The following is a 56658-nucleotide window of genomic DNA, read 5'->3' on the forward strand; positions in this document are numbered from 1 at the left end:
GTGAACCTCCGTGTGCGGACGAGAAGTCGGACACGCCTTCCCGACAGAGGGAGGTCCGCGACCTGGCGGCAATAACGGCTTCGAACCGTTCGCGACATTCGTCCGCATGCCGGACATGACGCGGTAGCGCCGGCTCGCGACAGCAAGATGCAGGTCTCATCGTCAATGTGGGTGATGCCTTCGGCGATGAAACCAGCCGGTACCAAATCGGAGGGACGAAACTTGGTGCTCATCAGGCTGATTCCATTGTGGAAACCAGCAAAGCATCGTCATTACAACTGCATCAAAACTGAGTCAGAGCCAATTTTGGATGCCGATTGACAGAGATTGTTATTGTCTCGGGAAAATTCGCTTGACTTCCAACCAGCTTCCGGAGCGAAGCGTTTTCATGGCCAAACCGTACGACGTTCATCGCCTGTCAGAAACCCTCGTCCAGATGGCCGCCTGATCGCTACCACGATTTCTCATACACACGTCGCTGCAGTCCACCCTCAAATTTTGCGCAGTGAAGTTTTATTCACCACCCTGAACGAGACTCGTTAGGGTGCCACATGGGGGGGTATTGCCGAGGTAGTGAGGGCGTTTAAGCAGAGCGGCTCGTCGCCAGGTTCTCCTGATGCGGACCCTCCCCCCGTGTCGGCACAAGTTTGTGAGCAAGATCCCTGGTCGCTGACGGTCTCCCCAACAGATAGCCTTGTCCTTCGTCGCAGCCTTCCATCCGCAATACCGACATCTGCTCTTCAGTCTCTATGCCCTCTGCCAGAACAGGAATATCCAGGCTCTTGCCGAGGGCTAGTACGGCTCTCACGATAGCCTTCGACTGCCGGTCCTGCTCAATCCCATCGACAAAGGCTTTGTCCAGCTTGATTTTGTCGAAGGGGAACGACCGCAGTGTTTCGAGCGAGGAGTAACCGCTTCCGAAATCATCGAGCGCCAATCCGACTCCGAGAGCTTTAATCTGGCGGATGATGTGCAGTGAACGAACTTTATCCTTGATCAGTGCAGTTTCGGTAAGCTCCAGCTCCAATCGATGCGGCGGCAACCCTGTCTCAACCAGTATCTCGTGTACCAGCCTCGGCAGGTTGGCATCCATGAACTGGACAGCCGAAACATTGACGGCCACACGGCATGGTGGTTCCCACGCGGCCGCGTCCGTACATGCCCGGCGAAGCACCCAGGCACCAAGTGACCCTACCAATCCATTCTCCTCCGCAACCGGAATGAACTCGGATGGCGAAATTGGACCTAGCTTCGGATGTGTCCAGCGCAGTAGCGCTTCGTATCCATGGATTTCGCTGGTCGAGAGCGACTTCTGCACCTGATAGTGGACATCCAGTTCGCCGTGCTCTATCGCGTGTCGCAATGTTTCCGCAAGCTGCCGCCGCTTGCGTTCCAATGCACCAATTCCGGCGTCGTAGAACAGAAGCCCGTCAAGGGCGGCGTGCTTGGCATGATACATTGCCACATCGGCATTGTTGACCAACTCGTCCAGTTCTTTGGCATCGTCCGGCCAGATGGCGGCCCCCATGCTCGCCCCGACTCTCATCTCCATGCTACCAATACGCATCGGCCGGCTTACGATTTCGGCAAGGCGCTCGGCGAAGGCGGAGACATCGCTTTTAGCGCCACATTTTTTCACTGCTGCGAACTCATCGCCGCCCAGGCGGGCGACAAACTCGTCCTCCTCAAGGCATTGCGCCAGGCGACGTGAGATGATGCGAAGGGCCTCATCGCCGGCGCCGTGTCCGAGCGTGTCATTGATTTCCTTAAAGCGGTTGAGGTCGACGCCAATGACGGCGAATTTGCGGCCTCGTCCTTGGGCTTCATCGAACACTTTACTGATGTGAGTGGAAAAACTGGCGCGATTGGGCAGACCCGTCAAGGCATCGTGGGCTGCCATGTGGCGGAGCTGTTCCTGTGAGTCTGCGCGAACATCTGTGTCAATCAGATAGCTCGCGAGCCCGGAACTGACGACGATCAGGGCAACGATTGTGATGGCGAGGGCGAAGGTGAAAATGGCTGCCGTATCCACCTCGGCAAAACTCTGTGTCAGCGGCGTCACGCGGTAGGCCGCCATTGCCGTGAAATGTAGACCGACAATCCCCGTGACCAAAAGCGCAACGGCCAACCAGAATCGTTGCATCTGCAGCCCCGATCGCCAGACCACGGCTACCGCCGCCGCCGAACATAAGGTTGCGATTAATACTGAGACCAAAATGTAATCAATTCGCCATTCGACGAGTCCAACTACATGGTAGGCGCGCATCCCGGTATAGTGCATAGCGGAATATGTTAAGCCGACTAGTGTGCCACCAAGCAGCGGGAACTTACGCGTCGCTCCCATCCCACTGATAGAGAAACCGGCAAGGAGGCCCAACATCGCGATCATCAGCGACATCAAGGTCATCACCGGGTCGAATGATGCTGGCGCCGGTGGTTCATATGCTAGCATGGCGACGAAGTGCGTTGTCCATACGCCGCCGCCACCAGCGACTGCAGCCAGGAACTGCCAACCGAGCCTCTGCCACCGCGACGCGATCGCTGCCCGGTGCAGTAATCTCAAGGTGATCGCCGCACCGAAAAGGCAAGTTAGAGCCGCGATAAAAACCAGGAGCAAATTGTGTTCATTTGCGATGCAACTTACCACGGTCATCATTGGCGGACGCTTCACCCCGACTTATACGAAGGCCCATATGATGACTTCAGAACTTAAACACTCTCTTACACCTTTGAGACAACAACCGGACGCCTGACTGCATGCATCTTCTCCCTGAAAAGCTCCGGGTGTAACGACGTTGGTGCCGTCTCCCAAACGGGTCGTTGACACCGACTGCGGTGCGTCTGAAGCAGTATTACCGATAACCGATCGGTTATGCGTCAGGCATCATCCATCGCGGCGATCCGATTCAACCCGCCAGTCGGGATTTCCTTCAAATGGCAGGCCGCTCGAGCCCCGTATGGCCCTCAACGTTGCAAAGAATTGGGAGAGCGTCCTGTCCGAGTTCATAAGCTATCTGTTCGCCATCCTCGTTGTCAGCCCGCTCCAGGCCGAGGTATGGGAGCGCTGGCAGGGCGTGTCATCCGCGGAGATCGTGCAAGTGGGACGGGCCCGCATCGCCACGGAGGCTCCCAAGCTTCTCCAACGAGCACGGGAGGATTCGCCTTGGGCTGCTACCAACTCCATCGGTGTCGGGTTTGTTAATCCCGTGATCGCCCCGTCTTAGGCTGGAGTCTGGTTATGCTGCGCCGGGGGCAGTCGGCCAGACGAGTACGTCCGGTGCCTCTCCAGCTCGTGCCTCGGCAGGAAAATAGCCGATGTTTTCGTTGGTCGGGCAGCAACCGCGGAAGTCTAGACCGAATGACAGGAATTTTGATGACGGCCCGAATCGCTGGCCGAACGCTCTTCTGAGATCGTTGCCTTTATAACGGCGGCGAGCTTGTTCTTTCGAAGAAGTGCCATGGTAGCTCGTCTAATGTTTGCGATTTTGTTGCTGGCGATGGTTCCGGCATTTTGTCCTGGATCCAGTTTGCAGCAGAAGTCCCCGGTTTTGCCCTCGACCGGCGCTCATCGTCTTTTGCTTACGCGAAAGTGATCTCGACCACGTCATCATCCACTAACTCGGCTTGCCCGTTGACTATACTTCGACATTTTCATCACAGCCGGTGTATCGTAGACGAGACGAACCGGACCGGAGGTGCTAGCCGGGACGAAGGCGCTTGCATCTCATCGAATGCGATTTCGTAATGCGCTCATAGTTCGCGGCGTTTAAGTAACTTAGACACCTCAGATGCAGGCACTGGGCGTGAGAACAGATATCCCTGCGCTTCGTCAAAACCCTCCGCACTGACCGCATCGAGCTGCGCTTTGGTTTCGACGCCCTCCACGGTCGTTGTTATCCCTAAGCTGCGGCCGATGCCCGCGACAGCCCGGATGATTGCTAGAGATTCCCGCCCTTCAGGAAGATCATTGATGAACCCTCGGTCGACCTTGATTTTGTCGAAGGGAAAGCTGCGAAGGTAGCCGAGTGATGAATAACCGGTCCCAAAGTCATCCATCGCAATTGTGACGCCGAGCCGCCTGATCTGCTGCAGGGTCCGCAAGTTGTTTTCCTCGTCATCGAGCATCACCGATTCGGTAATCTCGAGCTGAAGGCGGGTGGGGGCGAGGCCGGACGCCTCTAAAGATCGCGAAACTGTTGCGGGAAGGTCGCCGCTCTTGAACTGGAGCGGCGATAGATTGACAGATACGCCTACGTCCGTGGGCCAGGCGGTGGCCTGCCGGCACGCTTCATTGAGAACCCATGCTCCTAGCTGCACGATGAGGCCGCTTTCCTCAGCGACCGGAATAAAGTCAGCCGGCGAAATCATGCCTTTCTCGGGATGCCGCCACCTGACAAGTGCCTCACATGAGGTGATTTTTTTCGAGGCAAGCTCTACGAGTGGCTGATAGTGAATCTCGAGTTCTCCACGGATGAGCGCATTCCTGAGCTGCAATTTCAGTTGCTGTCGCGCCTGAAGGTGTTTGTCCTTTCCGGGTTCGAAGAACCTGTATTTTCCTCGGCCGTCGGCCTTTGCACGATAAAGCGCGACGTCTGATGCCCTTACCAGCTCATCCACCGTGCTCGCGTGTTCTGGTCCTAGCGCGATACCGACGCTGGCGCCTATGGTCGCCGAGACACCGTCGAGGTCAAAGGGTTTCTCTAGCGTACCGATGATGCGCTCGGCGAGGATCCTCAGACGGTCTCGACTAGGAAGAGATGGCTGCACAACCACAAACTCATCCCCACCGACGCGTGCCACTACGGCAGTGTCTTCAGCACACGATCTTAGACGTTCGGAAACTTGACGCAGCAGAGCATCTCCCACTGGGTGGCCATAGGCATCGTTCACCGTCTTGAACCCGTCTAGATCAAGCGCCAGAAGAGCTACACCTTTTCCCTCCTGCAAACTTTCCAGTTCCCGGTTGAGCCGCTCGCGGAAACACAGCCGGTTCGGCAGGCCCGTAAGCGCATCGTGCCTCGACATGTGCAGGATCTGGCTCTGCGCCTGAACCCGTTCCTGCTCGGCCTTGCGCCGATCGGAGATGTCACGAAAGAAAACTGAGAGCCCATCGGCCGAGGGCGAGGCATGTACTTCAAGCCAAAGGTTGAGCGAGGGAGAATACTCCTCAAAAGTGACCGCTTCGTTTTCTGCTAGCGCTCGCCGATAGTGGAAGGCGAACATGCTGTCTGCTTCCGCTGGATAGAGAGTCCAGATATCCTTGCCGATGACCTCTTCACCGAGATCAAGCAGGCGCATTGCCCTTGAATTCATGTATGTCAGACGCCATTCACGATCGAGAACGATCACGCAGTCCATGGTACTTTCAAGCACTGACGATAGCCGCCGAGCTGCCGTCTCGGCCGCATGCCGGGCGTCCTCAGCTTCATTGCGTGCGGTCTTTGCCTCCGTCACGTCACGCCAGATCGTCAAGATACGAACCGGCTTGCCCTCCGAGCCAAACACTGGCGCGACTATAACGTCCATGCAATGCTTTTTACCGTCGTGAGCGGCAATTACAGTTTCAAAGCGCGCCGTCTCTGCCGCTCTGACCCGGTCAAAGGCGGAAACAACCTTCGATATGTCGGAGGCGGCAACGATTTTGTCCCAGCGCATCTCGTCCAGGGGAGCGTCGGGAGCCAGGCCGAAAAGCTGGCGTCCTGCCCGGTTCATGAGAACCAGATTGCCCTCGAGATCCATCAACCGGATGCAATCCGGGCTGCTGTCGAATATGCTACGAATGAAGGTTTCGCTTTCCTCCAGTGCCAACTCGGCAGCATGGCGTTCTGAGATGTCGAGCACCGAGCCGGCGAAGCCAATGAGGTCACCATTGGGCGTCAGTCGTGGCTCGCCAAGATCGATTACCCACGCCCAAGTTCCATCCCTACGGCGCAGGCGGTATTCCACACGTGTAGGTGCCCGGTTTTGTACCGCTTCGACAAACGCAGCCCTCACGCTGTCACGATCCTCGGGATGAATCGCATCCAACCATCCTGACCCCAGCGCCTCGTCGCTCGACTGCCCTGTAGTTTCGGACCAACGGCGGTTCAGATATGTCGTCTCGCCCTTGGCGTCGGTCATCCAGATCATCACCGGCGTGCTGTCCGCAATGAGGCGAAAACGAGCTTCGCTTTCACGAACCGCTTCCTCGGCGTTCTTACGCTCATCAATGTCTTCAAGCAGGCCGTACCATCGGCTAATTGCCCCGTCCTCATCTCGGCGCGGCGCTGCACGATTGCGGACCCACCTATAAGCCCCGGTAGCGCTGCGTATACGACACTCCACGTCAAAACGGGTGCCGTTTCGGATTGACGCTAGCCATCTCCGTTGCACTTCGGGTAAATCCTCTGGGTGGATGCTTGTTGCCCATCCCGAGCCGAACGCGTCCTCCGGTGCGTGGCCAGATATCTCGCGCCAAGTGGGCCTACCTCTTCGACCTCCCCGTCTGGAGTGGCAACCCACGGCACCTGAGGATGAAGTTCGATCAGCGAGCGATAATGTTCCTCGCGAGCGCGAAGGGCTCGCTCGACATTACGCAATTCGGTCACGTCGTTAATGACGGCAACGACCAGCCTCCACGGAGCAGCCGAAGCCGGCAGTGTTACGCAGTGTTTATGGGTAACAAGTGCCCTCCGTTCTCCCCGAGGCGTCGCGATTGTTTCCTCGAATATCCGCTCTCGTCCAGTCCTCAAAATCTCGCGGTCGACGGCGATGATTTCGTCAGCCTCCTCTTTGGGCAAAAAATCATGGTCTGATCGTCCGGCGATGTCATCTGGCTTACAGCCCAGGAGGGCGCAGGCGGCTGTATTGAGATATACAAAACGGGAATGCTCATCTTTGACGATGACCGGGTTGCGAAAGCCGGCAAAGATCGCTGAGACAATATCGAGCGTTTGCCCGCTTCCCGTATGATGTGTGGACGAGGATAAAAAAGGCATCATACACCTGCAGTCGCGAAGCTCAGTATTACGCCCAACGCGGTAGCTCGCGTTTGGGTTCAATTACAGACCCCGACCCGCCTTGCGGTTGCTTTCGAGCCGCGCAATGCAGCCGCTGATTTTCGCCATCAAAAGATCAAGATCCACGGGCTTCGTTAGATAGTCGTCGGCGCCAGCTTTCAAGCCATTCAGCGTGTTTTCCTTATCCGTCATGGCCGTCAACATGATGAACGGGGTATTGGAGAATTCCGGATGATTGACTTGGATCTCAGCCAAAAGCTCGTGCCCAGTCATCACTGGCATGGAGACGTCGCAAACGACGATGTCTGGCCACGCGGTCAATATCTTCTCCAATCCCTCCCGTCCGTTCGCGGCCTCCAGGGTCTTTAGCCCAGCATCCTGAAACTCCTCGATCAGGAGTTTTCGAATTTCGGTCTCATCATCGATGCAAAGAATAGTCGTCATCTTGCCTCCACCTCTTAGGCTGCCTCCTGTTCCAATCTCGGATGGTGATCCACTGGAAGCGAGATCGTAAAGGTCGTCCCTTTGCCAATCTCACTGGTGACCGAGATTGTTCCACCGTGCAGCTCGATGATTTCGCGCACGATATTCAGTCCGATACCCGTGCCTGCGATTCCCGTTGCACTACGGGCTCTGAAATATGGCTCGAAAAGACGTGGAAGGTCGTCAACATCCATGCCGATGCCCGTGTCACGAACGCTCACCTTTGCCCAGCCATCCTCCTGCCAGCCGCGAATATAGATATCCGACGAGTGAGAAGAGTACTTCACGGCGTTCGAAAGGAGGTTCGATACGACGCGATCGACGGCGTCTCGATCAAAATGCATCGATTGAGGAAGGGACGTGACGTCAACATGGATGTCGTGGGTCGCGCTGATGTCCCGTCTGCGCTTAACTGCTTCGTCTATTACCGTGGCCAATGAACACGGTTGCCTGTCAATCGCAATCGTACCCGTTCGCAACCGTCCGGCAGCCAAGATGCTTTCCATCAGCTCGACCATCCGAGCGACAGCCCCTTTTATCTGCGCGGATTTTTCGAAGAGATAGTCGCTGGTGACCGCTGTCTTCGTCCGCGTCAATCGCTGGGCCGCGCTGTCAATGATCGCAAGTGGCGTGCGGAATTCGTGGGAAATCATGGCCACGAAGCGGCGCTGCAACGCGTTGACCTCGCGTTCCTGCTGGAGCAACCGGTCGAGTTCGGCATTTTTCCTGCTGACTTCTGCAGTCCTTGCCTCGACCAACTTCTCTAGTTCGTCCCGATGTTCAATCAGACTCTGTTCGCTTTTCCTTAGCGCGTCCAACGCGAGCCGCCGCTCATGGACGTCTTCGAGCAAGCCGTACCATCTGGTGATCTTGCCGGTTGGTGATCTTTTCGGCGCCGCACGACTGCGAAACCAACGAACTTCCCCACCTACATTAGCGACGCGGAACTCGATGTCGAGCGGAGCGCCTGTCTCCACCGAGCGTGCCCAGTTTTCTTTCACTGAGAGAAGGTCTTCTTGATGAACGGAGCTTTCCCACCCCGAGCCGGCGGCTTCGTCACGGGACCTCCCTGAAAGGTGCTCCCATTCGGCCCCAACTTCGATGATCTCCCCGGCGGCATTGGCTAACCAGGGAGTTTGAGGATGGAGTTCGATCAGCGATCTGTGATGCTCTTCGCTTGCCCGAAGAACGCGCTCTGCCTTCCGCAACTCGGTGACGTCCTGAAAGTCCACGATCAGGAATTCCTGTACTGTGTCGTCAAAAGCCAGACAAACGCGCCGTTTGTGGGTTTTGAGGGTGTGGGGTGAGCCGTCCCGCCCAGTAATCACCTCTTCGAAGAATTTTTCCTCTCCGGTTTCGAAGATCTGAATGTCCATGGCTCGGATCGCATCGGCCTCAGCCTTGGGCAGAAAGTCATAATCTGTTCTCCCGACAACGTCTTCCGATCGCGCGCCTATCAAATCGCAAGCTGCGTCGTTGAGGAAGAGGAACTGAGATGCGCTGTTCTTGACGATGATCGGATGCGGCGCCTTCTTGAAAATCTCCGCTAGCACATCCTGTCTGGGCAAAGCGTTAGGCAGTTCAGTACGTGCTGCAGTCATAACTATTTCCTTGCACTCGCCGCGTGTTGGATCAAAGATGCGGGTCGTCGTCTTTCTGACTACCAAAGGAATATTATGTTCCGCTCAACTAAGCCGCTAAAACTTTAGCGTCGGCTATTCGACCGGGTACCCCTGCTGCGTCGCTTTTTCGCCGCGAGCGAACTTTTCCTCAGACACCTCCTTGGCCAACGAGTGTAAGTGGAGGCGGAACGGGCGACCAGTTTTCATTTCTATATCATACTAACGGCCGACTTGATCGTTCACGCTCGACGGAGCTTAATAAGTTTCTGAGAACCTGGGGTTTTGCCCCAATCAGCAATCTCAGCCGCCGGCGCGCCAGAAGCGCCGGCCGTCTTGATTGCAGTGGACATTTGCTCTAATCTTTTGAAGCCTGTTCACCCCTTCTGCGACCCAGCGCAAAGTCCCTGATCCCTAAGCAGCACAGGGCAATCTTGGGTTTAGGGTAACGGCCCCGCACGGGACAGCGCGCCGGCCCTGTCGTTTGAGCCGAAGCGGTCCATCTATTCTGAACAAAAATCATGAACGCACCTGCGGACAGAAACATCGACGCTAACGTCTTCATGGTGGAGATCGAGGATGCAATCCGCGCCATACCCGAAATCAACGAACCCTGGGCCGCCCTGGAGCATTTTGAATGGCTGGGTCGCGTAGAAGCAATCCTTGAGCATCCAGCCGTCAACATGCAGGCAGAAGCGCGAGCCTTGATTCGAGAAGCCCTTGGCAACAAATCAGAGAGCACAGCTCGAAGCCAACTTCTAATCCTGCTAAAAAGCGCAAAAACCGCCTCCGGTGATAGTTGGCAGCCAATCCTGATGTGGCGGACGGCCTCTGCTACCGGCACCGCAATGCGCCAAAGCGGCCATCCACTACATCCGGTCAGGGCTTTAGATTGAAGGCGCTGAAGGACCGCTCCGCCTATAACGGCGATCAATATTTGGGGAGATTCGGTTGGAGGGGCCTTCAAGAAAGGCATTGGCGCTGAGGTGACCTATTCGATGGGATGAAAAGGAATGGACCACTGAACGCGGGATACACGCAGACGGCGCCTCGAGGCGGCACGCACCGTCGAGGAGTTTTGGGACGGAATGAAAAACGAGAACGACATAATAGGAGCAGACGCCATCATCATGCCGAAATTGACCTGACGCTGCTGCTTCTTTTCCGCGAATGATGATTACAGTATCTCGGTGTGTATGGACAAGATTGAGCGCGACAACCTGATCGTGAAGATGGCTGCTCTCGGGGTGAAGCCTAAGGTGATAGCTGACGAGATAGGCATTCCGCTGTCGAGGGTAAAGAGTGCCCTCTCTAGCCACCAGTTCTGCATAACACCATTTGATCCACCACAAGGCATGAGTGTGAAAACTGCATGGCGGATATACGTCACTTTGGGCGATTGGCCATCCGATAAAACGATGGAGAAGCTCGCTGGGCGAATGGAGCAATTCATGCAAGCGCCCGGTACACGCCTGAAAGATTGGGACGAGTATCGCATGTGGCTGGCCGGCAGCGGATATCTCTGAGGGAGCAGCTGAGAATTGAAAAACGATTGCATGAATGTGGATGGCGGGAAACTTCAAAGCGGGAATCGAAGATATCATCCGAGCAATGCTCGACATTCATTATCGAGGGGTTGGCCGGTGAGCACCTCGAAGGGCTAGATGGGGTAAGAGAAGTACTTCGAACATCCGGACCGCTATCGTTACAGTCGCTACTGTGACCCTTACCGCGGCTGAGCGATGAAGCTGCCCGTGACGATGCGGCAGGATCATACGGCCGGCGACAAGCTGTTCGTCGACTATGCCGGCGACACGGTCACAGTGATCGTGGATCGGCTGTCGGGCAAGACACGGCAGGCGCACCTGTTCGTGGCGGTTCTGGGAGCATCGAGCCTTTCGTATGCGCAGGCACGCTGGAGTGAGGCACTTCCCGACTGGATCGAATGCCATATCCTGGCGCTGGAGTTTTTTGGCGGTGCGCCACCTTGCTGGTTCCCTACAATGCCAAGGTGGCGATCATCAAGGCCTGCCACTTCGACCCCCGAGTCAACCGGACGTATTCCGGGATGGCGGTTCACTATGGCAGTGCCATTTTACCGACGCGGCCGCGACGCCCGCGCGACAAGGCGAAAGTGGAAGCCACGGTTCGGATCGTCGAACGTTGGCTATTGGGCCGCCTGCGCCATCGCACCTTCTACAGCTGGCTGAGGTCAATGCGGCGATCGGCGAATTGCTTCACGACCTGAACGATAAGAGGGTCCTGCGCCGGGCCGGTGCCAAGCGCCGCCAACTGTTCGAAGACCTTGATCGTCCGGCTTTGCGACCACTGCCTCTCGAACGCTATGTGTTTGCCGAATGGCGTATCCGACGGGCCGGTCTGGATCACGTCGAGATCGAGCGGCACTACTATTCCGTTCCCTATCGCTTCGCTCGAGAGCAGGTCGAGGCGCGGATAACCGCCAATACGATCGAGATCTTCCACAAGGGCGAGCGGCTTGCTGCTCATCGACGCTCCAGCGGCAACGGCAAGCATGCGACGATCCCTGATCATAAGCCCTCAGCGCATCGCCGCTTTGCTGACTGGACGATCGAACGCATTCGACGCGAAGCCTCTGCCATTGGGTGGGATGTTGCGCTGCTGTGCGAGCGCATCCTCGCCGACAGGCCGCATCCTGAACAAGGCTTTCGAGCTTGCCTCGGGATTATCCGCCTCAACAAGAGCTTTGGCCGCGACAGGGTCAATGCCGCTTGCGGCCGTGCGCTGGAGATTGGAGCCCGGACATATGGCTCGGTGCGCTCCATCCTCGACAATCACCTTGACCGAACGGCTGCCTCGAATAGAGCGGCGTCGCATGGACCGGTCCATCACGAAAACATCCGCAGACCCCGCTATTACCACTAAGGAGAACGAAGATGCTTGCTCATCCAACACTCGACAAACTGAACGCCATGGGCGCGGCCCGGCATGGCAAAAGCCTTGGCGAACCCAGCGGCAACGGCGAAGCCGCAACATCTCTCGCATGCTGAATGGCTCGGATTGCTGCTCGAACGGGAGTGGAGTTCCCACTACGATCACAAGCTTGCTGCACGCCTCAGCTTCGCCAAACTGCGCCACCAGGCGACGCCGGAAGATGTCGATTATCGCAGCGAACGCGGCCTTGACCGCGCGCTCTTCATGAAATTGCTCGGCAGCGACTGGATCAGTGCTCATGACAATCTGGCATCTGCGGCCGCTCGGGTGTCGGAAAGAGATGGCTGGCCTTTGCGCTTGGCCCCAAGGCTTGCCGAGACGATCGTACCGTTCTCTATCAGCGTGTTCCGAGACTATTCGCCCAGCCCGCACTTGCGCGTGGTGACGGCAGACCTTCGGTCCTTCGAAAGAGCAGTTCAGCCTTCTGGAAAGACTGCCAGGCAGAGGAAGGCAAGGGCTGCTGAAAGGCAGCTTGCCAGAGCGAGAGGCCACCAACCAAGGCCAAGGAACGGCGCAGCGATAGCGGTACCTGCCGCCGTGAATCCCAAGATGCCTGCCACAACCAGTGCAGCGCCACGAGAATGATCGCCCTTAGAAGCTACTATGGCCTGATGAAAGCCTATCGGACCCCGCAGACCGAATGCCCCATTGGTGATGGCCCAGATGGGCACGATGACAGCAAGGCTGCTTCCACCGAACTGAACATAGGCAAGGATCAGCAGGAAGGCAGTGAGCAAGACTCCCGTTCCGAGACAGATCATGCGCTCGATCCCGAACTTGTTGGCGAGTGTGCTGGAAAGATTGGATGCCAGAATAAAGATGGCTATTCCGCAAATCTGCAGAAGGATGAAATCCTCAATGCCGCCACCCATGATCTCTGTCATCACGACCGGTGCGCCAAAGACGAAGATGAGGATTGCGGCGAGGGAGAAAGCCTGGCTCAGCGCGTGCCGAAGGAACACCCCGTCCCGCAGGATCGATAGGTAGCTGCGGTGCGTTTCGAGAGCGACGGTCCGATCCGGAAGCGAGTGGCTGTAGACCACGCAGGCAATGGCGCAGAAGATCGCAAAACCTCCAAGAACCAGGAAGGATGTTTCCCAGCCGCCCACGCCGAGCAGGAACGCCCCTGCCACCGGGGCAAGCGCCGGGGTAAGAGATTCGATCGAGCCAAGTCGTCCGAACATTCCGGCCGCTTTGTCACCCGTGAAGAGACCCTGGATGAAACCTGGCGCAAATACTGCAGGACCAGAGCCGAAAGCTCCTTGAGCGAACCTGAACGCCACCAGCCACTCCAGCGTAGGCGCGAATGCTGCCAGGATGGAGGTGAAAGCAAATAGGGTCAGCGACCAGATCAGGAGTCTGCGAGGCGAATATCTCGCGCCGAGTTCACCGAATGTCAGCAGACCCACGAGCGTTCCTGCGGCATAGGCTGCCAGCACCATCTGGGCTAAAGCGGGCGTGCCGTCCAATTCGCGTGGCATCGTGGGAACCGCGGGAAGGACGAGGTCAGTTCCGGCGATACCAAGAATTGTGCCAAACGCAATAAGCGAGAACATGAAGGCGGGCGATGCAGATCGGATCATGGCCCCAAATACCATAGGGGAAAAGTCGGACCTATCACCTGGCACTTATGGGATCGAACAAATTGGTTGATGAATGTCTGGGTGTGTGCCTCTCTGGTAGCCTCGGTGAGGGGGCCGTATTCTAGCTTTGTTTCGCTTACCATTGTCTTCCCGTCCTCGGTCCGCGAGAAGATAGTATTCGACCGCTATGAAGCAACCAAAAGATTGATTTTGGCCAAATATGGCGCACTCTGCGATCCTCATCCCATCCTTTTGAAAGTGCCAACCGCTTTCCTGGCAATTTATTTTCCCTACACACCCGACCCCTCTGTTCATCCACCCGGGAACATTTTTATGCTGCCACCGCGCCCGGCGCGTTCCCGGGACAAGGGAGCTTGCTAATGCTAAGTGATTGTTTGCAGCCGCTCCTCGAAGCGTTCTCCTTCCAGATGAGGTTGCAACGCTACAGCCGATTTTCGACCAAACTTGCTGTACCCTGGGCATCCAGAAGACGAGTGCTCAAGCCGACCGATTGGCGGCCACATTGGTCAATCTCTACGAGCGCGGAGTTCGGACGGAGGACCAGTTAGCCGCCATGGTCGATATGATCGACTTCCTCTAATTACACCCTTCGGCGTAGTTGATCCTTCGGGCTCCATAAGCGTAAATTTCGGGCATAGGTCGGGCAGAGAAGAGCCCCGGCTGCGAAAGCCCGCGCTTCTGGGGATTGACGCGGGCTTTCCACTTTCCAACCACTTGTGGCGATTATGATGGGAGTTCTATCCACCGTCCGGCCTCGCGCCTCTTCAGGGTCAGGGCAAGAAGTCCCGGGGTAACTGGCTCAAAATGTAGTCGGCCCTTCGGGCGACCGAAGTTTTGGGGAGCAACCGAACTCTGTAGCCGAGTGACGGGTATAGGTTCATGAGACGATCATACTCGGCAACCGCTTCCTCCAAACCGTGCCGTCGCTCTGAATCAGCCTGGTACAATTCCGGCCAAGGCGGGGTCATGAAAACATCTACATGAAACCGGTTTGCAGCAATGAGGTCCACCCGCATTGGCTCCCCGGTCGCATGATGTAAACCTGCAACGGCATCAATAAGCCCCCGGTCAAAGAACGTCACGGAGGGTCGCCTTGCCGCAACCGCTAGGTCTTGAAGTGCCGTTTCGATTGCTCGTTGTGCGAAAGCGGCCATGTTAACCCATGGCAAAGCTTCTCCGCCGGCTTCGATCTGCTGCTTGACGATACGACGCCCGGGTTCCTCAGCAATGGCGAAGCCTCGCTCTTGAAGTTCTCCAAGCAGAGTTGATTTTCCACCGCCTGAACAGCCAGAGACAATAACATATCGCGTCATGACTTTTCCTCGACCTCCACGAACCACCGAATATGTTGTCATTTTTCAGAAAATCGCCTCATCCTCAATTTCTGATTAAGCGGCAGCATTCTCGCCCTCCGGTTCTGGGCCGGCGCGACCATACATTGCTCGCTTCAGCATCTGAGGCGGTTGATCTACGATTCGGATTGACTGTTGTTCTAAGGGAGTTCGATTGCATTTCTTAGGGCATCAATATCCCCGCGCAAAACGCGCTGGCGAAACGCCTGATCGTCGTGAATTCCGTGTCAAGGGCATCGTCGATCCATTCATCCAGCGCCTCCGAGCGCCCGCTGCGCAAGATGCCGTTGAAGCGCATAGCCAAGCCCACGCATTATTGGGAACATTGGAGAGCCCTGCTTCAATGCATTGACCTTTCTGACCTGACGATCTGTCAGCAGGCCGCGCGGTTTTTCGCACCAAGCTGCAGCCACCAAAGACGAGATCATGGTTTGCTGGGAACCCCTGCCAGCGCCGGGCAGGCCAAGCGCCGCCGCCAGTTGCGCACGGCCACAGGACAGCACCTACATTCCATCTACGTTCCGGTCGCTCGGGCCGCGCGAGACGAACGGGACGGACTCGATCTCTACCAGAAGACTGTTTTTTTTGAGAAAGCGCCTGAAATTGTCGCGCACCGCCCCGAGTGGAAACCGACCAACCGCGGCGTCGCGGCAAGCCTGCAGCATGGTCTCATACGCCACATCCCGCTTGTCCGCAGGCCACTCCTCTAGGAAGTCAAAAATGTCGTCGAGGCAACCTACCTCCTGAACGAAGTGCTGTCTTTGCACAAAAAGAGGTCGGCTGAACAGACTGCCAGTCATTGGGTCCTCCATCGGCCGAAGTGATACGAAGAATTTAGTAGTTCCTAATTGCCCGTTCAAGAATGCCGCTCGGCACCTTGAGGCAGACTCTCCGCTTCACAGACCTTTTGCCTGGTACGGTTCACTAGGTGATAGAACGGCGAAGCGAACCTACCACATTGCCCAAAACGGAGTTCGCCCCGCACCGCGTTCACCACATCGTTGCTTGCGTGTTGCGTTTTGCGACCTTTAAGATCGTACAGGATGCATCGCTGTTCACGCAGAGAGCAGTCCTATCACTTAGGATGCGCCGGCATCAGCCCCAAGTCCGCGACTTAGGCGCTGATGGAAGGAAAGGCGTTCTCGATCGGGTTCCCCAGCATCCGCTCAAGCTTCAACTCGCTTTTTTCCGCACAATATTCACTGATTTCACCATGGTGAAGTACCACGTCTGGCCGGCACGGACGCAGTATTTGCGGTCCTCCAATCAGCCGGATCAATGACGGACGGAAGAACGAGACAGCAGCTTGTGGGCCACCCCGACGAAAGTGGCGATGACGTCCGCCTCCGGCAGCTCATCGCGCAAATGAGGTCAGTAACAACGCCAAGTTTTTCGCAGTCGACGTACTCTCGGGATCGAGGTAGCTCCGACTGACCTCCGTCAGATCGTTTGAAAGAGCGTGCAGTAAGTCCCTCACAGTCTCCGTCATGAATTAGCTCCTCGGAGAGCGTCATTAACATTGGAGGTTGCCGAGAGTTCCCCCCCGGTGCGCGGATGTTCTGGAACAATAGGCCAAAGGTCCTGGTTCTTTAGCATTGCCAACAAGGAGACGGCCATGTCACGATCCAGGCGTGATCACCTCGGAGATGAACTTGTGGCGTTGCTTCCAGCACTTCGTGCGTTTACGCGGCGTTTCGAACCTGATCCGGTAGACGCGGAGGATCTTGTTCAAGACACTCTGACAAAAGCGCTCTCCCACCTCGACAAATTTCAGGATGGTACGAGGTTGAAGTCGTGGGTATTCACGATCGCCAGGAACGCCTTCTGCACCCGCTACGCCGCCCGCAAACGCATGGTCGTCGGGCTGGACGCGTGCGTATCCGAACTGCCGGCTGTCGCCCCACCGCAGGAATGGGCTGTTTCCATGAGCGAATTCAATCGAGCCTACGGGGCTCTTCCTCCAATAAACAGGATCGCCATTGACCACGTCCTGTTCCAGGGTTCGAGCTATGAGGATGCAGCCCGGGTCTGCGGATGTGCGACCGGAACGATCAAAAGTCGCGTGAACCGCGGACGCCAGATGCTGGTAGTTGCCATGGACCCAGATCCCGGTCGATCTAGAGTGTCCGGAAGATGAGGCCCATCGTGCCATCTAGACGGAGCTTCGGCTGGCGCACCACGCACGGCGGCATTACGCAATCGACCAGGGGCGATTGCTATCACGTCAACACGAGGCGGATCAATCGCCGGTTGCATTGCCAGCAGATGATGTCAGTACCCGAACCTCCCCCTTGCGATCGACGACATCGACCACGACCTGGCCACCCGAGCGGCGGATCGCAACGTCGGCCGACCCGCTACCGATTATAAGATTCCGCAAGGTGACCCCGTCGAGGAATGCCGGAAGCTGAGGCTCATTGAAGCTGATCTGTGACGCATGCGGGTCGAAATCGAGGCCGAGGCATGATTGCAGCAGCGAAAGCGGAGCGGCCGCAGCCCAGGCCTGCGGTGAACAAGCCACGGGGTAGAATGTCGGCCCGTGGGCGCGCTGGCGGGGCAGCCCGCAGAACAGTTCGGGAAGCCGCCGCAGGTCGATATAGGTCGATGCCGCAAACAGCCCGTCGAATATTCGCGCCGCCTCCGTGTGAAAGCCATACCGCGCCAAGCCAGTGGCGATCATCGCATTGTCATGCGGCCAGACCGAGCCATTGTGGTAGCTCATCGGATTGTATCGCGCCTCCGTGGACGCGATGGTGCGAATGCCCCAGCCGCAGAAGGAGGATGCACTCATGAGAGTACGCGCGACCCGTCCTGCTCTTTCCGGATAGGCAATGCCTGTGAAGAGCGCGTGGCCGGCATTCGACGAGCGAACCCGGCATGGGCGCTTGTCGCCATCCAGCGCCAGCACATAAGTGCCGAGCTCCTCGTCGAAAAACGCCGCATCGAAGGCGCGGCGCAGCCCTTCCGCCCTCGCCTGGAGGTGGGCGACCCGTTCGGGCCGATCGAGCCGACGGAAAATCTCCGCAGCACTCAGCCACGCGCCATAGACATAGGCCTGCACCTCGGCAATGGCGATCGGACCTCGGGCCAGCGTTCCGTCGGCATGGAAGACAGAATCCTGGCTGTCTTTCCATGCCTGGTTGATCAGCCCCTCTTCCGTCTGCCGCCCGTATTCGACGAAACCGTCGCCGTCGCGATCGCCGTGCTCGTCGATCCATGTCAGCGCCGCCTCGATATGCGGCAGAAGACGGAAGATCGTCGAAAGGTCGCCCGTCCGCTTCAGGTAGTCGCCGGCCAGCATCAGGAACAGCGGCGTCGAGTCGATGCTCCCGTAATAGCGTCGGAAGGGAACCTCTCCGAGTTCGGCCATTTCGCCGTAGCGGACCTCGTGCAGAATTTTGCCTGGCTCAGCATCCGAGGCAGGGTCCACCTCCGTTGCCTGGTTGGCCGCCAGATGGCCAAGCACGCCGCGCGCTATCTCCGGGTCGAGCCAAAGCGTCTGCAGCGCCGTGATGAGGGCGTCACGTCCGAACACGGTGCTGAACCATGGAATGCCGGCGTAGGGATAAGGGCCTTCCGGCTTGTCGGTCATCAGCATGTACAGATCGGAAACGCTGCGGCGAGCGGCCTCATTGAAGATATCGTTCGACGTTACGATCGACGCCGCGCGCGAAGACGAGCCGCGCAAGGCCCGACGGGCATCCCGCAAGGCAAAAAAGAACGAGCGGTGGCCGGTCTTGTCGGTTTGCGCCGCCTGATCACAACCGATCTCAATGAACAGCGACCGGCTTTCGTGCGGCGCCAGGTCAAGGTCATAGACGGCAAGGTCGCTGGCAAGCCTGTCGGGCCGCGGGTCGAAGGAAAGCCGTGTCAGTCGTTTCTGACTGTCGAGACCGATATAGGAAAGGAGGATGGAGTTCGGCTCGATGACAGCCGGAAGCAGTCGCCCTTTTTTTGCCCTAACCGTGCCGCGGACCTCGAAAAGATCGGCAAAGTCTGCCGCGAACGCGATCTCGATGCGGATACGCTGCGGCCGCTCGTGATAGTTTTTGACGGTCAGCCGCTCGTGGCAGCTGGCCTTCCACAGGAAGCGCGACCTGCGCAAATGGATGAGGTCATGCTCTAAAATGAGCTTGCCCTTGTCGTTGAAAAGATCAGGATTGGTCAGGTCGCACGTCAGTGTTGCGTTGTCGTCGCGCAATGTCGACGACAGCAGCATCGGGCGCTTCCCGTTGATCGACAGGTAGAGATGGGAAAGATAGCGCGTATCCCGGTGAAAGAGCCCTTCCGGGCTGCCTGGGCCGGAAAGTGCGTCGCCGTTGTGGTCGAAGAGGGCGAAGGTATCGCCGTGTTTCAGGGTGCGTGGCCGCCGCTCCTGCAGCGATGCGGCAGCCGGAATGAAGAATTGCGCGACCGGTGCGCTGGCGCTGGCCAGCACGCCGGTCAGGTTGTCCGCAGAGGCAATCGACATGGCTTCTCCTTAGAACTTCAGGCGACCACTTGCAGGTCGAGCGCATGGCCGTTCGACCGGCGGATACGGGCGGCCTTGGTGCGAACACCTGGTAGACTGCGATAGAGTTCGAGGTAGTCCCGCGCCATTCGTTCGGCCGTGAAGCGTTTTTCAAACGTGGCGCGCACTTTTCTCCGGTCCATTCGCAATGCCCATTCGACATTTTCGGCCGCCTCGGTCACGCTGTCGACCAGAATGCCGGAAACGCCGCCATCGACCACCTCCGGAACGGAGCCGCATCGGAAGGCGATCACCGGCGTGCCGCACGCCATGGCCTCGATCATCACCAACCCGAAAGGCTCTGGCCAATCGATTGGGAAGAGCAGAGCGCCGGCATTGCCGAGGAAGGCTGCCTTTTGGTGTTCGTTTATCTCGCCCACGAATTCGACATTCGGATGACGTTTGACCATTGGCTCGATCACCGTCTCCCAATAGGCTTTGTCGGCATTGTCGATTTTGGCCGCGATCTTCAACGGCATGCCGACCTTTGCGGCGATCTCGATTGCCCGATCCGGTCGCTTCTCCGGTGAAATACGGCCGAGGAAGGCGAGGTAGTTGCCGTTGGGCGTGGCCGTGAAGGGAAGGAGGTCGGCGGGCAGCCCGTGATAGACGGTTCCGGACCAGTTGACTGGAGGCATCGGGCGGCGCTGGTCGTTGGAGATCGAAACCAGCGGGATATCGGGAAAGGCCTGATAGAAGGGACGCAGGTCCGGCAGGTCGAGGCGGCCATGCAGCGTGGTCACGGTTCGGTCGGCAAAATCGCGGATCAACGGGAAATGCAACAGATCGATATGGAAGTGGAGAACATCAAAGTCGGACGCCCGGCGGCGGATCTCCTCCAGCATGACGATTTGATGCGGCAGGTGGTCTTGGACGGCGGGGTTAAGCCGCAGCGCGACCTCCGAGCACCCCACAAGCTTCGCGTCCGTGACGGAGTCGGCGCTGGCAAAGAGGGTGACGTCGTGGCCCTGGGCGACAAGTTCTTCGGTGAGATAAGAAACGATCCGTTCGGTTCCTCCATAAAGCTTCGGCGGAACGCTTTCGGCGAGCGGTGCGATCTGAGCGATCTTCATCGGCAAAACCTCCTCTAATGAGCAAAGAGTCGTCGGCAAAAATCATGTCCGCGCCCATCATGTGGCACGCGGCGGGTTCAAATCTTCAGATTTCAAACAGCGGTCGGTGGCGTCCTCCCTTCCAGTAGCTGCACAGTCCGAAACGGTCACGAAGCCGTCGGTTCCCTGGCTTCCTGCGGCTGCTCCTGCCCTGTTGGATCAAGACCGGCGGAGCCTGCTCGGGGAGGGGCGCGCAGTCGCGGTCGAGTGCTTTCAGGGCCTGGAGGATTTCGTCATAAGTGACAACGGCTTCCATGCCCGGATAACGGCGCAACGCCGGCATGGATTCGATGGCGGACATGTCCGAAGCCCATGAGGCAAGGATCGCCCGCTTCTCGTCCCTGCCAATATGATCGGCCGCCAACACGTCGCGGGGGTGATCGAAATGTTTTTCTGGATGAAGAAGATGGGCAGCGCTGATCGCAGCCGTCGCATCTTCTGTGACGTGACTGTCGATGTTTTCCTTTCTCATAGCCTGGCTCCATTGAGCTTGACCGATGGAACATTGAGGGTGCTTCACTCGTCGTGACTGTCGAGGTACCCCGGGACCGCCCGGCGGGTGCAAACCCTCGCGCGAGTGCTTTTGCGCCAAATGATCTGGTTTTGCGCTTTTTGGATTTCAAGAGGAAAAACACAAAATGCGCAGCCGTTAGAGAACCCCGCTAAGTGGCTGCCTCGGATGAGGAAAACGGATCGCGTCTCCGATGGCAGCATGCGCCGAACGAACCTCTTCATTGCATTCTGGGAATTCTCAAAGCGCGACAAGGATCTTGCGCTGGAGCAGGCTGGGTGGCCCCTCAAAGCCTCTCCAAGGCCGCCAGCAGGCGCCGCTGTACCATCGCATCCTCCTGAGCGATAGCAGCGATGAGATCCTTGAGCGCGCCACGAACGCCGTGAAGCTGATCAACCAGCTCCATTACAATATCGATCCCCTCTTGGTTGACGCCCATGTTTCGGGAAAGGTCGAGGATCAACCTGGCCCTGGCAAGATCCGCAGCCAGAAAGCGTTTGTGGTCAACGGATCCTTGAGGCTCCAGCCAGCCGTGATCTAACCAAAGATCGAGTTCACCCGCCTCGATCTTAAGTTGAAGGCAGAATTCGAGCTCATCCACGGTCAACCCTCCATATTCCTTCTTGGGTTGTGATCCATTCCTCCAGCCCAACTTTCGACAAATGCCTTCAGTGCTGGGTCGGGCGCGTCCGGGAGGACGATCTTCACAGCGACGTAAGCATCCCCGGCCTGACCGCCGCGCTTTCGAACGCCTCTGCCCGTAAGACGGAATACTTTCCCGCTACTGGAATTCGGCGGCAATTTGAGATTCACCGGCCCGGAAGGCGTGGGTACGCGGACCGTGCCTCCAAGTACTGCCTCTCGGATCGTAATGGGCACATCAAGGCGGATGTCATTGCCTTCGCGCGTATAGATCGGATGCGATCGGACCACGATATCGATCAATGCATCGCCGGCCGGCCCGCCCCCGATACCGGGCTCGCCCAGGCCGCGCAACCTCAACGTCTGGCCATCGCGAGTTCCAGGCGGGATCTGAACGTCGAGCGTCGAGCCCTGGGGAAGAGTCAACTGGGTCTTTGTTCCGTTAACAGCATCCAGAAAATCGATTTCCATCGAGAAATGGCGATCGTTTCCAGGCGCTTGGAATTGGTCGGAACGAGGACCGCCGGAACGACGCGAGAAGAAGCTTGCGAAGATGTCGTCGCCGTCGCCAAAGTCGGCAAAACCGGCGCCATTGTGATAAGCGTCACCCGGGCGGCTCGCCGAGGCATATTCTCGATAGAAGTTTCGCGGAGCCTGTTCGGCGCCCGTCATGTCAATCTCGCCGCGATCGAAGCGGCCACGCTTTTCTTCGTCGCTCAGGAGCTCATAGGCCGCGGAAATCTCCTTGAACCTCGCCTCGGCCTTCTTGTCGCCGGGGTTCAGATCCGGGTGCAGTTTTTTGGCAGCCTGGCGGAATGCGCTTTGGATTTCCTTTTGCGTCGCAGTTCGCTTCAGGCCTAAAAGCTCATAAGGATCCGGGCTCATAAATGCCTCCGTTCGAGGGCGGAAATATCGCGAATTTCAATGGCGGTCTGAAGGCGGGTCCGTTGGCTCGGACGTGCCCTGGATATCAATCGCAATATCGGAGAAGAGAGAGCTGTAATGCTGATTCTCCATCCTCCTATCAAACTGGATCCGTGAACGGGGAAGACGGCCCGCGTTCACGACTGGTCAGGCTCTGACTTCCTGGCGCTGGAACAGCACGTATGCGATCGTAAACAGCACGAGCATTGCCGCCACGAGACCGGAAATCTGAGGCCAGATGATCAGCAGGCTGTCGATCGTCGGCAACGGCGCCCCAATGACCGCACCCTGCAGCTGATCCAGGAACAATGGCCCAACAGACCGCGCGGCCGGATCCAGAAGCAAGGCAGATATCTCTCCATAGAGAGTTTGCGGCGATAGTCGGCTAACCGCCTGCTGGGTCTCGAAGTTGGAGAGAAGCGACACAGGATTGTAAGGGTCGACCGGCGAAAGAACTCCTGCGACCAGCGGCAAGAGCATGCCCCAGAAAAGGCTGAGGATCAGCCAGATCGCCAGCGCCACGAGAGCGGACGTGGCCGTCGAGCGGATGAACGTGGAGAAAGCCATGGCAAGAGCTAGCCAGACGCCGGCATAAAAGAGGGTCGCAACCAGGTAAACGATGCTTCGGACAAGTTCCGGTGCCGAGGGCGGAAGACCAAGCCTAAGGATCCCCATGCCGAGCATCAGCAGCCACAGCACCAGGAGCGCTATACCGATCACCAGGAGACCACCCATGAATTTTCCAAACAGCAGGGCGTCCCGATAGATTGGCTGCGCAAGCAGTCTGCTCATGGTGCGCCGGCCATATTCCCCATTGATCGAATCGAAACCGAGGGCGATTGCGACCAGCGGCAACAGGAAGCCAAGGAACGAAGCAAACGACGGCACGGGTTCCTTGGCGACCGTAAGGAGCTTCAGGAACAGGAATGGGTCTTCAGCGGTTGTCTCGCGAATACGATCGATAGCGCCATAGACGGCGCCGACCGCGGTCAAAATCACGAGCAGCATGATGATATGCATCCGCGCGCTCGTCATATGATCGGCCGCCTCCTTGAGAGCGACCGTCATCACACCTTGAAACGGCGATCCTTCACGCTTCATGGCCGTACTCCCTGAAATAGCGGTTATAGGCTTCGTCCAAGCGGGCTCGGCGCAGATCAAGATTGATCAAACTGCCCCCGGCCTGGACAATGAGACGGGCCAGCTCAGGCCGCACGTCACGGTCTGCTTCCACCTGCCAGACGGTCTCGTTCAACATGGAAACGCGGCGGACACCCGCCGCCCCAACCACCGCCTTTTGCAGATCGACACCGGACGCCTCTACGTCGACAACGAATGCCCCGCCACCGATCTTGGCCGCAAGTTCCTCAACGGTCCCGATGAAGCCGATCCGTCCTTTGTTGAACAGGGCAACCCGGTGGCAGACCGACTGTACAGCATCTAGCGCATGCGATGAGATCAGGATCGTCATGCCGTCCCGGCTCAATTGCTGGATGAGCTCAAGCAGTTCCTGAGTCGACTGCGGATCAAGACCTGAGGTGGGCTCATCGAGAATGGCGATCCGGCAGTCCCGCATGAGAAGTTCCGCGATACCGAGCCTCTGTCGCATACCGCGAGAATAGGTTGAGACCGGCCGGTCGGCGACGTTCGCCAATCGAACCTTTTCGAGTGCCGCTGCGATTTTCTCCCGGGCATGGTCCCGGGAGAGGCCGGAAAGACGCGCCGTATAGCTTAGATTTTCGCGGCCGGTCATCGTGTCGTAGAAGCCGACGGAGTCAGGCAGATAACCGACTTCACGTTTCACGGCGAGCGGTTGGCGCAATGGATCCTTGCCAAGGATGCTGACATTGCCGCCGCTTGCTTCCGTCAGCCCCAAAAGCATCAGGATCGTCGTCGTCTTTCCGGCGCCATTGGGACCGAGCAGACCGAGAACCTCGCCTCGCTGGACCGAGAGATCGATGCCGGCAACCGCAGTGGTTGCGCCATAACGTTTCGCAAGGTTAAATGCTTCGATAACTGTGGTACTCATCGCCGGCCATACCTTGTAACTGCGGTTCCCAGTACGCCGATGGCGACGGCAATCACGCCGAGGCCGGCCATTCCCCATAACGTGGAGGCACGCACTGTCGTGCGGAACTGAACGGATTCCGAAATCCCGCCACCGTTGGCCCGCAAGCTGACCATATAATCGCCCGTCACCGCCCGCTCAGACGGCGTAATGGACACGTTGATCTCACGTGTGGAATTGGGAGCAAGGACATCGACCTGCTCTGGCTCGAACGCGACCTTCCAGCCGGAAGGTGGTGTGGAGGAGAGTTCCAGTCCTTCAGCGGGAGCGGACCCGTTATTGGCGACGGTGAACGTGAAGTTCGACGTTTTTCCGGCTACCGCCTCACCGCTCAGACGCTCCTGCGGTCCAACGATGCTGATCTGGGGCTCGCCGGTGATCTCCAAACTGAGATCGGTGCTGGCGCTCATCGCGCCGCTCGCGGCCTGGAACGCAATTGGATAACGTCCGGCGGACGCCGAACGAGTAGGGAGGACTTCCATCGTCACATCTGCTGTGGATCCGGCCTGGACGGGGACGCCGGTAATCTCCTCGGATCCGTAGCCCTGCTTGAAACGCGTCCGGAAGCCATCAGGGACAGTCGCAGAAAGGTTCAACAACGCGTCCTCGGCACCTTCATTCTTGACCCGGATCTTGTAGCTGAAGGTCGAACGTGGCGTACCCTTTAGCGCAGGAAGTTCAGGATCAAGCGTCACACCGCTTGCCTTCGCCTCCGCCAGACGAACCGTCAGGGGAAGTGTGGTCAGTTCGTCATCATGCCGGGCACGGATTTCAATCGGAACGGCCGTGCCGGTCGCATCGGCAGGTGGAGTGATTTCGAGCGTCAGTTTCTCACTCTCGTTGGGAGCGACGATGGCGGCCGATACCTCCCGCGCGCCCCCCTTCAAGGCCCACTTCCAGCCAGCTGGAATGCCGGAAACCTCGATCTGCGCACGCTGCGGGGGCAGATTCGAATTACGTAGCGTCAGTGGAATGTTTTCGGTCTTGCCGGCCCCTAAGGACAGTTCTGGGTAGGGTGTGGTGAGCCAGAAACCAGCGGGTTCAGCGGGCCGCGTCTCCTGGGCCAGCGCCGGCGTTGCCGCAATCAGCAGGGTGAGCGCGGATGCGGTCAGGAACATTGCAGAGCGTGTCATGTTACTTCTCCATCTTCACATGCAAGTTCGACAAGTCTTGAGCAATCACGACAAAGCCCGCCGGAGGGTGCCCGGCGGAAAGATCCAAGGAGAGTAATATTGCCGAAGGGCTTCATGGCCAGTTCAGCCGTGTCCTCCGGTCAGGCGGGGGAGACTGCCGATTGGGGCCGGGATTGCACAGCCGGCCATTTCGCCGACAATGATGAAGGCGATCGCGACGGACGGCCTCCATCTGCCTTGATCCTGCGACGCTTTTTGATTTCTACCACAAAGGGCTTGGCCTGCGGACGCATGATCAAGCAACCTTCTTGTCAAATTCGATCTGCTGCCGCTTTGCGTCAGCAGACACCTTACCGATGGTAATGCGGCGCGGCTTCATGGCGTCCGGGATCTCGCGCTTAAGCGCAATCATCAGCAATCCGTTCTTCAGGGTTGCGTTCTCCACCGTGACGTGAGCGGCAAGCTCGAACCGGCGTTCAAATGCCTGAGTTGCGATTCCGCGATGCAGATACTCGCCATCCTGGGGCTGGTTGGCCGACCCCTTCACGACAAGGACGTTACGCTCCTGCTGGATGTCAAGGTTGTTCTCCGCAAAACCCGCGACGGCGATGCTAATCCGGTAGTTGTCCTCGCCGGTCTTGACGATGTCGTAGGGTGGCCAAGTGTCGACCCCATCCAGACGCTGTGCGTTGTTGAGAAGATTGAAGATCTGGTCGAAACCAATGCTCGACCGATAGAGCGGTGTGAAGTCAAATTCGCTTCTCATTGCCATATCCTCCGTAAAGCAACATGGAATGGAGACGCACAGGAAACTTCGCGTCTCCCATTATCGGCCCCCATCTGGGCTGCCGATGCATTTCGATTTGGTTTTAAGGTTTTTCACTTTCAAGATCGGGAGCAAGAGAAATTTGCAGACACTTCCCTGACGCGCCAAGGGGTTAAACCACGTCTCGGAGATCAGTCGACAGTTTGAGCATGGGCGGGAATCGCGGCAGATCCATCTGAATTAGCTGCACGGAAATCCCTTACGGCTTCTGCTTTTCCTGACGTTTTTAACCGGGGCGCCTTCGACCATCCGCTTCAATCGCGCCCTCCATAAGTGAGGCGAGATCGTTTTCGTCGCGTGTCTCGCTCTGCAGAAGGGCTTCGGCGGAGCGGATCAGTAGTTCCGTTTGCTCCTGAAGAAGAGCCAAAGTTCGTTCGAATGTGTCATTGACGATCCGGCGGCACCTCCTCGTCAACCGTGGCGGCGAAGAGAGCCACGGGATCAGCCATGACAGCAGATCGCGGAGGAAAGTGCTCTCGACCTGTCATCACGACGCGGTGTTGCAGGAACTGCTGAGCCAGATCAGCATCGACCCGCGTGGTGAAGAAGAACGGGCGCTTGTTTTGCGGCTCTTTGTATCGCCTCGGACGAAATTGTCGGAGACCGCAACCTCTGTGGTCTTGCCATCTCTCAGGTCGGTCTCGAACTGGCTGTAGGGTATCCGAGCCAAGTGATAAGCGGTCGTAAAAAATGCTGGAAAGCCAACAGAATGAAGAACGCGACGATCCAGTGCAAGTTTTTGAACTGAGTCTTCTTATCCATATCCATTCATAGATCCATCTCTACCGCACCACCAGAAGGAGGCCCGCGCCTTCACGAACCAATTCAAGGGCCAATGTGGCTGGCCTTGCGGCGGTCGCGCGTTGCAAATCTGCGACGGACGCAACGGGTGTTCTGTTGACCGCGAGAATCAGGTCGCCGTCTCGAAGGCCGGCGCGCGCTGCGGCGCTTCCGGGCTCCACCTTCTCGATCACCACCCCGGGACCTCCCGCTTGCTGGGCCTCCTCGCTTGAGGCGGCCCGCATTGTGGCGCCGTCAAACGGGGTGCCGGAAAGATCAGCCATTGATCGGTCTTCAGCGACAATGGTGACCGCAATTACCATCTCATCATCACCACGCTTCACGGTCAGTTTGATCGTCCTGCCAGCCGGTGTGAGGCCGATGCGGTTTCTGAGATCAGTCGCTCCGTGAACGGCGCGCCCATCCGTTGCGACGACGACGTCCCCGGACTTCAATCCGGCCTCGTCAGCCGCGGAGCCGCGCTCAACATTGGCAATCAGCGCGCCGCGCAGGTCCCCCAGCTTAAGAGCCTCTGCCAGGTCCGGCGTAAGATCCTGGATGCCGATGCCGAGCCTGCCCCGCTCCACCTTGCCGTGGGTGATCAGTTGATCCATCACAGACGCCGCCATGCTGCTCGGAACTGCAAACCCGATACCGACATTGGCCCCGGCGGGGCTGAGGATAGCAGTGTTCACTCCGATCAGTTTTCCATCGAGGCTCACCAGGGCACCGCCCGAATTGCCCGGATTGATCGAGGCATCCGTCTGGATGAAGTCTTCATAGCCTTCGATATTGAGACCGCTCCGCCCGAGCGCGCTGACAATGCCTGAGGTCACGGTCTGCCCCAGGCCAAATGGGTTGCCAATGGCGACGACATAGTCGCCGACTTTAAGAGCATTGGAATCGCCGATCTGAATGGCGGCAAGATTTTTAGCCTCAATCTGGAGCAATGCAATGTCGGTTTCCTCGTCGCTGCCGACGAGCTTTGCCGCCAGCTGCCGACCATCCTTGAGCGTCACCGAAATCTCGGTGCCGCCATCGACAACGTGATGGTTGGTCAGCACATATCCTTTGGCGGCGTCGACGATGACGCCGGAGCCGGCACTCATCCTAGCCTGCTGTTGCTGCTCGGGCAGTTTAAAGAAGCGGCGGAAATTGGGGTCGCCATACAGCGGATTGTCTTGTGTCGGCGCGCGGGAGACGACTGCGATATTGACGACAGCCGGCGTAACCCGCTCGAGCATCGGTGCCAGTGTCGGCAAGCTGGCGGACGCCGCTGACGATCCCGACGTTTGCGCAGGACCCGGCGATATGGTGAACAGGATGGCTGCAGCGGCGACAGTGAATGAGGCGACAACCTGACGGACCCGCGCGGTATCGGACATGGTTTGCTCCTTAAAAAAAGGGTTACCGACCAAGCGCATTGCTCAACAAAGAAGCGGGCCCGGAATTCCGGACCCGCTTCCGGTGCGTTTAGGCGGCCGAGAATGGACGGTTATGGGTGAACCAGATGTTGCCTGCGGCAAGAACGGCGACGACGATGCCGGCAATAACATGGACCCAAAGCGCGGTCGTAACCGCCGAGAAGCCAAGGACCCACGGGGCGACCAAGGTCCAAAGGCCGAGGACAAGGTTGCCCCATTCCTCCACCTCATAGAAGGCATAGAGCGCCGCGGCGGCAAACACGGTGATAGCTGCGCCAACGATCCAGGCGTTCCACGCGGCATAGGTCTCGGTGGCGAAGCCGAACAGCCACGGCGAAACTAAAAGTCCGAGCCCGGCGACGATATTGACGACATCGAAAGCCGTCCGGTTGCTAGATGACAGAGACTTCATCATCGTTCATTCTCCTCATCGGTTGGTTTCATCATCAATGAACCGCCTCCCTTGGCAGGGAGCCGGGTGCGGCGAGAGCTCTTTCCGCGCTGTTACTGCGAAGCCATTTTCTGTGGGCGGAATGGCAAGCCGAAGTAAACGTTTGCTGCTCGGGTAGGAACGGCACCAGCTCGTCCTTGCTGAAAGCCTCGCTGGCGATTTCCTGCAGCGCACGTTCAGTCGCATTTGCGGCTGAAACATTAACCCGGGGCGCCGCACCGCGATTGAGCGCTCGAGCACGAGCCGCGGCGGCAAGAGCCAGCGCGTACGGATTCGGCACGATCTTTTCGCAATCGAAGACGACATTTGGATCCATGGACACACCTCATGCGGCTTGCTGAGCGATCGTGACGCCACGATCCCCAAGACCTGCATGCCGTTCGAGCGCGAGCAGCGCCTGCTCGACCTCGTCGAGCCGCGAGGGCCGTTGATTCTCGGGCATGCCCTCATTGGTCGCCTGATCCGCCAGGTACTCGGTCCAGGCCCAGTTCATCAGGATCGAGCGCTTGGTATCCAGCCACAGCGTCGGGTCACCGACAACATCCATCGGTGAGTGCCAGCTTTGCGGACCGGCTGGTTCGTTGCGGTCTGCTGCACGGTCGAGCGCCTCACCATAGCTCTCCTCAAGTGCTGCAAGGCCGAGCCGCTTCAGCGTGATGTCGGAGAAGCTGTGGGACGACCGCTTCGGTCGTTGGCCCAACCGTCGCTTGACCCGGCGGGCCGGCTTGGCCGCCCTCCTCTGCACGACGTAGCTCAAGCCTTGTCGCTCGGCGTACCGAATGGCGGATTGGAGGGTCGGGAATTCCAGTTCGACCTGTGTGAGCGTGTCACCGCCGCCGGTGTAACCCATCAAGGGCTCGATGAACGGTTCCTCGCGACGCTCGAAGACGAGTCTCCAGCCGTTCGCTCTCGCGTTGCCAGACGTCGTCACCGAGCGTGCCGGCTTATAGATCCGGGCGACGGCGTCCTCAGGAAATAGCGAGCGGCCGAAGGAAGGATGCCGGCGCCGGTTGTCGTTCGAAGGCCGGAACCCCGAAACTGGTTTGCTGATTGCGTAGTCTGTTTCTCTGACATTCTCCATCGTTCATCCCTCCCGATTGGCGAAGGATCCCGACGGCCGCCACAAGGCCGGCCGTCGGGCAGATCTGATTGTTAGCTCTTGATGGCGATCCGCTTGACCTGCGACTGCGCCTTTTCCGTCTTCGGAAGGGTCACCGTCAGCACGCCGTTCTTGAAGCGCGCATCGACCTGGTCATCCTTGACTTCGACACCAAGCGGGATGCGGCGCTCGAACCAGCCGTAGTAGCGCTCCGAGAACTGGCGATCCTTGTTTTCCGTCTCCGAGCGCTTTTCGCCTTTTAGCGTCAGCACACCATCGTTGAGCAGGACTTCGATATCCTTCTCCTCCAGACCCGGCACCTCGGCCGTCACCTTGATCTCCTTCTCGTTGTCAGAGATCTCGACGCTCGGCCATCCGCCGCTAAAGCTGTTGGTTCCGATCAATGACGGCAGGCCGGAACCAAAGCCCCGGAAAACGTCGTCGAATAACCGGTTTACCTCACGATGCAAGGAAAGGAATGGATCTCGATCGTTATCGCGCAACAGACTCGGGACCGGATTACCATTGTTGCGGCCCCAGGGAATGAGATCACGGACACTCATGGTTTCCTCCTTTCTGTTGATGGACACGCTTCATCCGTGGGCGCCGGGGTGCCCCGGCGCCTGCGTCTCACGCGCTGACGGCGATCAAGCCGCCTGCTTCTCAGCTTCGATTTGTTTGCTATCGACCTTGGGCAAAGCTTCGTCGGTGCTGATCTCGATCCGACGCGGCTTCATCGCTTCAGGGATTTCCCGCTTGAGGTCGATGGTCAGGAGGCCGTTGACGAGGTCGGCTCCTACGACCTTGACATGGTCAGCCAATTCGAACCGGCGCTGGAAGCTCCGACCAGCGATGCCGCGATGCAGATACTGGACATCTTCGGCATTCGCCTTCTGACCCGAGATAATGAGCAGGTTCTGCTCTTGGGTCATAGTCAATTCGTCCTGCGAGAAACCCGCGACGGCCATCGCGATGCGATAGTCGTCTTCGCCGGTTTTTAAAATATCGTAGGGCGGCCAGTTATCGATGGTCTCGATGCCATTCGCTGCCTGGAGTGCGTCCAACATCCGATCAAAGCCGATACTGGATCGGAACAGGGGAGAGAAATCGAGGTTTGTCCTCATAGCCATATCCTCCTTTGAAGCAACATGGATACAAGAGACGCCAAAAAGCGGTGAGCGCCTCCTGGACTTTGTAGCCGACCCCATCCGGCGGCCGGCATAAATGATGTAATTCAGGTGGTTACGGTTTCAAGAGGAGTCGAATGTCGACACAAAAATTAGACCCTCCTCACCGTCGCTGCCATATAAGATTGATGGATTTTCCACGGGAAGGAGACAAGCGACATGACTATGACTTCTCAGGACGTCGTCTCGGTCCTCGGCCCAGTTAATGAAACGCTCGTGACCGAAATTATCGCGACTGGCGCCACGCCGGCTGAACTCGCCGAGGCCTGGGCCTGGATCAACAATGACGAGGCATTGATGGGCGAAGGGCGGAGCCTGCCCACCGGCCGGCTAGCCGCGCTTGTCGATCTGCTGTCAGCGGACGAAGACGAGCAAGTCGAATAGCGCCGTCGGAGCAGCGCAATCGCCTCGACCGATCCCGTGTCAGCGGTCCCCCACTGCCAGCAGCTGTGCGGCTGCGGTCGGCTCCAAACCTGACGACGTCGGCTCCTATCAATTTGGGTAAAGCCGCCGTCCGAGGTGATTGACGAGATTCTGAAGTTCGCCCGACAGTACCGCAACGCTCATTTTCTCACGGGCCACCTGTAGTCGAACCATGTCGACCGCAAGACGATGGATGGTGGGGATCTCGCCGTTGCCGGATTCCAGCTTCTGGACTTCCACCAACGGGAGACCAAGTCGATCCGCCAGATCAGATTGCGTAAAACCAAGCACCTCCCGTGCGTGGATAAGCTCCTGGGCTGTCATTGCCGCTCTCCTCATCAATACCTTGCCGACGGAAATGTTCTCGCTCAGCTCGAGGCCTGATCAACCTCGGAAGGTGAGGAGCGAGAGAGACCATTTTAAGGCGGAGTGGGGCCCCGCCCCGAGGCATCCGCAAGAAGGTCATCAGGATTTCACGTAGTCCTGACAGAAGCCGTCGCGGAGTTAGTCCCCAGGGGTGACCATGCGCGAAAGGAAAATGCGCGAGATCGAGAAGATCGCCAGCACGATACGAGAGCTAGCCCAACCTGGTATGAAGCCAAAGGTGCTCATCGAAGCGGTTAAGGATCGTCACCCTGAAGCGACCAGGAAGGAGATCGCCAGAGCCGCTTTCCTTAGTGTGATTCTTTCGGCGCAGCACAGCCTCGAAGACCTGCAGGCGCTCCACGACATTGCTCATGACACCCGTGAGGACAATGACGTTTAGCCACTATCCTGCATTGGCGAGGCAGCGTTCGCCTGACGACGAAAAATTTCATCTCCGCGTCATGAAACTTGAGGGCAGCTGGAGGCTTTAGTTAGCGTGTATTACAACGAAGGACCTGCAAGATGTCTGGTGAATTCGAGAACAACGACGCTCAAGCTTCCATCCTGCCGGCGACTGAGCCCTCATTGGTAGAGCGTGCCGCGACGGCCGCCGTGCTGGAGAACCTGCGTCGCGATGGCGAGGTTGCCGTAGAGACAACGGTCGAAATGACACGAAAAACGTCACAGTTCTCATGGGATATCAATCCGCAGGAAGCGGCGAAAGCGATCTCTGGTGCGGTTTCCCTTCCCTGGGTGATTTGGTCGGCGGGCCTGGCGATCGTATGCTTTATGTGGCGCTTCCCGAGCGACTCGATCAGCAAGATAGACAGGGACGCCCCTTCGGCGCGCGGATGACCGCCGCCGTGCTGCGGTGACTGAACCGCGAATGGGTATAACGGCGCCTAGGAAGGCCAAACCCGCTGAACGAGCGAAAACCACGTCGGTGTAACTCCGCGGCCTGTGCTTAGCGTGCTTGTGGGAGAGCGAAGGTCGGAAAGCCCCGTAGTCGTGATGAAACGCGGCGCTCCAATCCAGCTTCGCGAAGGCAAGCCACACTGCTGCCGACGGACGGGCGGCAGTTGACAATGACGGAACGTCGGCCGCGGCGGCAACCTGACAGTTGGGAGAGGCCAGGCGCCCGATGTGTCGGCTTGGCCGTGTCGGGATTGTGTGTCTATCCTATTATACGGAAGAAAGCTTTTGCGCTGGCGGGAAGGCCTTCCACGTGAGAATACCGCTATCATCGTGGTGCGTCTCATGCCCATTATTGATGACCACCCGACGAGCGTCCTCTATCTTAAAATCTAGTGGGGTGGATTTGACGTCTGGTAGATAGGTCTGTCAATCAACAGGGAGGTCCAAGATGATCTTAACGAAGGAGACTATTGCAGCAGCGTTCATCTTCTTGATGAAAGCGACCACCAAGCGACAGGTATGCGAGAAGACCTTGACGGTCGAAAAGCTGATACAGATGGGCGCTGGCAACTGAAGCCGACTTTGGCGAATGCTGCAGCTAGGCCGACCGGATCACCTTTCCGGCGGTAGATTTGCCGGATTCCACACGACCTCCCATAGGTAGCCATCCGGATCGGCGAAGTACCCCGCATATCCGCCGTAAAATGTTTCCTGAGCCGTCTTTACAATGATCGCTCCCGCGTGCCGGGCCTGTTCCATAACCTCATCCACCTCATTTCTGTTTGAAACGTTATGGCCGATCGAGAACGAGGTGCTGCTGGTTGGCGATTTCCTCAGCCCGCTATCGTGAGCAAGGTCATCTTTTGCCCAGATCGCAAGCTTGACACCGCCGGAGAGATCAAAAAATGCGACGGCCCCATGTTCGAATTCTCGACCGACAATCCCTTCCGTCGGCAAACCCAAACCGTCGCGATAAAAGGACAGCGACCGCTCAAGATCGCCGACTCCAAGCGTCAAAACAGAAATTCGCGGCTTCATGCATCCTCCACTTCGTTGCCAATTCCTATCAAGTCCGGATCAGGGGTGAGTCGTTTTCCAGTGAAGCTGCTGTCAGGAAATGATGTTCGTCATTAGCAGATGTCATTTCTTGGACCTTGAATGTGTAAAAATTCCGGATCGTAGAGGCGCTTTCGAAACCTCATGTCCGCGGCATAGGCGGCATATTAGCAAGCGGCGATGTCGCAATCGCCGGGATAGGCAAAGAGAGATTCGACGACCCCGCTGCCACCGCATTGCGGGTGACACGGCTGGACATAGCCGCAAGGCCGAGCGCCAGTGTGTCAGGGCCGGCAGGAGTATCTCCCGCGGCGAACCAAAGCCTGCCGGCGGCAGCCATTCGAGCTGCCGGGAAAACACCAGCATCAGGACCAGCCCCAGGACGAAAGGCGGAATGGCGCGGAAGTGACTGCACCCATGAGACCAACGCGATCAGCAGTTCCACCTGGCGGCGATCCGCGTAGCTGCATCGCCCGGCAGAACGCGCATCAGTAGGAAGCACAAGGCGCCACCACAATGGCAACGATACCGGCCTGCAGGAGGCGCGCCAGAAGAAAATTCTTCATAACCATGCCCGTCACTGCGCCCATCGAAAGGAGAGACCGTAGTTCACCTCGAGCGGATGACTTTAACCCCAGTGATGCGCTTGCTGGAGACGATAGCCAATTCCGACCATGTTACGGGGATGCTTGGCAACTCCTCCTACAGGATTTCGACGGCACGTTTCTGGAGAGGTGCGCGGACGACAGGATCGCTTGTCGCGGCCAGCTGATCGACGCTCGCCTGCATGTCCTTGTTGTCCCAGCCCATCGAGCCCCGGTCGCTTCCCCCCCGGACCGTAGTCCTGTAGCAGCGTCCGACGGGGTCGGGCACGATCGAGTAGAGCCGCGAGACCAGACCCATCTCGTGTGTGCCGTCCTTATGGCGAGCCGGGATTGCCGGGCTGGTGGCGTGAGGGCCTTCACCTTATACGGGCCTGTACCCACGATCTGCGTGACCTTGCCGGCTGCATCGAAGGATGACGGCGCGAGCACAATGGTGCTGAAATCCACGAGATAGGCTGGCAATGCCGAGAAGAGTTCAGTAAGCCTTAACTGGATATCGTCTCCTTCGACGCTGATCTCTCCACAGGTGCCTGCGATAGGACACCGACGTCTGCCAGAGCCCGTTGCAGGCTGGCGACCGTCGACTCAGCCATTACCGGTGTTCCGTCATGGAATTGGGCGTTGCCACGCAACTTGAACGTCCAGACACGACCGTCCTCAGAAACTGTCCAGCTTTCGGCGAGACCCGGAACAAGCGTGCCCTGTCTGTCAGTAGTGACGAGCGTCTCGGCGACCTGGAGACGGCTGAAGACATAGCCGGTCTGCGCCGGCTCGATGCCGGTTATTTCCCACGGGCCGGCCACTTACAGGACTTCCGCCTGTGCATAAGTTGCCGGCAGCGATGCGGCGAGCATGAGTGTGAGGAAAAGCGCTTTCGCAATGCGCGTCGAATTTTCTCCGTTTTCAATTTGAGAATGACTAAAAATCAGTCGGGGTTGGAGGCAGGGGAAAACGCATGGGCTATGTCGTTCTCCGTCACGTCCTTCATTGGTTTGTGAACCGAAGCCTGGACCGTCTCTGTGCGCTGCATCACCAGGATCACGGTCTCTCTCGGAGGGCAGCCCGGCACGTGGCAGGCAAGCTCGCTGACCGAAACAACAGCGTCGTCTGGCAGCGCGAGGAGTTTGCGCGCCCAGGATTTGATCGCGCGAGCACTGTTGATGACCGTGTGTCCATTGCGTGCCAACGGGTTGAAGAAGGCCTCGCTCACGCCGCACCTCGCTTGTTTCTCGCTGTGCGCGGAGCCAGCACCTCGAACAGATCCCGGATGGGTTTGGCAGGCATATCCTGCCCGATCAGCACAACCCGGCTGCGCCGATCGTCGTCCGGCCAGGAATCGAGGCGCTGCAACGGATAGAGCCGGTGCTGCACGGCGTGAGCGACGAGCGGACGATCAGGGTCGTCGGTCAGTGCAAACAGGCCCTTCAGCCGCAGCAGGCCCGAGCTGATATTGCTCGTTACGATGTGCAGAAACGTCTCCACCGCCTGTGGTGAGAGCGGAACATCATGGGTCAGGCTGATCGCTTCGATCTCGTGACCATGGCGGTTCAGATCATGGACATGGTCCGGATGGCGCGCCAACCTCTCCATCGCCAGCCAGCCGGGCACGTCTTCGGCCTTGCCGGAGATCGTGTATTCCCATGGCCGAACAGCATTGGCAGGTCGAAGTCGACATGCCGGTCGTTAAACCGAGCAGCCGGATTGAGCGCTCGCAACTCTTCCGCCCAATCATGCAGGCCTTCCGCCAGATCTGTCTTGGTCAGCACGACATCATCCGCAAACGCAATCTGCTTCCAGCCTTCGAGGAAACTGTCGAGGGTCGCGCGACCATTCAAGACATCAAAGGCTGTGACGACGCCTGCGAGGCGGAAATGCCGCGCCACGAAATGATCCCTCAACCCCATGGCGGGTGATCCACCAGGAATGATGCTGTTGATGATCGGCGCCGGATCGGCGAGGCCAGTGGTCTCGATGACGACCCGTGCGACAGGCGGAATATCGCCGCGAATACGGGCTTCGTGTAGTTCCGAGAGCGAGCTTCTGATGTCGCTGGTTGCCGTGCAGCAGATGCAGCCGGTCGTGGTGCGGAAATAGGTTTCCGACCCGGTGCGGACCAGATCATGATCGATGGGAACGGTTCCAAACTCATTGACGATGACGGCGGTGCCAGCCATGCGCGGATCAGCGAGGATGTCATTGAGCAGGGTCGTCTTGCCGGAACCGAGAAAGCCGGTCAGCAGGGTCACGGGCACCGGGTCGTAAAGACGCCTCACATCAGGCTCCCCAGAGGTTTTTCGCGCCACTTTGCGCCGATTGAACAGCCCACCGAACATTCAGGAACCTGCATTGCGTTGTCGTTGATGGGGGTGGCTTGCCCGGCCGCCGGGCCGGGCAAGCCAACAGCTTAGCCGCCGACGATGGCTGACTTGATCGTGTTCACGTTGGAGCGGAACATGTCGATATAGGTGGAGGCAGGACCGTCTATTCCAGACAGCGCGTCGGAATAGAGCGTGCCGCCGACTTTGAGGCCGGTTTCCGTGGCGATCTGCTCGACGAGGCGCGGATTGCTGATGTTCTCAACGAAGATTGCAGAGGCCTTATCTTCCCTCACCTGATCCACCAGCTTGGCGACATCGGCGGCAGAGGCTTCCGCTTCCGTCGAAATGCCTTCGGGCGCGATGAACTTCAGGCCATAGTCACGCTCGAAATAACCGAAGGCATCATGCGAGGTGATGATCGTGCGCTTGTCCGCAGGGATTGACCCAATTGCGGCCTTCACTTCCGTTTCCAGCGCGCCGAGTTTTGCGAGATAAGTTTCTGAATTGGCCGTATAGGTGGCGCAACCCGCCTTGTCTGCTCCGCAGAAAGCGTCGGCGATATTCTTGACATAGGTTTCGGAATTGTGGATCGACTGCCAGGCGTGCGGGTCGAACTCGCCGTGATGGTGATGTCCCTCGTGGCCATGATCGTGACCGGCTTCGGCTTTCTCCTCACCTTCGTGATGCTCTTCTTCGGCACTTTTGAGCGGATCGATACCCTTGCTGACTTCCACGACCGCAGCCTTGGTGCCGCTCGTTTCAATCAGACGCGACATGAAACCTTCGAACTGTAGGCCGTTGACGAGGATGACGTCGGCACCTTCGAGGGAGGCGGCATCGGCCGGTCGCGGCTGATAGACATGGGCATCGCCATCCGGGCCGACGAACGTCGAAATATCGACGCGCTCGCCGCCGACGTTTTTGGCAAGATCGGCGATGATCGAGAAACTTGCGACCACCTTAAGTTCGGCTGCGGATGCGCTGGACGCAATACCGACGAGTGCGAGAAGGCTGGTATAAGTGGCGAGGCGGAATGTCCTGAACATGTAAAGCTCCTTGTGTTGTCAGGCGGTCTTGTGGCGGCCGGAGACGACGAGGCTGGCAAGCACTCCCCGGCGGCCCACCAGTGCGGAAAACAGGTAGAAGGCGCCGGCGATGAAAATGATTGCCGGGCCGGAGGGCATCGATGCGTGATAGGAAAGGAGAAGACCGCAAACCGAAGACGCAATTGCAATCACGACCGCGATCAGGCACAGGCTGCGAACGTCATTAGACCAGAAGCGCGCCGCGACTGCCGGCAGCATCATCAATCCCACGGACAGAAGCGTGCCAAGCGCCTGGAAGCCGCCGACCAGATTGAGAACGACGAGCACGAGGAACAGCAGATGCACCGGCCCGCCGATCCTGCTCACCGAGCGCAGGAAGAGCGGATCGAGGCATTCGGCCACCAGTCCTCGCCAGAAAAAAAGAAGGACAATGTATGTGGTCACGGCAATCCCGACGATGAGGCCCAGGGCCGCATCATTGAGCGCTAGGACCGAGCCAAACAGGACATGCATCAGATCAACGCTCGACCCCTTCCACGATACGATGAGCACGCCGATGGCCAGCGAGATTAGATAGAAGGCCGCCATTGAGGCATCCTCCTTTTGCACCGTGAACCGTGAGACCAGTCCGGAGCCAAGTGCCACCAGCAGGCCGACCGCGAGACCGCCAACCGTCATCGGGATGATCTCAAGGCCGAAGAACAGGAAGCCGAGTGCGGCACCTGGAAGGATCGCGTGAGACATAGCGTCTCCCGTCAGGCTCATGCGCCGCAGCATGAGAAATACGCCGACCGGTGCGCAGGAGATGGAGAGGATCAGCGAGCCAAACAGCGCGCGCTGCATGAAGCCATATTGCAGGAAGGGTCCGAACAGGTACTCAAACACGCGCGGCCACCTTCTTTTCAAGTGGGCCGGAGATCCCGTGTTGGTGCCCGTGACCCTCGGTCGGCAGTCGTTCTTCGCACCAGCCAGACCGCTCGTCCCAGGCTTCCTGGAAATCCCTCGCCCGCGTGAGATTATCAGAGGACATGACATCGACGGTCGGTCCCCAGCTCACGGGCTTACGAGCCAGCAGCAGCGTTTGGGGAAAGTGTTCGCGCACAAGCGCGTGATCGTGCAGCACACAAAGCGCGGTGCGGCCCTCGGCAACCCAGCTTTTGACAAGCGTCACGAGATCAGAAATCGTTCGAGCATCGACGGCGTTGAACGGCTCGTCCAACAGGATCAGATCGGCGTCCTGCAGCATGGTGCGGGCAAACAGGGCACGTTGCATCTGTCCACCGGAGAGGCTATCGAGCGGCCGCTTCTCGAAGCCTGCAAGGCCAACGGCTTCAAGGCAATTCTCGAGGTCAGTCAGGTCCTCAGGCGTCACCCGTCCGAGCAGACCTCGCCGCTGCCAGAAGCCCAGCGACACAAGGTCGATCACGCGCGCCGGAAAGGTTCTGTCGAGTTCGGACTGCTGCGGCAGGTAGGCCAGTCTGTTGAAGCGCGACGAGCAGGTGCCGCTGATCGGCTTCAGGATACCGGCGATCCCCTTGAGCAGCGTCGATTTGCCAGATCCGTTCGCTCCCGCGATCGCCGTCAGGGAACCACGCCGAACGTTCCCGCTCAGATGATGCACAGCCGCATGGCCTTGATAGCCAAGCGTGAAATTTTGAAACTCAAGACAAATATCGCTCATCGCGTCCTCGGGGATTGACAGCGACTGCTTAGGTAATGTTATTACGTTCGTCAACCGAAATGTAATGGTATAACATACGAACTTATTGAGTAGCGTACCTTGCTATGGAGAGAACCCGTGACGAAGCAAAAGCCTGAGCCACATCCGGGTGACCGTTCTCACCGGCTATCTAGGTGCCGGCAAAACCACACTTCTCAACCGGATCCTGGCCGAGCCGCACGGCAAGAAGTTCGCCGTGATCGTCAACGAGTTCGGCGAGGTCGGCATCGACAACGACCTTATCGTTGAGTCGGATGAGGACGTGTTCGAGATGAACAACGGCTGCATCTGCTGCACGGTGCGCGGCGATTTGATCCGGATCATCGAGGGGCTGATGCGCCGCCCCGGCCGTTTCGACGGCATCCTCATCGAGACAACCGGCCTTGCTGATCCGGCGCCGGTGGCTCAGACCTTCTTCGTCGACGAGGACGTCAGGTCGAAAACACGGCTGGATTCGATCATCACTGTCGTCGACGCCAAGCATCTTCTGGGAGAAATCGACGGAGCTCATGAGGCGCAGGAACAGCTAGCCTTTGCCAATACGATTATCCTCAACAAGACCGACCTCGTCAGTGACGATGATATCGCTGCCGTTGAGCAGCGCATCCAGCGGATCAATCCCACAGCCAGCATCATCAGATCGACCCGCTGCGACACCGATATTGCCAGCCTTCTGGATCGCAAGGCGTTTGATCTCGACCGCATTCTGGAGGTCGAGCCCGGCTTTCTCGACGACGAACACGAGCACGAGCATGACGATCATGTCACCAGTTTCTCACTGGTGGAGCGGGAACCCATGGATCCGGGCAAGTTCCTCAACTGGCTGCAGTCGACGGTCCAGGCATTCGGCATGGATATGCTGCGAATGAAGGGGATCATCTCGTTTGCCGGAGACGACGACCGCTTCGTTGTCCAGGCCGTGCACATGCTGCTGGAAGGCAATCACCAGCGCCCGTGGAAAGAAAATGAGGACCGGGTTACCCGATTGGTCTTCATCGGCCGCGACTTGCCCAGGGACATCATCACCGACGGCTTTGCCACATGCCGTGCGGTTCGACAGGCCGCCGAATAGCCGCGCGCGCCGAACGCGAAAAAAGTTTAACACAAGGAAGGAATCCAATGGGACTGTCTCTCACCCGAAACCGCTTGCTGGCCGCCGTAGCGAGCCTGGTGTTCGCCGCATCCGGCGCCTTTGCCGACGAAGATCATGAGACCAAAGAAGCTTGGCGTCTGTTTGTTGCCGACCATACGAACCCGGTCGTGCGCGTCATCGACTTCGAAAACGGCAAGGAACTCGGCCGTTACGACGTCAAGGGATATGCGTCGCTGACGGCGAGTGCGTCCGGTCAGACGGTGTTTGCCGGCCAGACAGAAGCGGATGTCATTCACGTTATCAAGACCGGCATCAATTTTTCCGACCATGGAGAACACCGCGATCTCGAAGTTTCCGAGCCGGCACTTTTGCCGGTGACATTCGAAGGCAAGCGCCCCGGCCACGTCGTGCCGCATGATGATCATGTTGTCCTGTTCTACGATCGCACCGACAAGGCAGAGATCGTCGACGAAGCCGCGCTTCTCGACGGAAAAGTCGAGAAGCGGATTGTCGATACGATCAAGCCTCATCACGGGGTGGCGGTGACGATGGGCCGCTACGTGCTGGTGTCCGTGCCGAACACGGAAGTTGAAACAAGGCCGGATGCCCTGCCGCCCCGCATCGGCCTTCGGGTTGTCGATGAGAACAACAAGCAGGTCGGCGATGTGGCGAAATGCACCGACCTTCACGGCGAAGCGACCTCGGCCCGTCTTGTCGCCTTTGGCTGCAAGGAAGGTGTCCTCATCGCCCGCCCGGGCGGAATCGACGGGCCGAAACTGGAGATGCTGCCCTATCCCGCCGATTTCCCGAAGGCCTACACCGGCACGCTCCTGGGTGGGAAGGCGATGCAATTCTTCCTCGGCAATTATGGCGACGACAAGCTGGTGTTGATCGACGCGGATGCCGAACAACCCTACAAGCTCATCGAACTGCCGACGCGCCGCGTGGATTTCCAGCTCGATCCGGTACAGCCGCGAAACGCCTATATCCTGACCGAAGACGGCGACTTGCATGTGCTCGATGTCATCAAGGGCGAGATCGTCAACAAGGCCAAGGTCACCGAGCCTTACAGCAAGGATGGCCATTGGCGCGATCCACGACCGCGCCTTGCTGTCGCCGACGGCCAGATCGCGATCACCGATCCGCGCCACTCCCTCGTTCGTGTCGTCGATGCCGAGACGCTGAAGGAAACACGCACCATAGCTGTCGAAGGCCAGCCCTTCTCGATCGTTGCTGTCGGCGGCTCGGGTGCTTCGCACTGATCGGCGGGAGCTTTGGCCCGGAACTGTGCCGCAGTTTCGGGCCCTCGCGCCCACAGGCTTTTCCGGAGATGATCATGTTGCATGCAGCCCATTCCTGCGGTCTGAAACCGACGAAAAACCAGAGCCTCGTTCTATTTGTGCTGCGATCGTCCGAGCTGCCGCTCAGCGCCTATAGCATTCTTGATCGTCTGCGGGATGAGGGTCTACGGGCTCCGCTGCAGGTTTACCGCGCGCTGGAAAAACTGCTGAAGGCCGGACGCATCCACCGGCTTGAGAGCAAAAACGCCTTCGTCGTCTGCTGTCACTCAAAGCATGGCCAAATCCACCCACGGATCACCGCCTTCGAAATCTGCGAGTCCTGCGGCAAGGTCAGTGAATTCCACAATACGGAAATCGAGGACGCGCTTGCCAGGCAAGCCCGGAGCAGCGGCTTCAAGGTTCGATCCAGCACTATCGAGATTCATGGTCTCTGCGCCTGTTGTGAATGATCTGACCCCCCACTGGCCTTTGCGCGCAAGGATGCCGACCGTGTCGTGTTCATGGAAGGCGGCAAAGTCATCGAGGTCAACGCGCCTGAAGGTTTTTTCACGCTCCGGAACACGAAGCGCAAAACGATTTCTGGCGAACATCATGCATTGATGTCATTGCGGCGAACGAAGTGGGATTGCTTCGCGTTGAACGGATGTGAACTGTCGACCCGGTCGACTCCGTGATCTGTGTCGAAAGAGGAGTGGTAGCTGCCGGAGCCCATCGTTTGTAGTGCGTATGTCGTCGCTCACGACGGCTGTGGTTTTCCATTTAACGAGGTTCCTCCTCAAATTCTGTGGTTAACGGGATGTTAGCGCGCTATCTGCAGGGATGCGAGCGCAAGTGAATTGGTCACCCGGTCCAATGGTCAAAGTTCTGGGTATCACCCTTGAAAAGAAGGATACTGGGTTGTTTCCGCTGCTGCGAAACCACTGGCTTGCGGTGCAGGCGATCGCACGATATCGGTCCCCTAGGTTGAACATCCGAAGCCCTTGGAGGGCCGCTGATCTCTCACCTGCTCGGGTGTCTCGCGAGGGCGCTTCTTCTGATGGTTTGATGCACCTCATGTCGAGACCGGCCTTTTCCGGCCTATCCGCCAGCTTCGCCCACGGAAAATTTTACGGCACGCTGGGAAAACGGAAGCAGCCGCCATCGTAGAGCGACCGCCGCTCCTTAGGATTTTAGTCGTCTTCACTGACACTTGCTGCCGAGTGGTTATCGAGGAGTTCGGAAACATGGCTGACCGGAAGAGGCCTCCCGAACAAGTAGCCTTGAATCTCGGTACAGCCATGCTGCCTTACTCGATCGAGCTGGTCACTCGTTTCGACACCCTCCGCGGTGGTTGCGATGCCAAGACTATATCCGAGATCGACCACCGCTTTCACAATGGCAGCACAATCCTTGGAAGTCCCGAGCTCCCTGATGAATGACTGATCGATTTTGATTTTATCGAACGGGAAGAGCCTCAGATAGCTTAAGGATGAATATCCGGTCCCGAAGTCATCCATCGCGATCCGCACGCCTAGCCCCTTGATGTGGTGCAAGGTCGCCAAGGCAGTCTCACTGTCTGTGAGAAGAACAGATTCGGTAATTTCCAATTCGAGCTGACATGCAGCGAGACCGGAGTCACCAAGGGCGGAAACCACTGCGTGAACAAGCATCGGACTTCTAAACTGGAGTGGTGAAAGATTTACCGCCACCTTTATGTTCCCCGGCCAGCTTGCGGCGTCCTTGCATGCCTGCCGCAAAACCCATTCCCCCAATGGTACGATCAGACCAGTTTCCTCCGCCAAAGAAATAAACTCCGCGGGTGAAACCAAACCTCTCTCCGGATGATGCCATCGCACCAGTGCCTCGAAGCCGACGACCTCTTCGGTCGCGGCATTCACCTGCGGCTGGTAATAGAGTTCGAACTGTTGGCTTGTAATGGCCTGACGAAGATCCGTTTCAAGCCTGCGCCGATGCTGGATTCCGATATCCATCGCGGGCTCAAAAAAACAGTAAGTGCCTCGGCCGCTAGTTTTCGCTTTGTAGAGTGCCGTGTCAGCGTTTCGCAAGACGCCATCCGCGGTGTCGCCGTCGTCAGGCGCAATTGCGATGCCTATGCTAACGCCGATATGAACAGCTTGCCCCTCGATGTTGAACGTCTCGCCGAGGGAATCGACCAGCCTCCGCGCAAGATACGAAACACCTTCTTTGTCCTGAACGTCTTCTCGGAGCACGATGAATTCATCACCTCCCAACCGGGCGATGGTGTCGTCGTCGGTCAGCCCGCTCTTAATGCGATCCGTGACCGCCTTAAGCAGTAGATCGCCAGCGGCGTGTCCTAAAGTATCATTGACGTCCTTGAAGTGATCCAGATCCAAACAGAGCACCGCACAACGTTTTCCGTCGGCGCTGAGGCTGAGTTGGTGGTCGAGTTTTTCCCGCAAAAGCATCCGATTGGGCAAGCCGGTCATCGGATCGTGCCCCGCCATATGTCTTATTTGCTCCTCGGCACGCACGGAATCGGTGACATCTTCGTGCGTCGCGACATAACCACCGTTTTCCATTGGATTGTGGGTGATTTTAATTACCCGGCCATCTACCAGATCCACGCATTGGCTGGCAGCGGAACCCTTTATTGCTGCGGCGACGACAACATCGAAATAGGCCTCCCGCTGCGCAGGTTCGTTTCCGGCTGTCCGGCGATATTCGAGGATTTGGTCAAGCGGTGTTCCGGGACGCGTTAACGACTGAGGCAGATCGTACAGACGTGCATAGGCGGCGTTACACAGCAGGAGCTTTTTTTCCGCATCGAACATACACAACCCATGTGGCATGTTGGCCAAGGCTGCATCGAAACGGCTGTTTTGATCGGCGAGATCTTTTTTGATATTAGCCAGTGCAGATATGTCATCACAAGTTATCATCCACCCTCCCTCTGCCATGGGAGTAGTGGTAAGCAAGATTACTCTGCCGTCTGCCGATATGTCGTGGCTTGAGACCTCGGAACGAGTTTGCACATGCGTTAGCCAGCTCTCGTGAAGGGCGTCCGACAGCGGAGCCGTCGCAAGGACCGGAATTTGTTCAGCCAGTTCCTTCGCGCTGAGGCCGACCTCGATTACGTCCTCTGGCGCCTGCAGTAACTCACCCGCCCGGCTGGTGAATATCACGATCCGTAAATCTGCATCCAGGAGTATCACGCCTTGCTGCATGTTTTCCAGAATGCGCAGCAAATCAACCATAACTCAACCTGTTGCAACCTGCGTTCATACACGTAATTGTAGAGTGGGTGCCAGTGAATACAAGAGCCGGATCGGCTTCGGGCCAACGCGGGAACTGGCCCTATACGATCGCCGCGATGCTGATTGATTTCTTAGGAGAAAATTGCAGATCTTCCATCACGGCACGTTTGCGTTCTTGCCTCCGATCCGCCCCCTCCTAAATCAATAGAATGGACGCCAACCACGTAGCGACTCCGTCAGAACGGGCGAGAACATCTGGACGGAAACATCTTCAGAGACTGCCACCCACGGTCGTCAATGAGGTGGATCGCCTTCTAGCCGGACGCACCCGCGACATTCGCTTCAGCGGGGAGATTTCTCGCCTCTTTCGCGAGCGCTCCTGGGCCCAGACCGCCAAGATCATTCGCGCCTGGATGGTTTGGGTCGTCGTTCTCGACGTCCTGACCTTGGTCGTGAACGCTCTGTTGCTGCCGACCGAAATAGTTCTGGCGATGCTTGCCCCGGCGGCGATCCTTCCACCTGCTGCTCTCATCACTGCAGCTGTGTTTTCAAAACCCCGCTCCTTATGGGTGCAGGGTTTGGCGATTCAGCTGGGACTCTTCCTCATCCTGCTCTCAGTCGCTTTGGTGGGTGTGAATGCTGGCGGAGAATTTTATGAGCGGCACCTGACAATCATGCTGTTTGTCGCCGTCACGGCGATCATCATATTTCCCATTCCGCTCGAATGGTCGATCACGATTGCCGCCTTTGCCCTTGGATTTTATCTTGTATTGCAACTGCAAAACCCGACCGTCCCGACGGGAAGCGCTCTGGCAGGAGCGCTCTTTTTCGCCAGCGGCGTAGTTGCGACAGTTGTGGCCCGCCGCACCGCAACGATCCTCGCCCACAAGACTTTCCTGCTCGAGTTGCGGGACCGGACCCGTTTGGCCGATTTGACGGATGCCAATTCCCGCCTGGAGCTGCTGGCCAGAACTGATCCTCTCACCGGCATCGCCAACCGCCGCTGGATGATGGAAACTCTCAACCGCATTTGGAACGACGAGGCGATACTCGTGAAAGGAGCCGCGATTCTCATGTGCGATATTGATCATTTCAAGCTGCTGAACGACAGCCTTGGGCATGCGGAAGGCGACCGTTGCTTGGTGAAGGTTGCTGGCATCATCCAGAGCAGCTTACGGGATGATCGCGATCAGGTGGCACGGTACGGTGGAGAGGAGTTTATCGTACTTTTGCCGGGTTTAGATGAGCAGAAAGCTACGACAATCGCAGAAAGAATTCGCACCCGTGTGGAAGCTGCATCGTTACCGAACCCTCGATCAACAATCGGGCCCTATGTCACAGTCAGCATTGGAGTGGCCGACGCCGGACCAAACGACGAACCTATATCGGCAGAGCAACTTCAACGACAAGCGGACGAGGCGCTATATCTCGCAAAGAAATTGGGGCGGAACCGCGTGGTGAGGTATGCACCGAATTTCAGCCCGCCCAACAGATGAACCAAAAACATCCGTGTGTGCGTGGTAACCGGTGTCACACCCGCACCTTAACGCCGCGTCCTATGTTTTCTGGCGGAGGGGTGAAAAGCGAGACATAACTGCAAAATTGGACTGCGTGAGCTACTTAGTGTCATCCACAAGGACCCGGTGAAACTCCAGGTGGCTCTTCTGGCCGCCGATCCGCCAGACAACACAGCAACGCAACCTATTCCATTTTCGAGGACCGAGTTTCGCTCGGCCCGTTGCCTCAACTGTGAAAAATCCGATGCGAACTCTTTCAAACTACCGTCAGGTGTGGTTTTCCAACATCCGGGTCGTTTGAAGCGCGGAAAGCGGGCGTCGGCGTTACGATTTCGTGGTGCGTCTTTCTTGAAGTCTCCATCGTTCATCCGTCCCTGTGGGCGAAGGATACTGGCAGCCGCCAAAGGCCGGCCGCCGAGTAGATCGGGTCAATCAGCTCTTGATTGCGATGCGCTTGACCTGCGACTGCGCCTTCTCGGACTTTGGCAAGGTCACTGTCAGCACGGCGATCTTGACGCGGGCATCGACTTGATCTTCCTTGTCCTCGTCGTCGAGCGGGATGCGGCGCTCGAAGCGGCCGTAATAGCGCTCGGAAAACTGGCGATCCTTGTCCTCGCTCTCGGCGCGCTTTTCACCCTTCAGCGTCAGCGCGCCGTCGGTAAGCAGGACCTCTATGTCCTTCTCTTCAAGGCCAGGCACTTCGGAAGTCACCTTGATCTCCTGGTCGGTGTCGCAAATCGCGACTCGGCCAGCCAATCCTGAAGGGGAGCCGTTTCCGAAGGATGATAGAAAGCTACGGAAGCTGCGGATTACGTCATCGAACAGGCGATTAACTTCGCGATGAAGCGCCAGGAACGGATCGCCCTCGTCATCGCGCGGGAGACTGGGAACCCGGTTGCCCGGCGTTGCGGCCGCAAAGTCTGCTGACGAAATTGCACGTCGCGTCTTTTCCGGGATCATCAAAGCGCTATGTTTTGCCGAGGATACTGAACCGGACGGCCGCCCATTTCTCAAGAGAACTTCAACGGACCTGATCATCACGACGCTCGTGGTTCTGCTCGCCCGAACGCGGAGGCCCCCTTAGAGGAAGGGTCAGGTCGCGGGCCGGGCTTTTCACAAAGCCAGAAAGCGCTCTCGGCCCTAATTGTCGCCCTTGGACAAGATATTGCCAGTGCCGCCACCCGTATATTGGCCAGGGGCAAATCCCTCCTGGGTGCCGTCAGGGCGAAATACCTTCGCAAAGCTGCAGGTGCGCACAATCAACAGAAGACAGAACTTTTGCCGGACCACAGGGGCGGAAGGCTGTGTACGGCAGCGACGGCATTGTTCCACGGATTGATCCGGCGAGCGAGGCCGAGCCGGTTGCCCGCGTTGCGCTCTATCCGAGGCGTGCTGGCGCTGGTCGCACTCACCAGCGCGGTAGCGGTTTTAGCCGTGTTCATATGGGCTTTAAAAGACGTGCCGTGGCGGGAAATCGCTGCCGGCTCTTTGAAGCCTTTTGTCGTTTTGGAATCAGCAAATGGCGCGCCGCTCGTACGCCAAGGGCCGTATCAGGGCCCCTATGCCAGCTTCGACCAATTCCCCCCTCACCTCTTCGAGGCCGTACTTTCCATCGAAGACCGACGCTTCATGGATCACTTAGGCAGCGACCTTCAAGGCATTACCAGGGCGCTCCTTCGAAACATCCAGGCGGGATCGGTGGTGCAGGGCGGCAGCACGATCACGCAACAACTGATCAAGCTGCAGTATCTCGATAGCGACCGGACATTAAAGCGAAAGATCCAGGAGTTGGTCATCGCGTTTTGGCTGGAATGGCAGCTCGGCAAGCAGGAAATTCTCACCCGCTACCTCAACAGCGCCTATCTGGGTGCCGGTGCGACCGGGATGCCGGCGGCCGCGCGGATCTATTTCAACAAGGAAATCAGCGAACTGAATTTGCCTGAAGCGGCCATGTTGGCTGGGCTGTTGCGCGCCCCGAGCCAGTGGAACCCGATCAGCAACGCTGAGGGAGCCCGGCAGCGTACCACCGTGGTGCTCGATGCCATGGTCGCAAACAGCAAGATCACGGCCCTGGAAGCGGAGACCGCAAAGGCAAGCTTTGCGAAACTTCAACCAACGACGCCTACGCCTCGCTCGGGAAGCTGGTTTGCCGACTGGATCTCACCGCAGGCGAGAGACGTTGCCGGCTCCTCGCCGGGATCAACCACTGTCCGCACCACGTTGATCCCTCGACTGCAAGCGATCGCCGAAAGGGTCGTGAGTGAGGCTCTCACCGGCCAGGGGAAAGTGGCCGGAGCGTCGCAGGCAGCGTTGGTGGCGATGACGCCCGAAGGAGCAGTGGTCGCGATGGTCGGGGGACGTGACTTTAAAGCGAGCCAGTTCAATCGAGCTGTCACTGCAATGCGTCAGCCTGGCTCCACCTTCAAGCTGTTCGTTTTTTATGCGGCACTGAAGAGCGGTCTGACCTTGTCAGACCGGGTTTTGGATGCGCCGATCGATATCAATGGCTGGTCGCCGGAAAACTCCGGCGGCGGCTATCGTGGCTGGGTGACTCTCGCCGAAGCCTTCGCGCGGTCGCTGAATGCCGCGACGGTGGCTCTTGCCCAGGAAATCGGGCTGGACAACGTGATTGCCGCCGCGCGTGAACTCGGGATCGAGGCGGCACTTGCCAATACCCCATCTTTGGCGCTCGGCACCTCCGAAGTAAACCTCCTCGATCTCACCGCGGCCTATGCATCTGTCCATCTCGGCAGGGCGCCGGTGAAGCCTTGGGGCATGATCGATTTCAGGCGGCGGGGCAACCGAATACATTTCGTGTTGGTCCCCAAACGAGGCCCGCTACCGACCTTTCTATGTATCAATCAGATCTTCTTGGCCTGCTGCAACTCGTCGTGGAGCGCGGTACTGGGCGCGGCGCCGATCTAGGCACATTTGCGGCCGGAAAAACCGGCACCAGCCAGAACAACCGCGACGCCTGGTTCATCGGCTTCACTGAACCCCTCGTGGCGGGCGTCTGGGTTGGCAATGACGACGATGCTCCGATGAACGGGGTTACGGAAGGTGCACTTCCGGCGCGAATTTGGCGAGATTTCATGAAAGAGGCACTGGCCGAGCCGGCGCCAGATGTTGCCGCGTCGGGAGGAGAGACTACTGACCATAGTTCCGCCCGATCTTGCAACATCACTGCATGCTCTCGTAGCTACCGTTCATTCCGCCCCTCCGACTGCACTTATCAACCCTATTCCGGCGAGCGGCGGCTTTGCGAAAAATGATTTTCTTGTTCGAGCTGATTCGGAGTTAACTGTAATAAACGGCTGTCGGAGACTCTCATCTCTCGAACGCGACGCTACGAGCTATCTGTCAGATCAAGAACGACCCGACAGGCAAGTCTACAGCTTAAAAGCCTAACGTGACTGTTTTCTATACAACAACCAGCTGTCACAATAAAGCTTCGACAACTGAGACATCTGCCCGGTGAACCACTCGCGCCGCTATGTATGCATGTGGGCAATGGCCAGAGCGGGACTCTTCTGTCGAGATCGAGCGAGATTCACCAGGATCCGCCGTCCGCTTTCATTGCCGGGGTCGCAACGTGAATATCTACCTTCAAAGGCTGAACAGAGACCTGCTTATGTCCCTCCGTGGCCGAAGTGATTTGCGGCTTCCGCGGCAATCTAACTAGAAGCAAATCTCCCATGCGCGGACGCGACAGGTTTATTAAGCGGCGTCGTTTAGGCAGCAAAAGCGCAGACTACGTCAAAACCAAAAGGCGACGATAAATGGCACCGGCAAATCTCGAGACAGCGGCTTACGGGGTCGTCGACAGGCTTGTCACTTGGATAACACGGGACAAGTTCATCTCTATCCTGCTCATTGGTGGTATGGGACTTCTGGGCAAAAACCTGGTTACCAGTATTGCCGAGGTGGCCTCAATTTATCGTCCAGAGTTAAAACCCGTTGCGGTCGCGACATTCGGGCTGGTGGAATGCATTGGCCTGTTACTGGTGGGGATAGGTATTGCGTCAAGGGTGATTTCCCGCCGGCATGTGAGCCGGAGAGATCGGACCGATGCCGCGGTAGAGCTTCACAGCGGATTCGACCAGATGTCACCTGCGGAGAAGCAGATCCGTTTTTATGAGCATTATGCTGTCAGGCCATCAGCCAACATTATCGATGCGCTGATGTCCCACCCCGATGATCCAGTTGGCGTTTCTGAGTTGTATAAAGACGGGTGCCACCACGTGGTATGGGACAAAACCTGGTTCCGACTGAGGAGCAAGTGGCATCGCTGGGAATGGCGCCTCACCATTGCTCTTTTTGTCAACACAGCCTTGTTCTCAGTCCTGAGCCTCGCGGCAGGAATTGGCCTTATTGCCTTGCGGTTTCAGGAGGCCGGCCAGATAGCTACAGGACTGGCATTGCTCGCCGGAGGCATTCTCTCCGCCGTCGGAGCGGCCATTTACCTCAACGACATTGCAGGCTATGCGCGGGCGAAGCATCTCGTGGATGCGAGACCTGAGCGGTCTATCGCATAGGCAAAGCGAGCTTAAAGTTCACCGTAAGAAGGATTGGCCGCCCAATTCGAATGGCTGGGCCGAGGGAGCGTCCCGCGGCACGTGCCCTCGTCAATCCGACGGGTCTGACAGCGGATCGACCTCACCTTCGTCTTCGTCCGGTTCGTCCGCGATTGCGATCGGAAAGTCGGATGTAAGCAGTTTCATCTTGCTAAGCAGACCCGCGTCCTCCAGCGCCCCCATGTCCGGCAGGTCGCGCAGGCTCTCCATCCCGAACTGTGACAGGAAGGTCTTGGTGGTCACCCGCGTATAGGGCGCGCCCGGCTGCGGACTGCGGGGACCGGAGGAAACAAGCTCCAGCGAACGGAGATGGGCAATCGTATCGCGGCTGACCTCCTTGCCGGTGATCTTCGAGATCTCCCCACGGGTGATCGGCTGATGATAGGCGACGATCGCCAGCACCAGCAGATCTGCCTGCGATAAGGCCCGCGTCTGCTGTTCCGATCCAGTGACGCTGCGGATCGCGTCTGCGAACCGAGGCCTCGTGCGGTGTTGCCAGCCGCCGGCAACCGAGACGAGCTCGTAGGGCCGGTCGCGCAGCTCGTCGCGAATGTCGTCGATCAGCAGATCGATGCTGCAGTCCCGTCCCACCAGCCCGGCCAGCGTCTCGCGGGGCACCGGTTCAGTGGACGCGAAAATCAGCGCTTCTACCCGGCCCATCCATTCGCGCCAGCGCAGCTCCGGCGGCAGATCGGTAAGCTCCGTATCAAGTTCCTCTCTCGGACGCGGCCGCCGTCCCATCGCCTAAAGTCCGTACAGGCGAAACGTTGGGCGGCCCGTCAGTTCACGCACGCCACCGAGCGCCACCAGCCGCTCGAACAGCCGCCGGCTGGAGCGGTCGCTCACCGTCCTGCCGGTCTGCGCGGGTTGCGCATCCTCGCTGATCAAAATCGCCACCATGGCGTCGGCGTCCTTGCTGCGCAATTGCGGCGCCAATGCGAGTAGCCGGGTCGCACGCCGCGCCAGATCGGCGTACAGATCAAATGCCACTATCGCCCCTCGCCCATAAGCAAAGGCGCAGGCGGTGCGCCACCGTTGGGGATCGGCACGCGGACCAGCGGCGAGGCGCAAGTCGTCCCGCTTCAGATGCGCGGCAAAGAGTGGCACCGGGACCGGCCAGTTCAGACGCCGGGCCAGCACCGCATCGGCAAGCCAGAGCGCAAGCGGGCGGCCATCGGGACGCAGCTGCAAACTGGCCGCGGCCGCTGCGCTCGCCGCCTCGATCGGGTTCCTGGTTCCCACGCTCGCCGTCAGTGCTGTATTGATCGCCTGCTGCGCCGGTTCGTCGATGGTGACTGACAACAGATCTGCGAAGATCACCGGCCATTCGGCGTTGAGCGATGCCGGCCCGAGCGACGGTCCCCTGGCCAGTGCCCGCCAGGCTTGCAGCAGCCGCCCGGCCGGGCCAGGGTCATCACCGGGCCGAGTCAGGTAGAGATGATCGCGCAGCGCTGCCGCATCTTCGGTGCGGCCCTGCAACCGGACGACGGCTTCGGCCGAGATCAACGCTAGGCGCTGCCGCCAGAGTTGGCCAAGGGGGTGGTCGCTGCGGGCGATCGGATGAATGCCTGCGAGTGTTGCGCCAGCGAAAAGGTCCGCGTCTCCAGCGGTTTGACGCGCCCCCGCTGTCCGTGCCCAGTCAGGCACGGGCGGGAAGATTGGCGGGGGATCAGGCAGGGTTCGCGGTCGAGCGGCCATAATGCAAGCTAGTCGAGAACGGCGCTTTTGGCAACCAATAACGGCCAAAACCGCCGCGCCTGTCGAGAAATAAATACGTCCGATAATCTTGCATTATCGGACGTATTTGACGAGCGCAAGTAAATGTGGTAGAAAGTCATGAAAAGGTAGATTTCTGGAGGTTGTCGTGTCGCTCAATATTAAAAATCCAGCAACGGTAGCGCTGGTCGATGAGCTCGCTCGACGCCAAGGGATCAGCAAGACCGCAGCTATACACCAGGCCCTAACCGAGCGCCTTCACCGTCTTGGCCATAGTGAGATCCCGAAGGACCGCTTGCTTGTTGATCTACGTGCCGTCCGCAAGAGGATAGCGCGGCTCCCGGAACTGGAGAAGCGCAGTGACGAAGACATCGTCGGTTTTGATGAACACGGAATTCCGAACTGATGGTCATCGATACGTCGGCCATCGTCGCAATCTTGCGCGACGAGCCGCAGGCAGAACGACTGGAGTGTGCGCTTGTCGCCGATCCGATCAGACTGATCCCGGCGACATGCGTATTTGAAGCGCGTATGGTCATGGTCAGCCGACGCGGCGAGCATGTCCTAGCCGAGATCGATCTTTGGCTCACGAAGATCGGAGCCGAGATCATTCCGGTCGATGCCGAGTTGGTCGATCTGGCAACCCAGGCTTGGCTCGTCTACGGTAAAGGTCGCCATCCTGCCGCATTGAATTTCGCGGATTGCTTTTCCTACGCCTTGGCCAAACGCGCAGATGCCGCCCTGCTCTTCATCGGAGAAGACTTCAAACACACAGACGTCAAGGCGGCATGATGACGATCGACGAAACCACAATGGATGAAGGCCTGAATCAGCCCGCCCCCTCCCCTGCCCCGACGGGTTCCAGCCTGCCGCGCCATCTGCAGGATCTTACCGATCGCGCTCGCGGTTACATCGAGGCGGCTAGTTCCATCAATACCCGAAAAGCCTATGCTTCCGACTGGAAACATTTTTCCGCCTGGTGCCGGCGCTCCAATCTTTCCCCCCTCCTCCCACATCCGCAGTCAATTGGCCTTTACATCACAGCATGCGCTTCCGGCACGGCCGAGCGCGGTATGAAAGCAAATTCAGTTTCGACGATTGAGCGTCGCCTGTCGTCTTTATCGTGGAGCTACGCGCAACGCGGTCTCACGCTTGATCGCAAGGACCGGCACATCGCTACAGTGATGGCTGGTATCCGCAACAGTCATGCCCGTCCGCCGCTTCAAAAAGAAGCGGTCATGGCCAGCGACATTATTGCCATGCTCGAGACCCTTGATCGCGGCAGCCTGCGCGGCATGCGCGACCGGGCCATGCTGCTGATCGGCTACGCCGGCGGACTTCGGCGATCCGAGATCGTCGGCCTCGATCTCGAGGCGCATCAGACCGAAGACGGCCGCGGCTGGATTGAGGTCATGGACAAAGGGATGCTGCTGACGCTCCGTGGCAAGACCGGTTGGCGCGAGGTCGAGATTGGCCGAGGATCGTCGGACGCCACCTGCCCGGTCTCGGCTGTCGAGACCTGGATCAGGTTCGCCAAGCTAGCCCACGGTCCCCTCTTCCGTCGCGTCACGGGACAAGGGAAAGCGGTTGGGCCGGAACGGCTGAACGACAAGGAAGTGGCGCGACTGGTGAAGCGTGCCGCGACGGCCGCTGGCATTCGCGGCGATCTCAGCGAGATCGAGCGGGCCACCAAATTCTCCGGCCATTCATTGCGGGCGGGGCTCGCCTCCTCTGCCGAAGTCGATGAGCGCTATGTGCAAAAGCAGCTGGGTCATGCGTCGGCAGAGATGACCCGCCGGTATCAGCGGCGGCGTGAAAGGATTAAGGTCAACCTGACGAAGGCCGCAGGACTTTAGAAACAGCGGCCCCTCCCCTCCCAATATTTTGCGCTCGATAACAATCGAATTCGAGCATCCTCCCAACGCAACGAAAAAGTCCGGTGCGGGAGGAGGTGCACCGGGCTTCGATTATGACGGACAACTTGGGAGGAGGAGTGCTGCCAGTCGCACAGGGCGGCCTGGGAGGAGGTGGGCGGCCTAGTAACAACAACATAAACTGCGTCGCACAAAGATTCAAGTGAATATTGTGCGTCGCAGCATTTTGGCGGAGGCGCCCTAACGCCTATTATCGGCACTACCACGACTTTGCCAATCCAATCTGCGCAGGCCTAAGCCTGAGCTGGCGGATCGAAAACGCGGCGAGGCACTGACATTTTGATCAGGAGGCCCTGCGGCTGCCACTCTCTTGAAACTTCTCCATTGAGGGTGCGGACGATCATCTGTTCCAGTCTCGTACCAAATCCCGCATCTGTTGGTTCGGCTTTACCAGAAGGTCGTCCGCCCGTTTCAAGCCACGAGATCTCGAGGCTTTCCCCGTGCGCGGCCACCGTCACGTCCAATCGCCCGTCCGCATTGGATAGGGACCCGTATTTTACGGCATTGGTCGCATATTCATGAAAGAGCAGTGCAAGGCTCGTTACGCGTTCGGCGCTGATCGGTGCGTCTTCTCCGTGAAGGTGCCACTGTCGTTCCTCACCTTGGCCGAACGGTGAGAGCAGGCTGGACAACAGCTGGGACAGAGTCGTCGAACGCTCTTGAAACGCTTCGTCGCCGGTGAAGCTCGGCAGTGTCATCTCGTGGGCTTGCGAGAGGGCGACAAGACGGTCTTTCATTGTCGAGGCGAGCTCACCCGGGCTCTGCGCGGTGCGGGCCGCCAGGGTGATGATGCTACCGGTGATGGCAAACAGGTTCTTGACCCGATGATGCATCTCTCGAAGCAGAAGATCCTGGCGTTCCGCTGCGCGCTTTCGATCCGAAATATCCCGGGCGATCTTCGAGGCTCCGATAATCCTGCCGTCGCCGTTGCGAATCGGCGAGATCGTCAGCGAAATGTCGAGTAAGGTGCGATCCTTACGACGCCTGATCGTTTCGAAATGATCGACCCGCTCCCCGGCATGGATTCGTGCGAGGATCGCCGGCTCCTCGTCAAGCCGATCCTCAGGAATGAGGATCGTAACCGGCTTTCCGACAGCTTCTACGGCGGTGTACCCGAAAAGCCGCTCGGCGCCTTTGTTCCAGGTGGTGATGATCCCCTGAAG

At 58.3% G+C, this 56658-nt stretch carries 52 protein-coding genes, 6 pseudogenes and 1 other annotated feature (1 of these 59 only partly in view); of the genes and pseudogenes, 19 read left to right on the forward strand and 39 right to left on the reverse strand.

Annotation, left to right across the window (positions count from 1 at the left end; translation table 11 throughout):
- The coding region (locus EDE05_RS27435) for a transposase family protein (RefSeq protein ID WP_208325229.1) at positions 1-233 on the reverse strand (233 nt) is incomplete at its 3' end.
- Positions 234-583: 350 nt separating this feature from the next.
- Positions 584-2656, reverse strand: coding sequence for a bifunctional diguanylate cyclase/phosphodiesterase (locus tag EDE05_RS19775; RefSeq protein ID WP_134102446.1), 2073 nt, complete (start codon positions 2654-2656; stop codon positions 584-586).
- 337 nt (positions 2657-2993) lie between these two features.
- Here EDE05_RS19775 and EDE05_RS27525 point away from each other — a divergent pair.
- Positions 2994-3206 (forward strand): annotated as a pseudogene (locus EDE05_RS27525) (hypothetical protein); the annotation flags it as partial.
- A 544-nt stretch (positions 3207-3750) separates the two neighbouring features.
- Here the strand turns inward: EDE05_RS27525 and EDE05_RS19785 are convergent.
- Genes EDE05_RS19785 through EDE05_RS19800 form a run of 4 tightly spaced genes read right to left on the reverse strand, consistent with a single transcriptional unit; the run spans position 3751 to position 9082 of the window.
- The gene (locus EDE05_RS19785) at positions 3751-6372 is read right to left on the reverse strand and encodes an EAL domain-containing protein (protein WP_348631520.1); all 2622 of its coding nucleotides are present in this window, start codon (positions 6370-6372) and stop codon (positions 3751-3753) included.
- The gene (locus EDE05_RS27290; RefSeq protein ID WP_134102452.1) at positions 6354-6980 is read right to left on the reverse strand and encodes a PAS domain-containing protein; all 627 of its coding nucleotides are present in this window, start codon (positions 6978-6980) and stop codon (positions 6354-6356) included. The genes EDE05_RS19785 and EDE05_RS27290 overlap by 19 nt, the downstream gene beginning before the upstream one ends.
- A gap of 60 nt (positions 6981-7040) precedes the next feature.
- Positions 7041-7442, reverse strand: coding sequence for a response regulator (locus EDE05_RS19795; RefSeq protein WP_105386524.1), 402 nt, complete (start codon positions 7440-7442; stop codon positions 7041-7043).
- A gap of 14 nt (positions 7443-7456) precedes the next feature.
- A complete protein-coding gene (locus EDE05_RS19800) occupies positions 7457-9082 on the reverse strand; it encodes an ATP-binding protein (RefSeq protein ID WP_134102455.1) in 1626 nt (541 codons plus the stop codon).
- A 539-nt stretch (positions 9083-9621) separates the two neighbouring features.
- Here EDE05_RS19800 and EDE05_RS19805 point away from each other — a divergent pair.
- From EDE05_RS19805 to EDE05_RS19820, 4 genes and pseudogenes are all read left to right on the forward strand, one after another.
- Entirely contained in the window at positions 9622-9996 is a 375-nt protein-coding gene (locus tag EDE05_RS19805) for a hypothetical protein (protein WP_134102458.1), read from the forward strand.
- A gap of 300 nt (positions 9997-10296) precedes the next feature.
- The gene (locus EDE05_RS19810) at positions 10297-10626 is read left to right on the forward strand and encodes a hypothetical protein (protein ID WP_134102461.1); all 330 of its coding nucleotides are present in this window, start codon (positions 10297-10299) and stop codon (positions 10624-10626) included.
- Positions 10627-10788: 162 nt separating this feature from the next.
- A pseudogene (gene istA, locus EDE05_RS19815) lies at positions 10789-12004 on the forward strand (IS21 family transposase); the annotation flags it as partial.
- Between the two features lie 11 nt (positions 12005-12015).
- A pseudogene (locus tag EDE05_RS19820) lies at positions 12016-12486 on the forward strand (ATP-binding protein); the annotation flags it as partial.
- Between the two features lie 3 nt (positions 12487-12489).
- Here EDE05_RS19820 and EDE05_RS19825 read toward each other — a convergent pair.
- The 4 genes and pseudogenes from EDE05_RS19825 to EDE05_RS19840 all read right to left on the reverse strand — a co-directional run bounded on the left by EDE05_RS19825 (position 12490) and on the right by EDE05_RS19840 (position 15829).
- Positions 12490-13671: an MFS transporter gene (locus EDE05_RS19825; protein ID WP_166675483.1), complete on the reverse strand. Its 1182-nt coding sequence runs from the start codon at positions 13669-13671 to the stop codon at positions 12490-12492.
- Positions 13672-14447: 776 nt separating this feature from the next.
- On the reverse strand, positions 14448-14990 hold the full coding sequence (locus tag EDE05_RS19830) for an AAA family ATPase (RefSeq protein WP_134102467.1): 543 nt from the start codon (positions 14988-14990) through the stop codon (positions 14448-14450).
- Positions 14991-15028: 38 nt separating this feature from the next.
- A pseudogene (locus EDE05_RS19835) lies at positions 15029-15454 on the reverse strand (transposase); the annotation flags it as partial.
- A gap of 78 nt (positions 15455-15532) precedes the next feature.
- Positions 15533-15829, reverse strand: a complete 297-nt coding sequence (locus EDE05_RS19840; RefSeq protein WP_134102470.1) for a DUF982 domain-containing protein — start codon at positions 15827-15829, stop codon at positions 15533-15535.
- Positions 15830-16644: 815 nt separating this feature from the next.
- Here EDE05_RS19840 and EDE05_RS19845 point away from each other — a divergent pair.
- Positions 16645-17166 (forward strand): sigma-70 family RNA polymerase sigma factor, encoded by a 522-nt coding sequence (locus tag EDE05_RS19845; RefSeq protein ID WP_134102473.1) that lies wholly within the window; start codon positions 16645-16647, stop codon positions 17164-17166.
- A gap of 102 nt (positions 17167-17268) precedes the next feature.
- Here the strand turns inward: EDE05_RS19845 and EDE05_RS19850 are convergent, their stop codons facing one another.
- The 15 genes from EDE05_RS19850 to EDE05_RS19920 all read right to left on the reverse strand — a co-directional run bounded on the left by EDE05_RS19850 (position 17269) and on the right by EDE05_RS19920 (position 31633).
- The gene (locus EDE05_RS19850) at positions 17269-19500 is read right to left on the reverse strand and encodes an amylo-alpha-1,6-glucosidase (protein WP_134102475.1); all 2232 of its coding nucleotides are present in this window, start codon (positions 19498-19500) and stop codon (positions 17269-17271) included.
- A gap of 17 nt (positions 19501-19517) precedes the next feature.
- Entirely contained in the window at positions 19518-20612 is a 1095-nt protein-coding gene (locus EDE05_RS19855) for a glycosyltransferase family 4 protein (RefSeq protein WP_134102478.1), read from the reverse strand.
- 85 nt (positions 20613-20697) lie between these two features.
- Positions 20698-21123, reverse strand: coding sequence for a hypothetical protein (locus EDE05_RS19860; RefSeq protein ID WP_134102481.1), 426 nt, complete (start codon positions 21121-21123; stop codon positions 20698-20700).
- Positions 21124-21448: 325 nt separating this feature from the next.
- On the reverse strand, positions 21449-21763 hold the full coding sequence (locus EDE05_RS19865; protein WP_134102484.1) for a chaperone modulator CbpM: 315 nt from the start codon (positions 21761-21763) through the stop codon (positions 21449-21451).
- A gap of 2 nt (positions 21764-21765) precedes the next feature.
- Positions 21766-22689 carry a DnaJ C-terminal domain-containing protein gene (locus EDE05_RS19870; RefSeq protein ID WP_134102487.1) on the reverse strand — a complete coding sequence of 308 codons (924 nt, stop codon included), beginning with the start codon at positions 22687-22689 and terminating at the stop codon, positions 21766-21768.
- Between the two features lie 186 nt (positions 22690-22875).
- The gene (locus EDE05_RS19875) at positions 22876-23829 is read right to left on the reverse strand and encodes an ABC transporter permease subunit (RefSeq protein WP_134102490.1); all 954 of its coding nucleotides are present in this window, start codon (positions 23827-23829) and stop codon (positions 22876-22878) included.
- Positions 23819-24757: an ABC transporter ATP-binding protein gene (locus EDE05_RS19880; protein ID WP_134102493.1), complete on the reverse strand. Its 939-nt coding sequence runs from the start codon at positions 24755-24757 to the stop codon at positions 23819-23821. Before EDE05_RS19880 ends, EDE05_RS19875 begins: the two co-directional genes overlap by 11 nt.
- The gene (locus tag EDE05_RS19885) at positions 24754-25929 is read right to left on the reverse strand and encodes an NEW3 domain-containing protein (RefSeq protein ID WP_134102496.1); all 1176 of its coding nucleotides are present in this window, start codon (positions 25927-25929) and stop codon (positions 24754-24756) included. Before EDE05_RS19885 ends, EDE05_RS19880 begins: the two co-directional genes overlap by 4 nt.
- A 295-nt stretch (positions 25930-26224) precedes the next feature.
- Positions 26225-26695: an Hsp20 family protein gene (locus EDE05_RS19890; RefSeq protein ID WP_132411822.1), complete on the reverse strand. Its 471-nt coding sequence runs from the start codon at positions 26693-26695 to the stop codon at positions 26225-26227.
- Positions 26696-27537: 842 nt separating this feature from the next.
- The gene (locus EDE05_RS19895; RefSeq protein WP_134102500.1) at positions 27538-28920 is read right to left on the reverse strand and encodes a DegQ family serine endoprotease; all 1383 of its coding nucleotides are present in this window, start codon (positions 28918-28920) and stop codon (positions 27538-27540) included.
- Positions 28921-29008: 88 nt separating this feature from the next.
- Positions 29009-29374 (reverse strand): SPW repeat protein, encoded by a 366-nt coding sequence (locus EDE05_RS19900; protein ID WP_134102503.1) that lies wholly within the window; start codon positions 29372-29374, stop codon positions 29009-29011.
- Positions 29375-29405: 31 nt separating this feature from the next.
- The gene (locus tag EDE05_RS19905; RefSeq protein WP_134102505.1) at positions 29406-29726 is read right to left on the reverse strand and encodes a DNA-directed RNA polymerase subunit omega; all 321 of its coding nucleotides are present in this window, start codon (positions 29724-29726) and stop codon (positions 29406-29408) included.
- A 9-nt stretch (positions 29727-29735) separates the two neighbouring features.
- Positions 29736-30491: an NADH dehydrogenase ubiquinone Fe-S protein 4 gene (locus EDE05_RS19910; RefSeq protein ID WP_134102508.1), complete on the reverse strand. Its 756-nt coding sequence runs from the start codon at positions 30489-30491 to the stop codon at positions 29736-29738.
- A gap of 71 nt (positions 30492-30562) precedes the next feature.
- Positions 30563-31072, reverse strand: a complete 510-nt coding sequence (locus EDE05_RS19915) for an Hsp20/alpha crystallin family protein (RefSeq protein ID WP_132411812.1) — start codon at positions 31070-31072, stop codon at positions 30563-30565.
- A gap of 84 nt (positions 31073-31156) precedes the next feature.
- Entirely contained in the window at positions 31157-31633 is a 477-nt protein-coding gene (locus EDE05_RS19920; protein ID WP_134102511.1) for an Hsp20 family protein, read from the reverse strand.
- A 222-nt stretch (positions 31634-31855) separates the two neighbouring features.
- On the opposite strand from EDE05_RS19920, the gene EDE05_RS19925 reads away from it, so the two are divergent.
- Entirely contained in the window at positions 31856-32080 is a 225-nt protein-coding gene (locus EDE05_RS19925) for a hypothetical protein (protein WP_134102514.1), read from the forward strand.
- A gap of 108 nt (positions 32081-32188) precedes the next feature.
- Here EDE05_RS19925 and EDE05_RS19930 read toward each other — a convergent pair whose 3' ends face one another.
- Complete coding sequence (locus EDE05_RS19930; protein WP_134102517.1) at positions 32189-32443, reverse strand: helix-turn-helix transcriptional regulator; 255 nt, start codon at positions 32441-32443, stop codon at positions 32189-32191.
- Positions 32444-32642: 199 nt separating this feature from the next.
- Between EDE05_RS19930 and EDE05_RS19935 the strand changes: the two genes are divergently transcribed.
- The 3 genes from EDE05_RS19935 to EDE05_RS27440 all read left to right on the forward strand — a co-directional run bounded on the left by EDE05_RS19935 (position 32643) and on the right by EDE05_RS27440 (position 33974).
- A complete protein-coding gene (locus tag EDE05_RS19935; protein WP_134102520.1) occupies positions 32643-32885 on the forward strand; it encodes a hypothetical protein in 243 nt (80 codons plus the stop codon).
- A gap of 122 nt (positions 32886-33007) precedes the next feature.
- A complete protein-coding gene (locus tag EDE05_RS19940; RefSeq protein ID WP_134102523.1) occupies positions 33008-33340 on the forward strand; it encodes a hypothetical protein in 333 nt (110 codons plus the stop codon).
- Positions 33341-33848: 508 nt separating this feature from the next.
- A complete protein-coding gene (locus tag EDE05_RS27440; protein WP_281033745.1) occupies positions 33849-33974 on the forward strand; it encodes a hypothetical protein in 126 nt (41 codons plus the stop codon).
- Between the two features lie 38 nt (positions 33975-34012).
- Here EDE05_RS27440 and EDE05_RS19945 read toward each other — a convergent pair whose 3' ends face one another.
- The 8 genes and pseudogenes from EDE05_RS19945 to aztA form a co-directional block, all read right to left on the reverse strand.
- Positions 34013-34438, reverse strand: coding sequence for a VOC family protein (locus EDE05_RS19945; RefSeq protein ID WP_134102526.1), 426 nt, complete (start codon positions 34436-34438; stop codon positions 34013-34015).
- Between the two features lie 720 nt (positions 34439-35158).
- Complete coding sequence (locus EDE05_RS27295) at positions 35159-35359, reverse strand: hypothetical protein (protein WP_245519944.1); 201 nt, start codon at positions 35357-35359, stop codon at positions 35159-35161.
- A 187-nt stretch (positions 35360-35546) separates the two neighbouring features.
- Positions 35547-35864, reverse strand: coding sequence for an ABC transporter substrate-binding protein (locus tag EDE05_RS27300; RefSeq protein WP_245519945.1), 318 nt, complete (start codon positions 35862-35864; stop codon positions 35547-35549).
- Between the two features lie 122 nt (positions 35865-35986).
- The gene (locus EDE05_RS19960; RefSeq protein WP_134102529.1) at positions 35987-36271 is read right to left on the reverse strand and encodes a hypothetical protein; all 285 of its coding nucleotides are present in this window, start codon (positions 36269-36271) and stop codon (positions 35987-35989) included.
- A pseudogene (locus EDE05_RS19965) lies at positions 36268-37334 on the reverse strand (GTP-binding protein). The gene EDE05_RS19960 and the pseudogene EDE05_RS19965 overlap by 4 nt, the downstream one beginning before the upstream one ends.
- Before the next feature lie 131 nt (positions 37335-37465).
- A complete protein-coding gene (aztC, locus tag EDE05_RS19970) occupies positions 37466-38425 on the reverse strand; it encodes a zinc ABC transporter substrate-binding protein AztC (protein ID WP_134102532.1) in 960 nt (319 codons plus the stop codon).
- A gap of 18 nt (positions 38426-38443) precedes the next feature.
- Complete coding sequence (gene aztB, locus EDE05_RS19975; protein ID WP_281033746.1) at positions 38444-39310, reverse strand: zinc ABC transporter permease AztB; 867 nt, start codon at positions 39308-39310, stop codon at positions 38444-38446.
- On the reverse strand, positions 39303-40106 hold the full coding sequence (aztA, locus tag EDE05_RS19980) for a zinc ABC transporter ATP-binding protein AztA (RefSeq protein ID WP_134102535.1): 804 nt from the start codon (positions 40104-40106) through the stop codon (positions 39303-39305). The genes aztB and aztA overlap by 8 nt, the downstream gene beginning before the upstream one ends.
- A gap of 142 nt (positions 40107-40248) precedes the next feature.
- On the opposite strand from aztA, the gene EDE05_RS19985 reads away from it, so the two are divergent.
- The 3 genes from EDE05_RS19985 to EDE05_RS19995 all read left to right on the forward strand — a co-directional run bounded on the left by EDE05_RS19985 (position 40249) and on the right by EDE05_RS19995 (position 42988).
- Positions 40249-41217 carry a GTP-binding protein gene (locus tag EDE05_RS19985; RefSeq protein WP_245519950.1) on the forward strand — a complete coding sequence of 323 codons (969 nt, stop codon included), beginning with the start codon at positions 40249-40251 and terminating at the stop codon, positions 41215-41217.
- A gap of 47 nt (positions 41218-41264) precedes the next feature.
- Positions 41265-42500, forward strand: a complete 1236-nt coding sequence (aztD, locus tag EDE05_RS19990; protein ID WP_134102541.1) for a zinc metallochaperone AztD — start codon at positions 41265-41267, stop codon at positions 42498-42500.
- A gap of 74 nt (positions 42501-42574) precedes the next feature.
- A complete protein-coding gene (locus tag EDE05_RS19995) occupies positions 42575-42988 on the forward strand; it encodes a Fur family transcriptional regulator (protein WP_134102544.1) in 414 nt (137 codons plus the stop codon).
- Between the two features lie 720 nt (positions 42989-43708).
- On the opposite strand, the gene EDE05_RS20000 is transcribed toward EDE05_RS19995, so the two are convergent.
- The gene (locus tag EDE05_RS20000; protein ID WP_134102547.1) at positions 43709-45754 is read right to left on the reverse strand and encodes an EAL domain-containing protein; all 2046 of its coding nucleotides are present in this window, start codon (positions 45752-45754) and stop codon (positions 43709-43711) included.
- A gap of 278 nt (positions 45755-46032) precedes the next feature.
- Between EDE05_RS20000 and EDE05_RS20005 the strand changes: the two genes are divergently transcribed.
- Positions 46033-47250, forward strand: a complete 1218-nt coding sequence (locus EDE05_RS20005) for a GGDEF domain-containing protein (RefSeq protein WP_245519951.1) — start codon at positions 46033-46035, stop codon at positions 47248-47250.
- Positions 47251-47387: 137 nt separating this feature from the next.
- Positions 47388-47443 (forward strand) — a sequence feature (sul1 is cis-regulatory element that is thought to sense ions involved in sulfur or methionine metabolism; They are found in Alphaproteobacteria).
- A 260-nt stretch (positions 47444-47703) separates the two neighbouring features.
- On the opposite strand, the gene EDE05_RS20010 is transcribed toward EDE05_RS20005, so the two are convergent.
- Positions 47704-48231 carry an Hsp20/alpha crystallin family protein gene (locus EDE05_RS20010; RefSeq protein ID WP_134102681.1) on the reverse strand — a complete coding sequence of 176 codons (528 nt, stop codon included), beginning with the start codon at positions 48229-48231 and terminating at the stop codon, positions 47704-47706.
- A gap of 183 nt (positions 48232-48414) precedes the next feature.
- Between EDE05_RS20010 and EDE05_RS20015 the strand changes: the two are divergent.
- A pseudogene (locus EDE05_RS20015) lies at positions 48415-50543 on the forward strand (PBP1A family penicillin-binding protein).
- Positions 50544-51050: 507 nt separating this feature from the next.
- Positions 51051-51806 (forward strand): hypothetical protein, encoded by a 756-nt coding sequence (locus EDE05_RS20020; RefSeq protein WP_134102552.1) that lies wholly within the window; start codon positions 51051-51053, stop codon positions 51804-51806.
- Positions 51807-51896: 90 nt separating this feature from the next.
- On the opposite strand, the gene EDE05_RS20025 is transcribed toward EDE05_RS20020, so the two are convergent.
- A complete protein-coding gene (locus EDE05_RS20025; protein ID WP_134102554.1) occupies positions 51897-52586 on the reverse strand; it encodes an SMC-Scp complex subunit ScpB in 690 nt (229 codons plus the stop codon).
- Between the two features lie 3 nt (positions 52587-52589).
- Positions 52590-53543 carry a DUF1403 family protein gene (locus EDE05_RS20030; protein WP_134102557.1) on the reverse strand — a complete coding sequence of 318 codons (954 nt, stop codon included), beginning with the start codon at positions 53541-53543 and terminating at the stop codon, positions 52590-52592.
- Between the two features lie 166 nt (positions 53544-53709).
- Here EDE05_RS20030 and EDE05_RS20035 point away from each other — a divergent pair, with 166 nt between their 5' ends.
- The 3 genes from EDE05_RS20035 to EDE05_RS20045 are packed head-to-tail and all read left to right on the forward strand — an operon-like array spanning position 53710 to position 55417.
- The gene (locus EDE05_RS20035; protein ID WP_134102560.1) at positions 53710-53967 is read left to right on the forward strand and encodes a type II toxin-antitoxin system VapB family antitoxin; all 258 of its coding nucleotides are present in this window, start codon (positions 53710-53712) and stop codon (positions 53965-53967) included.
- Complete coding sequence (locus tag EDE05_RS20040) at positions 53967-54353, forward strand: type II toxin-antitoxin system VapC family toxin (protein ID WP_134102563.1); 387 nt, start codon at positions 53967-53969, stop codon at positions 54351-54353. Before EDE05_RS20035 ends, EDE05_RS20040 begins: the two co-directional genes overlap by 1 nt.
- Positions 54353-55417, forward strand: coding sequence for a tyrosine-type recombinase/integrase (locus tag EDE05_RS20045; protein WP_134102566.1), 1065 nt, complete (start codon positions 54353-54355; stop codon positions 55415-55417). The genes EDE05_RS20040 and EDE05_RS20045 overlap by 1 nt, the downstream gene beginning before the upstream one ends.
- A 311-nt stretch (positions 55418-55728) precedes the next feature.
- Here EDE05_RS20045 and EDE05_RS20050 read toward each other — a convergent pair whose 3' ends face one another.
- Positions 55729-56658 carry the 3' portion of a PAS domain S-box protein gene (locus tag EDE05_RS20050; RefSeq protein WP_134102569.1) on the reverse strand. The gene runs 156 nt beyond the window's last position, so 930 of the gene's 1086 nt are visible here — the last part of the coding sequence; its start codon lies beyond the right edge, outside the window; its stop codon occupies positions 55729-55731.

This window comes from Neorhizobium sp. R1-B (genome assembly GCF_004368875.1).
Taxonomy (GTDB): domain Bacteria; phylum Pseudomonadota; class Alphaproteobacteria; order Rhizobiales; family Rhizobiaceae; genus Neorhizobium; species Neorhizobium huautlense.

Excerpts from the sequence above, each read along its gene's own strand:
- EDE05_RS19850 (WP_134102475.1), bottom strand. The coding sequence starts at position 19,500 with ATGTCGATTGCCTCTGCGGACAACCTGACCGGCGTGCTGGCCAGCGCC.
- EDE05_RS19810 (WP_134102461.1), top strand. The coding sequence starts at position 10,297 with ATGGACAAGATTGAGCGCGACAACCTGATCGTGAAGATGGCTGCTCTC.
- EDE05_RS19920 (WP_134102511.1), bottom strand. The coding sequence starts at position 31,633 with ATGAGGACAAACCTCGATTTCTCTCCCCTGTTCCGATCCAGTATCGGC.
- EDE05_RS19940 (WP_134102523.1), top strand. The coding sequence starts at position 33,008 with ATGTCTGGTGAATTCGAGAACAACGACGCTCAAGCTTCCATCCTGCCG.
- EDE05_RS19870 (WP_134102487.1), bottom strand. The coding sequence starts at position 22,689 with ATGAGCCCGGATCCTTATGAGCTTTTAGGCCTGAAGCGAACTGCGACG.
- EDE05_RS19925 (WP_134102514.1), top strand. The coding sequence starts at position 31,856 with ATGACTATGACTTCTCAGGACGTCGTCTCGGTCCTCGGCCCAGTTAAT.
- EDE05_RS20000 (WP_134102547.1), bottom strand. The coding sequence starts at position 45,754 with ATGGTTGATTTGCTGCGCATTCTGGAAAACATGCAGCAAGGCGTGATA.
- EDE05_RS19825 (WP_166675483.1), bottom strand. The coding sequence starts at position 13,671 with ATGGTATTTGGGGCCATGATCCGATCTGCATCGCCCGCCTTCATGTTC.
- EDE05_RS19800 (WP_134102455.1), bottom strand. The coding sequence starts at position 9,082 with ATGACTGCAGCACGTACTGAACTGCCTAACGCTTTGCCCAGACAGGAT.
- EDE05_RS19890 (WP_132411822.1), bottom strand. The coding sequence starts at position 26,695 with ATGAGAAGCGAATTTGACTTCACACCGCTCTATCGGTCGAGCATTGGT.
- EDE05_RS19930 (WP_134102517.1), bottom strand. The coding sequence starts at position 32,443 with ATGACAGCCCAGGAGCTTATCCACGCACGGGAGGTGCTTGGTTTTACG.
- EDE05_RS20045 (WP_134102566.1), top strand. The coding sequence starts at position 54,353 with ATGACGATCGACGAAACCACAATGGATGAAGGCCTGAATCAGCCCGCC.
- EDE05_RS20025 (WP_134102554.1), bottom strand. The coding sequence starts at position 52,586 with ATGGGACGGCGGCCGCGTCCGAGAGAGGAACTTGATACGGAGCTTACC.
- EDE05_RS19905 (WP_134102505.1), bottom strand. The coding sequence starts at position 29,726 with ATGGATCCAAATGTCGTCTTCGATTGCGAAAAGATCGTGCCGAATCCG.
- EDE05_RS19855 (WP_134102478.1), bottom strand. The coding sequence starts at position 20,612 with ATGAAGATCGCTCAGATCGCACCGCTCGCCGAAAGCGTTCCGCCGAAG.
- EDE05_RS19875 (WP_134102490.1), bottom strand. The coding sequence starts at position 23,829 with ATGAAGCGTGAAGGATCGCCGTTTCAAGGTGTGATGACGGTCGCTCTC.
- EDE05_RS19910 (WP_134102508.1), bottom strand. The coding sequence starts at position 30,491 with ATGGAGAATGTCAGAGAAACAGACTACGCAATCAGCAAACCAGTTTCG.
- EDE05_RS20030 (WP_134102557.1), bottom strand. The coding sequence starts at position 53,543 with ATGGCCGCTCGACCGCGAACCCTGCCTGATCCCCCGCCAATCTTCCCG.
- EDE05_RS19900 (WP_134102503.1), bottom strand. The coding sequence starts at position 29,374 with ATGATGAAGTCTCTGTCATCTAGCAACCGGACGGCTTTCGATGTCGTC.
- EDE05_RS19885 (WP_134102496.1), bottom strand. The coding sequence starts at position 25,929 with ATGACACGCTCTGCAATGTTCCTGACCGCATCCGCGCTCACCCTGCTG.
- EDE05_RS19795 (WP_105386524.1), bottom strand. The coding sequence starts at position 7,442 with ATGACGACTATTCTTTGCATCGATGATGAGACCGAAATTCGAAAACTC.
- EDE05_RS20040 (WP_134102563.1), top strand. The coding sequence starts at position 53,967 with ATGGTCATCGATACGTCGGCCATCGTCGCAATCTTGCGCGACGAGCCG.
- EDE05_RS19775 (WP_134102446.1), bottom strand. The coding sequence starts at position 2,656 with ATGATGACCGTGGTAAGTTGCATCGCAAATGAACACAATTTGCTCCTG.
- EDE05_RS19845 (WP_134102473.1), top strand. The coding sequence starts at position 16,645 with ATGTCACGATCCAGGCGTGATCACCTCGGAGATGAACTTGTGGCGTTG.
- EDE05_RS19945 (WP_134102526.1), bottom strand. The coding sequence starts at position 34,438 with ATGAAGCCGCGAATTTCTGTTTTGACGCTTGGAGTCGGCGATCTTGAG.
- EDE05_RS19880 (WP_134102493.1), bottom strand. The coding sequence starts at position 24,757 with ATGAGTACCACAGTTATCGAAGCATTTAACCTTGCGAAACGTTATGGC.
- aztD (WP_134102541.1), top strand. The coding sequence starts at position 41,265 with ATGGGACTGTCTCTCACCCGAAACCGCTTGCTGGCCGCCGTAGCGAGC.
- EDE05_RS19805 (WP_134102458.1), top strand. The coding sequence starts at position 9,622 with ATGAACGCACCTGCGGACAGAAACATCGACGCTAACGTCTTCATGGTG.
- EDE05_RS19935 (WP_134102520.1), top strand. The coding sequence starts at position 32,643 with ATGCGCGAAAGGAAAATGCGCGAGATCGAGAAGATCGCCAGCACGATA.
- EDE05_RS19840 (WP_134102470.1), bottom strand. The coding sequence starts at position 15,829 with ATGACTGGCAGTCTGTTCAGCCGACCTCTTTTTGTGCAAAGACAGCAC.
- EDE05_RS20010 (WP_134102681.1), bottom strand. The coding sequence starts at position 48,231 with ATGATCCCGGAAAAGACGCGACGTGCAATTTCGTCAGCAGACTTTGCG.
- EDE05_RS27440 (WP_281033745.1), top strand. The coding sequence starts at position 33,849 with ATGATCTTAACGAAGGAGACTATTGCAGCAGCGTTCATCTTCTTGATG.
- aztC (WP_134102532.1), bottom strand. The coding sequence starts at position 38,425 with ATGTTCAGGACATTCCGCCTCGCCACTTATACCAGCCTTCTCGCACTC.
- EDE05_RS27295 (WP_245519944.1), bottom strand. The coding sequence starts at position 35,359 with ATGGGTCTGGTCTCGCGGCTCTACTCGATCGTGCCCGACCCCGTCGGA.
- EDE05_RS27290 (WP_134102452.1), bottom strand. The coding sequence starts at position 6,980 with ATGATGCCTTTTTTATCCTCGTCCACACATCATACGGGAAGCGGGCAA.
- EDE05_RS19860 (WP_134102481.1), bottom strand. The coding sequence starts at position 21,123 with ATGAGAAAGGAAAACATCGACAGTCACGTCACAGAAGATGCGACGGCT.
- EDE05_RS19915 (WP_132411812.1), bottom strand. The coding sequence starts at position 31,072 with ATGAGTGTCCGTGATCTCATTCCCTGGGGCCGCAACAATGGTAATCCG.
- EDE05_RS19895 (WP_134102500.1), bottom strand. The coding sequence starts at position 28,920 with ATGTCCGATACCGCGCGGGTCCGTCAGGTTGTCGCCTCATTCACTGTC.
- EDE05_RS19995 (WP_134102544.1), top strand. The coding sequence starts at position 42,575 with ATGTTGCATGCAGCCCATTCCTGCGGTCTGAAACCGACGAAAAACCAG.
- aztA (WP_134102535.1), bottom strand. The coding sequence starts at position 40,106 with ATGAGCGATATTTGTCTTGAGTTTCAAAATTTCACGCTTGGCTATCAA.
- EDE05_RS20020 (WP_134102552.1), top strand. The coding sequence starts at position 51,051 with ATGGCACCGGCAAATCTCGAGACAGCGGCTTACGGGGTCGTCGACAGG.
- EDE05_RS19830 (WP_134102467.1), bottom strand. The coding sequence starts at position 14,990 with ATGACGCGATATGTTATTGTCTCTGGCTGTTCAGGCGGTGGAAAATCA.